This window comes from Leptospira alstonii serovar Sichuan str. 79601 (genome assembly GCF_000347175.1).
GTDB lineage: Bacteria > Spirochaetota > Leptospiria > Leptospirales > Leptospiraceae > Leptospira > Leptospira alstonii.
On record NZ_ANIK01000077.1, the window covers coordinates 1 to 57671 of the forward strand.

At 44.6% G+C, this 57671-nt stretch carries 44 protein-coding genes and 1 pseudogene (1 of these 45 running past the window's edge); 33 read left to right on the forward strand and 12 right to left on the reverse strand.

All coding sequences use genetic code 11. The features are described 5' to 3' along the window. A pseudogene (locus LEP1GSC194_RS15160) lies at window positions 1–514 on the reverse strand (IS4/Tn5 family transposase DNA-binding protein); the annotation flags it as partial. A gap of 233 nt (window positions 515–747) precedes the next feature. On the opposite strand from LEP1GSC194_RS15160, the gene LEP1GSC194_RS15165 reads away from it, so the two are divergent. The 17 genes from LEP1GSC194_RS15165 (at window position 748) to LEP1GSC194_RS15245 (ending at window position 19603) form a co-directional block, all read left to right on the forward strand. Then, window positions 748–1461 carry a LolA family protein gene (locus tag LEP1GSC194_RS15165; RefSeq protein WP_231384523.1) on the forward strand — a complete coding sequence of 238 codons (714 nt, stop codon included), beginning with the start codon at window positions 748–750 and terminating at the stop codon, window positions 1459–1461. 27 nt (window positions 1462–1488) lie between these two features. Then, a complete protein-coding gene (locus tag LEP1GSC194_RS15170; RefSeq protein WP_020774439.1) occupies window positions 1489–2604 on the forward strand; it encodes a helix-turn-helix domain-containing protein in 1116 nt (371 codons plus the stop codon). A 6-nt stretch (window positions 2605–2610) separates the two neighbouring features. Further along, window positions 2611–3930 carry a 30S ribosomal protein S12 methylthiotransferase RimO gene (rimO, locus tag LEP1GSC194_RS15175; protein ID WP_020774453.1) on the forward strand — a complete coding sequence of 440 codons (1320 nt, stop codon included), beginning with the start codon at window positions 2611–2613 and terminating at the stop codon, window positions 3928–3930. Continuing rightward, the gene (pgsA, locus tag LEP1GSC194_RS15180) at window positions 3927–4673 is read left to right on the forward strand and encodes a CDP-diacylglycerol--glycerol-3-phosphate 3-phosphatidyltransferase (RefSeq protein ID WP_020774470.1); all 747 of its coding nucleotides are present in this window, start codon (window positions 3927–3929) and stop codon (window positions 4671–4673) included. The genes rimO and pgsA overlap by 4 nt, the downstream gene beginning before the upstream one ends. Beyond that, the gene (gene trpD / locus LEP1GSC194_RS15185) at window positions 4648–5658 is read left to right on the forward strand and encodes an anthranilate phosphoribosyltransferase (RefSeq protein ID WP_020774421.1); all 1011 of its coding nucleotides are present in this window, start codon (window positions 4648–4650) and stop codon (window positions 5656–5658) included. Before pgsA ends, trpD begins: the two co-directional genes overlap by 26 nt. Before the next feature lie 54 nt (window positions 5659–5712). Beyond that, window positions 5713–6042, forward strand: coding sequence for a preprotein translocase subunit YajC (yajC, locus tag LEP1GSC194_RS15190; RefSeq protein ID WP_020774454.1), 330 nt, complete (start codon window positions 5713–5715; stop codon window positions 6040–6042). After that, window positions 6039–6827, forward strand: coding sequence for an SRP-less Sec system protein (locus LEP1GSC194_RS15195; protein ID WP_020774450.1), 789 nt, complete (start codon window positions 6039–6041; stop codon window positions 6825–6827). The genes yajC and LEP1GSC194_RS15195 overlap by 4 nt, the downstream gene beginning before the upstream one ends. A 9-nt stretch (window positions 6828–6836) precedes the next feature. After that, window positions 6837–8765 carry a protein translocase subunit SecD gene (gene secD, locus LEP1GSC194_RS15200; RefSeq protein WP_020774467.1) on the forward strand — a complete coding sequence of 643 codons (1929 nt, stop codon included), beginning with the start codon at window positions 6837–6839 and terminating at the stop codon, window positions 8763–8765. Between the two features lie 3 nt (window positions 8766–8768). After that, the gene (gene secF, locus LEP1GSC194_RS15205) at window positions 8769–9707 is read left to right on the forward strand and encodes a protein translocase subunit SecF (RefSeq protein WP_020774447.1); all 939 of its coding nucleotides are present in this window, start codon (window positions 8769–8771) and stop codon (window positions 9705–9707) included. Then, window positions 9707–11059 (forward strand): bifunctional diaminohydroxyphosphoribosylaminopyrimidine deaminase/5-amino-6-(5-phosphoribosylamino)uracil reductase RibD, encoded by a 1353-nt coding sequence (locus LEP1GSC194_RS15210; RefSeq protein ID WP_020774433.1) that lies wholly within the window; start codon window positions 9707–9709, stop codon window positions 11057–11059. Before secF ends, LEP1GSC194_RS15210 begins: the two co-directional genes overlap by 1 nt. Beyond that, on the forward strand, window positions 11044–11655 hold the full coding sequence (locus LEP1GSC194_RS15215) for a riboflavin synthase (RefSeq protein ID WP_020774426.1): 612 nt from the start codon (window positions 11044–11046) through the stop codon (window positions 11653–11655). The genes LEP1GSC194_RS15210 and LEP1GSC194_RS15215 overlap by 16 nt, the downstream gene beginning before the upstream one ends. Window positions 11656–12562: 907 nt before the next feature. Continuing rightward, the gene (locus LEP1GSC194_RS15220; RefSeq protein ID WP_020774441.1) at window positions 12563–13777 is read left to right on the forward strand and encodes an Lcl C-terminal domain-containing protein; all 1215 of its coding nucleotides are present in this window, start codon (window positions 12563–12565) and stop codon (window positions 13775–13777) included. Between the two features lie 426 nt (window positions 13778–14203). Beyond that, on the forward strand, window positions 14204–15409 hold the full coding sequence (locus LEP1GSC194_RS15225) for a bifunctional 3,4-dihydroxy-2-butanone-4-phosphate synthase/GTP cyclohydrolase II (protein WP_020774438.1): 1206 nt from the start codon (window positions 14204–14206) through the stop codon (window positions 15407–15409). Window positions 15410–15815: 406 nt separating this feature from the next. Continuing rightward, entirely contained in the window at window positions 15816–16829 is a 1014-nt protein-coding gene (locus LEP1GSC194_RS15230) for a sulfate ABC transporter substrate-binding protein (RefSeq protein ID WP_020774444.1), read from the forward strand. Between the two features lie 28 nt (window positions 16830–16857). Then, complete coding sequence (gene cysT / locus LEP1GSC194_RS15235) at window positions 16858–17694, forward strand: sulfate ABC transporter permease subunit CysT (RefSeq protein WP_020774463.1); 837 nt, start codon at window positions 16858–16860, stop codon at window positions 17692–17694. Then, complete coding sequence (gene cysW, locus LEP1GSC194_RS15240; protein WP_020774420.1) at window positions 17691–18530, forward strand: sulfate ABC transporter permease subunit CysW; 840 nt, start codon at window positions 17691–17693, stop codon at window positions 18528–18530. The genes cysT and cysW overlap by 4 nt, the downstream gene beginning before the upstream one ends. A gap of 2 nt (window positions 18531–18532) precedes the next feature. Further along, window positions 18533–19603, forward strand: coding sequence for a sulfate/molybdate ABC transporter ATP-binding protein (locus LEP1GSC194_RS15245; RefSeq protein ID WP_020774460.1), 1071 nt, complete (start codon window positions 18533–18535; stop codon window positions 19601–19603). A 107-nt stretch (window positions 19604–19710) separates the two neighbouring features. Here LEP1GSC194_RS15245 and LEP1GSC194_RS15250 read toward each other — a convergent pair whose 3' ends face one another. Together LEP1GSC194_RS15250 and LEP1GSC194_RS15255 are read right to left on the reverse strand one after the other, a co-directional pair. Continuing rightward, entirely contained in the window at window positions 19711–20913 is a 1203-nt protein-coding gene (locus LEP1GSC194_RS15250; protein WP_036043258.1) for an Lcl C-terminal domain-containing protein, read from the reverse strand. A gap of 600 nt (window positions 20914–21513) precedes the next feature. Then, window positions 21514–22902: an OmpP1/FadL family transporter gene (locus LEP1GSC194_RS15255; RefSeq protein WP_051185316.1), complete on the reverse strand. Its 1389-nt coding sequence runs from the start codon at window positions 22900–22902 to the stop codon at window positions 21514–21516. Window positions 22903–22999: 97 nt separating this feature from the next. Between LEP1GSC194_RS15255 and LEP1GSC194_RS15260 the strand changes: the two genes are divergently transcribed. From LEP1GSC194_RS15260 to LEP1GSC194_RS15270, 3 genes are read left to right on the forward strand one after another with little or no spacing between them, the layout of a single operon-like run. After that, window positions 23000–24118, forward strand: a complete 1119-nt coding sequence (locus LEP1GSC194_RS15260) for an oxygenase MpaB family protein (protein WP_020774445.1) — start codon at window positions 23000–23002, stop codon at window positions 24116–24118. Window positions 24119–24120: 2 nt separating this feature from the next. Then, on the forward strand, window positions 24121–24786 hold the full coding sequence (locus LEP1GSC194_RS15265; protein WP_020774469.1) for a transmembrane-type terpene cyclase: 666 nt from the start codon (window positions 24121–24123) through the stop codon (window positions 24784–24786). Between the two features lie 10 nt (window positions 24787–24796). Next, window positions 24797–30085, forward strand: coding sequence for a trifunctional serine/threonine-protein kinase/ATP-binding protein/SpoIIE family protein phosphatase (locus LEP1GSC194_RS15270; protein WP_020774437.1), 5289 nt, complete (start codon window positions 24797–24799; stop codon window positions 30083–30085). Window positions 30086–30132: 47 nt separating this feature from the next. On the opposite strand, the gene LEP1GSC194_RS15275 is transcribed toward LEP1GSC194_RS15270, so the two are convergent. Then, the gene (locus LEP1GSC194_RS15275; RefSeq protein ID WP_020774451.1) at window positions 30133–31527 is read right to left on the reverse strand and encodes a glycine--tRNA ligase; all 1395 of its coding nucleotides are present in this window, start codon (window positions 31525–31527) and stop codon (window positions 30133–30135) included. A 174-nt stretch (window positions 31528–31701) separates the two neighbouring features. On the opposite strand from LEP1GSC194_RS15275, the gene LEP1GSC194_RS15280 reads away from it, so the two are divergent. The 4 genes from LEP1GSC194_RS15280 to LEP1GSC194_RS15295 are packed head-to-tail and all read left to right on the forward strand — an operon-like array spanning window position 31702 to window position 35981. After that, a complete protein-coding gene (locus LEP1GSC194_RS15280; protein WP_020774416.1) occupies window positions 31702–33324 on the forward strand; it encodes a TonB C-terminal domain-containing protein in 1623 nt (540 codons plus the stop codon). Beyond that, window positions 33321–34082 (forward strand): PrsW family glutamic-type intramembrane protease, encoded by a 762-nt coding sequence (locus LEP1GSC194_RS15285; RefSeq protein WP_020774471.1) that lies wholly within the window; start codon window positions 33321–33323, stop codon window positions 34080–34082. The genes LEP1GSC194_RS15280 and LEP1GSC194_RS15285 overlap by 4 nt, the downstream gene beginning before the upstream one ends. A 5-nt stretch (window positions 34083–34087) precedes the next feature. Beyond that, a complete protein-coding gene (locus LEP1GSC194_RS15290) occupies window positions 34088–34990 on the forward strand; it encodes a 50S ribosomal protein L11 methyltransferase (RefSeq protein ID WP_020774419.1) in 903 nt (300 codons plus the stop codon). 4 nt (window positions 34991–34994) lie between these two features. After that, window positions 34995–35981, forward strand: coding sequence for an adenosine kinase (locus LEP1GSC194_RS15295; protein ID WP_020774432.1), 987 nt, complete (start codon window positions 34995–34997; stop codon window positions 35979–35981). Window positions 35982–36993: 1012 nt separating this feature from the next. Here LEP1GSC194_RS15295 and LEP1GSC194_RS23180 read toward each other — a convergent pair. From LEP1GSC194_RS23180 to LEP1GSC194_RS15320, 5 genes are all read right to left on the reverse strand, one after another. Next, on the reverse strand, window positions 36994–37254 hold the full coding sequence (locus LEP1GSC194_RS23180) for a hypothetical protein (RefSeq protein WP_081605109.1): 261 nt from the start codon (window positions 37252–37254) through the stop codon (window positions 36994–36996). Between the two features lie 7 nt (window positions 37255–37261). Then, window positions 37262–37840, reverse strand: coding sequence for an MXAN_6521/LA_1396 family lipoprotein (locus tag LEP1GSC194_RS15305; RefSeq protein ID WP_020774417.1), 579 nt, complete (start codon window positions 37838–37840; stop codon window positions 37262–37264). A gap of 13 nt (window positions 37841–37853) precedes the next feature. Continuing rightward, window positions 37854–40802, reverse strand: a complete 2949-nt coding sequence (locus LEP1GSC194_RS15310; RefSeq protein ID WP_020774462.1) for an efflux RND transporter permease subunit — start codon at window positions 40800–40802, stop codon at window positions 37854–37856. A 6-nt stretch (window positions 40803–40808) separates the two neighbouring features. Next, window positions 40809–41423, reverse strand: coding sequence for a toluene tolerance protein (locus tag LEP1GSC194_RS15315; RefSeq protein ID WP_036043267.1), 615 nt, complete (start codon window positions 41421–41423; stop codon window positions 40809–40811). Between the two features lie 297 nt (window positions 41424–41720). Beyond that, window positions 41721–42323: a TIGR04282 family arsenosugar biosynthesis glycosyltransferase gene (locus LEP1GSC194_RS15320; RefSeq protein ID WP_020774442.1), complete on the reverse strand. Its 603-nt coding sequence runs from the start codon at window positions 42321–42323 to the stop codon at window positions 41721–41723. A 586-nt stretch (window positions 42324–42909) separates the two neighbouring features. Here LEP1GSC194_RS15320 and LEP1GSC194_RS15325 point away from each other — a divergent pair. Together LEP1GSC194_RS15325 and LEP1GSC194_RS15330 are read left to right on the forward strand one after the other, a co-directional pair. Next, on the forward strand, window positions 42910–43113 hold the full coding sequence (locus LEP1GSC194_RS15325; RefSeq protein WP_017808891.1) for an LIC12338 family lipoprotein: 204 nt from the start codon (window positions 42910–42912) through the stop codon (window positions 43111–43113). Between the two features lie 10 nt (window positions 43114–43123). Beyond that, a complete protein-coding gene (locus tag LEP1GSC194_RS15330) occupies window positions 43124–44302 on the forward strand; it encodes an LIC_12337 family protein (RefSeq protein WP_020774424.1) in 1179 nt (392 codons plus the stop codon). Window positions 44303–44746: 444 nt separating this feature from the next. On the opposite strand, the gene LEP1GSC194_RS15340 is transcribed toward LEP1GSC194_RS15330, so the two are convergent. Further along, window positions 44747–46075 carry a sterol desaturase family protein gene (locus tag LEP1GSC194_RS15340; protein ID WP_020774429.1) on the reverse strand — a complete coding sequence of 443 codons (1329 nt, stop codon included), beginning with the start codon at window positions 46073–46075 and terminating at the stop codon, window positions 44747–44749. Window positions 46076–47380: 1305 nt separating this feature from the next. Between LEP1GSC194_RS15340 and LEP1GSC194_RS15355 the strand changes: the two genes are divergently transcribed. The 5 genes from LEP1GSC194_RS15355 (at window position 47381) to LEP1GSC194_RS15380 (ending at window position 53701) form a co-directional block, all read left to right on the forward strand. Next, window positions 47381–48346 carry a lipoate--protein ligase family protein gene (locus LEP1GSC194_RS15355; protein ID WP_020774436.1) on the forward strand — a complete coding sequence of 322 codons (966 nt, stop codon included), beginning with the start codon at window positions 47381–47383 and terminating at the stop codon, window positions 48344–48346. A gap of 41 nt (window positions 48347–48387) precedes the next feature. Further along, entirely contained in the window at window positions 48388–49635 is a 1248-nt protein-coding gene (glyA, locus tag LEP1GSC194_RS15360) for a serine hydroxymethyltransferase (RefSeq protein ID WP_020774435.1), read from the forward strand. Between the two features lie 665 nt (window positions 49636–50300). After that, the gene (locus LEP1GSC194_RS15370; RefSeq protein WP_020774418.1) at window positions 50301–50951 is read left to right on the forward strand and encodes a hypothetical protein; all 651 of its coding nucleotides are present in this window, start codon (window positions 50301–50303) and stop codon (window positions 50949–50951) included. 4 nt (window positions 50952–50955) lie between these two features. Further along, the gene (locus LEP1GSC194_RS15375) at window positions 50956–51216 is read left to right on the forward strand and encodes a hypothetical protein (protein ID WP_017809851.1); all 261 of its coding nucleotides are present in this window, start codon (window positions 50956–50958) and stop codon (window positions 51214–51216) included. Between the two features lie 97 nt (window positions 51217–51313). After that, the gene (locus tag LEP1GSC194_RS15380; protein WP_020774425.1) at window positions 51314–53701 is read left to right on the forward strand and encodes a DNA polymerase domain-containing protein; all 2388 of its coding nucleotides are present in this window, start codon (window positions 51314–51316) and stop codon (window positions 53699–53701) included. Window positions 53702–53728: 27 nt separating this feature from the next. On the opposite strand, the gene LEP1GSC194_RS15385 is transcribed toward LEP1GSC194_RS15380, so the two are convergent. Together LEP1GSC194_RS15385 and LEP1GSC194_RS15390 are read right to left on the reverse strand one after the other, a co-directional pair. After that, window positions 53729–54334: a GNAT family N-acetyltransferase gene (locus LEP1GSC194_RS15385; RefSeq protein ID WP_020774431.1), complete on the reverse strand. Its 606-nt coding sequence runs from the start codon at window positions 54332–54334 to the stop codon at window positions 53729–53731. A gap of 147 nt (window positions 54335–54481) precedes the next feature. Continuing rightward, window positions 54482–55300 carry a rhomboid family intramembrane serine protease gene (locus LEP1GSC194_RS15390; protein WP_020774456.1) on the reverse strand — a complete coding sequence of 273 codons (819 nt, stop codon included), beginning with the start codon at window positions 55298–55300 and terminating at the stop codon, window positions 54482–54484. 106 nt (window positions 55301–55406) lie between these two features. Between LEP1GSC194_RS15390 and LEP1GSC194_RS15395 the strand changes: the two genes are divergently transcribed. Both LEP1GSC194_RS15395 and LEP1GSC194_RS15400 read left to right on the forward strand, forming a co-directional pair. Continuing rightward, window positions 55407–56363, forward strand: coding sequence for an MBL fold metallo-hydrolase (locus LEP1GSC194_RS15395; protein WP_017808694.1), 957 nt, complete (start codon window positions 55407–55409; stop codon window positions 56361–56363). Then, a protein-coding gene (locus LEP1GSC194_RS15400) for a penicillin-binding protein 1A (protein WP_020774466.1) crosses the window boundary here: on the forward strand, window positions 56360–57671 show its 5' portion. It continues 1127 nt past the right edge of the window; the window shows 1312 of its 2439 coding nt (coding positions 1–1312); it begins with the start codon at window positions 56360–56362; its stop codon lies off the right edge, out of view. Before LEP1GSC194_RS15395 ends, LEP1GSC194_RS15400 begins: the two co-directional genes overlap by 4 nt.

Sequence of the window (57671 nt, forward strand, 5' to 3'; positions counted from 1 at the left end):
CACTTTCCTTATGTTCTATGGACATTTTTCTTCCGTCTTGATTTTGGTTGGCGCCTAATTCCGTACGTGACCACATTTTAAAATCCAGGATGCCTAAAGGGATTCCTCAGTCGTAAAGCTATCGATGGATGCAAAAGAAGACCCTGATTGTATTCCGAGTTCATCGGCCCCAAGTCATCTACACGATCCCTTTTTCTATAATAGATTTCGTTGTGTCGCTTAATACCAAGACTGTTTCTTGTTGGTGAAGTCGTTTCTTTGTTGCTTGACTATGAGGTTCTATGATCTTTTCCGATGATACTTTCGGATTCGAAAAAAAGCGATACGCTCCTTTCGTGCCTGACCAATTGCCAAATATATCTGGCAAACTCGTTCCTCCTCGTTTTGTCATCACGCTCACGATTTTCTTGAGTCGTTTATCCAATCGCTTATCTCCCAAGTTCAGCGATAAATATTCTTCTTCCACCCAATCTAATTCCGTTCCGAGTGTACTACTCCAATGTTTAGTGTTCATTATAAGGCCCTTACTAACTTTGGAAATAAAGGTTGAAAAATCTAGTTTTTTCTCATATTTGTGGGTAAGGTTATGGGTCATTGCAGGAAGCTGTTTCAAGTTATAAGTATTCGAGCGAAATTGTCTTGGAATCAAAATTCTACGGATCGGGGTCGGCCCCAATTTTAGAAAGTGACAAGGTTCCCAAGGCGTTCGATCTTAGTAAAAAAATCCCGGGAGATCCGGTTTTTCTCATGAAAAAAACAATCATTCTCTTTTTTTGTATCTTATTCTTTGCCTCGGAATTTTCCCTCCTGGCTCAACAACCTACGCATAACTGGAATTCTCCGCCCGAAGTCGTCAAACAGGTGAAGAAGAAATTCAGCGATCTGAGTTCCTACAAGGCCGATTTTCAGATCCAAACCGTATCCAATAAAAAGAGCAAGAATATGAAAGGGATCTGTCTTTATAAAAAAGGCGGAAGAATTCGATATCAATTCAGCGATCCGTCCGGAGACGAGATCGTTTCCGACGGAAAAACCCTGTATATCTATATCGCTCGTCTGAATGCCGTCGGCAAACAGGATCTTACACTCAATAAATCGAATAAATCCGGGCCGATCTTTTCCAGTTTTACGGATGAAGGCCTTTCTCGGATTTTTAGGAAGTATCATTATAAATTCGACTCGATCGAACAACCGCAGACTTCTTCCAAAGACGGACGCAAATACTTCGTCCTCAACTTGGAACAAAGGGAAAAAATCGGCGGTTTCGAGACCATGCTTCTCTACGTGGACGCACAAACGTATTTCATTCAGAAAGCGGTCGCAAGCGACGGAAGAGGAAAGGAGACAACGATCGAATTCTCCAATTTGGAAACCAATCCGGATTTGGAGGACGGACAGTTCAACTTTCATATAGGCGGAAATGCAAAAATCATAAACAACCCGCTTGTGTCGGAACAATAAACCCTAAGTCCTAGAAGGAGCGAAACTTTGAATCAGAAAAGAGTAGGGCAGATTCTCCGCGAAGCGAGAGAAGAAAAAAAACTGAGCGTCAAGGACGTAGCCAAAGAAACGAACATCTCCGTGAAATACATTCTCGCTCTTGAGACCGAGGATTATTCCCAGTTTCCGGGAGAAACCTTCACCATGGGATTTTTGAAGAATTACGGAAGTTATCTCAAACTCGACACGGGACAACTGATCAACTTATACCGGGGAGAAAAGATCGAAGAATCCCAAGCGCCTCTCGAAGAACTGACTCGTCCGACCGCTTCGTATTATACGAAAATCAATCTGGATAAAAACAAAATCTTTACGATCGCATCCGTGTTGATCATTCTCATTTCCGCGTATCTCATCATAGATAGTTTTATGAGCCCTTCTTCCGATGACGACGCGGTGGAAGAATCCGGTAAAAAACTGGATATCCCCGAAAACATCGATTTCCTTTCCCGATCGATTCCGGAAAACAGAAGCGAATCCTTCATTCTTACGCCCGATAAAGGAGTGAGTTTTTCCGTGAGCAATCAGCAGTGCAAACTGTTCATAGACTCCGTGGAAAAAGGAGGCGCGTTAAACGCCGCGGTCCTCGCGTTCAACGTATATCCGGAACTTACCGTATATAAGTTTCGCCTAAACGAAGGACAGGAAAAAGTTTTGAGTTATACGATTCCGGAAATTTCCAGCCTAAGACGTAACGTTCGTATCATCGCACAAGCCGTGACCGAAAATTCCGCGAAGGTTCTCGTAACGTTAAGCGACGAGGAACAAAAACAGGAAAACAACAACGCGGTGGACAACACCAAAACGTTAGGCGACGTTCCCATCCAAGTGACCCTGTTTTTCAATAAGGCGAGTTACGCGGAATTCATCATCGACGGTCAGATGGGATTTAGAGGTCTCGTCCAGGCGGGGGAAACCAGAAGTCTGGAAGCCAAGGATCGTCTTGAATTAAAAGTGGGAGACGGCTCGGCGGTGGAGATGATTCAAAACGGAAAACCCAAAATCACTTTGGGACGTCCCGGAAAACTCGTGAAGAAAATTTTCGTAAAAACGCAGAATCCTTATGATAGCACTCAGTCCATCATCAAGGAGTTGGGAGAATAGGGTTTTTTGGAGAAGAAGTTCTACATCACCACTCTCGGTTGTCCCAAAAACACAGCGGACTCCATGAGCATGCATCATTCTCTTTTGGAGGAAGGATTTACTCCCGCTAACCTTGCGGAAGAATCCGACTTTCATTTCATCAACACCTGCACGTTCATCCAATCTGCCACGGAAGAGACGATTCAGACGATTCTTTCCGCGGCTCAGGTTAAAAAACAGAATCACCAAAAACTGGTCGTCGTGGGTTGTTTTGCGGAGCGATATCCGGACAATATCAGCGCCGAAATTCCGGAAGTGGATCTGTTTTTCGGAACGGGCAAATACGCGCAGGCGGGTAAAATCCTTCGAGAAAAATTTCCGGATCTTTCTCCTCCAAAGCGGGAATTCAACCAAGATATATTAGAAAGATGGAAACTATCTTCCGGAATCGAAAACTATTCCAAACCCTACGCGTACGTAAAAGTTTCCGACGGTTGCAATCGGGGTTGTTCTTTCTGCATCATTCCTTCCTTTCGAGGTAAGTTTCGGGAATCTCCCGTGGAGGAAATTCTTAGGGACGCGGACCGTGCGATCCGTGCCGGCGCTAAGGAAATCTGTTTGGTTTCTCAGGACACCGTGTATTACGGAAGGGATTCCGAAGTTCTTTTGGATATGGTCCGCAAAGTTGCGGAGATCGATTCCCTGGAAATTTTAAGACTCTTGTATTTGTATCCGGATAAAAAAACCGAAAAGCTGATCCGTCTGATGGGAGAAACTCCGAAAATCGCTCCGTACCTGGAATCTCCCTTACAACACGTATCTTCCAAAATTTTAAAATCGATGAACCGGTCCGGAGAAAGTTCCGCCTTTAGGGATTTGTTTTTTCTTGCCAGAGAAGTAAAACCCGGTTTGGAAATCCGCACTTCGTTTATCATCGGTTATCCGGGAGAGGAACCCGACGACGTGGATATGGTTCTAAGATTTATCGAAGAGACGAGACCGGAAAAAGTGAACTTGTTTTCCTATTCTCCGCAGGAAGGAACCAGAGGCGCGGAGCTCAAACAAACCGTTTCCGAAAAGGAAAAATCCAAACGAATCAATCTCATCCGGGACGTTCATCTGGCGATCTTGGAGGAAATTCACCAATCTCGAATCGGTCAAACCTACGGCGCGATCGTGGACGCGGTCGAAGACGGTCAGGCCGTGGTCCGAAGATTGCAGGACGCTCCCGAAATGGACGAGGTCGTGTATGTGGACGACGTTTCCCTAATTCCCGGTACGATCGGAAAAGTGCGGATCGATTCCTTTTACGAATACGATATGAACGGAACCTGGATTTCCAAATGAACAAAGCTATTTTCAATATTCCTAATATTCTTACGATGCTCCGGGTGGCGGCGGTTCCTTTTTTCGTTTGGTTTTTGTTTCAAAAAGAACTGGAATATCATATCGCCGCTCTTGTACTTTTTTCCGCGGCGTCTCTCACCGATTTGATCGACGGTTATCTCGCTCGGAAATGGAACCAGGAAACCGAGTTCGGTAAATTTCTGGACCCTCTGGCGGACAAGATCATCGTTACGGGTTGTTTCGTTACGTTTATCTTTTTGCAGGAACAGATCGAATTCTGGATGGTTTGTTTGATCATAGGACGCGATATGCTCATCACAAGCCTTCGTTATCTGGCGATCCGTCAAGGTCAGTCGATCCGAACCACGATGCTCGGTAAGGTCAAGACCGTGTTTCAGATGGGGGCCATCGTTCTCATCCTCGTATTTTTTATTTTGGTTTCGAGTAAAAAACGGATTTTGATCAACGAAGCCTTCGCTTCCGGAAAGGCGGCCGGCCTCACCGTGTTTGAAATCGCCACCGGAAACGCGATCCGCTTCTTTCAAAACCTGGATCGGAACGTCGGGCTCGGAGACGTGATTTTCGGTTTAGGCACGTTCGTTCCGTATTGGGGAATGCTCGTCACCACGGCGATCACCGTGATTTCCGGGATTCGTTATCTCGTTTCCAACACTAAGGTTCTGACACCTTCCAATCTCAAAAGGATGTTTCAAAAAAATGGAACCAAGAGCAGCCGTTCTTAAACTCATAGACCACAAACATCTCAGCGCCCTGGAAGCGGAGTCCTTTATGAATCACGTGATGAAAGGGGAAGTTTCCGAAGTTCTACTTTCGTCGTTTTTAACCGCAATGCGGGCCAATGGAGAATCGGCGGACGAGGTTTTAGGTTGTACTCTCGCGCTGCGTAAAAACGCGCTCAAACCCAAGACGGTTTTTCCCTTTGATCTTTTGGATACTTGCGGAACCGGGGGAGACGGGCAGGGCACCCTCAATATCAGCACCTTGTCCGCGATCACTTTGGCTTCTTTGGGAATTAAGGTCGCAAAACACGGAAACCGTTCCGTATCCTCCCATACCGGTTCGAGTGATATTCTCACCCGACTCGGGTATCAAACGGAAACGAATCAGGAAGAAGTGGAATCGAATCTGATCGACTGCGGGTTTACGTTTTTATTCGCCCCTATGTGGCATCCTTCCATGAAATACGCGGGTCCGGTCCGCAGGGAACTCGGGTTTAGAACCGTGTTCAATATGATCGGTCCTCTTTCCAATCCGTTTTCCCCTCAGTTCCAAATCATCGGAGTTTACCAACCGGAATTGATGGAACTGTTCATCAAGGTTTTGCAATCCCTGGGTTTAAAGCGGGCTTTGGTTTGTCACTCAAGGGACGGCTTGGATGAGTTTTCCATCTTTCAAATCACCGATTATACTTTTTTAGAGAACGGTGTGATCAGCCGTCATTCTTTCGATCCTAAGGTCCTCGAACTTTCTTCCTTAAAAAAAGAGGAAGTCTATGCCTCTTCCAGCGATCACGCCGAGGCCTTGGCGAGAAAAGTTTTGAACTCGGAACCGATTGCGGGAACTCACGCGGTCGCTTTGAACACGGGAGCGGGGCTCTTTGTGATGGGAAAGGCGGAGTCGATCGAACAAGGTTACAAAATCGCTTGGGAAGCTCTTCTTTCCGGAAAAACAAAGAAGTATTTCGAAGATTTAATTTCCAAAGCGTAAACGGGAAAAATACTGGTAAGAATTTGACAAAAAAGACCGAACAGGAAAGTAACCATGATTTTTGATTCCATCATTCTATTGCAACTGGCTCAGGCCGCCGGAGAAGGGGACAAGTCGCCTTTTTCCACTTTGCTTCTGATCCCGATTATGCTCGTGATCATGTATTTCCTAGTCATTCGTCCTCAGAGAAACGAAGAGAAAAAACGCAAAGAAATGATCGACACTCTGAAAAAAGGAGACGAGGTAGTTACCTCTTCCGGAATCCACGGCAAGGTCGTGGAGATCAAGGACAACAACGAGGTTGTAGTTCTCAACATCGCAAAGGATACGAACGTATCTTTTACAGCGAGCACCGTTTTGAAAAAGAAACAAACAGACAAATGAAAAAAACCGCGGTCTCAATTCTGATCTTCTTATTTCTGGGAAATCCGTTTCTGTTTTCCCAAGACGGAGAAGAAATCGATTTTTTAGAAAGGGTCGGTGAACCCAAAAAGACCGTCGGTAAAAAGTCTTCCAATTCCAATTCCAATCCGTCGGCCGGAGTTTCCAAGGTTTCCAAAAAAAAGGAAAGGAAAAGATCCAAAAAGAGGAAGTCCAGAAAGTCTTCCGGTGTTCCTCCCTATTCCGAAGGAACACAAAAGAAGAACGTGGAACCGGACAATAACGACGGAACCTCTTCCGGGAACAACACGAACGGTTCTCAGAACAACGGATCGAATTCTTCCAACGCCGGTTCTTCCAACAACACACAAATCAAAGAACAAGGAAACACCGACGAACAACAGGTTGCTAGCTCGTCCAAAACCGATCCGGGAGATTTGTCCAAGCCGTATTGGGTCAATGAAGAAGTCAAGGTTCGTCCGAACAACCTTCCCGGTTTTACCGCCTCCGCCGAGCCGGAAAAGCAGGAGCAGAGTTCTTCCTTTAAAAATAGCCTTTCCGAAATACTCAAGTTAGGCGAAGACAAGAAAAAGGAAGAGGAAAAAAAGAAAGTTCAGGAAGGACAAAAGCCCGGTTCCTTTACTGGTTTTATTTCCGAATATAAAAAACCGATCATCATCGTTGTATTTATTTTATTATTTGCTTTGTATCGATTGAAAGCGGGTAAGTCGCGCGGAAGTTCCAGCCGCAGATCCCCGGTTACGATCAATAAAATGAGAAGAGACTAGGAGTTTCCCTTGAAATCTGCGACATGGATTTTCCTGCCGCTCGCTATTATTTTGGCGGCTACGGTAATACTTTATCCCAACTTTGCAACGAGAGAGTTGGAACTTGCGGTAAGAAAAGAATTTGCGTCCCTTCCGGAAGAGCAAAAAAAAGAAGTTCTATCGAAGTTTGAAAAACGTTGGAATGCGGAATACAAACAATCCGATTGGGAAATTTCTCCCGCGCCTTCCGCTTTAAAGGACGAGTCCTTTCTTTTGGTCAAAGGAAGATTTGTAACTTCCGCAAAGATCAATCAGATCTCTCAGGAAAATCCGGATCTGATTTTGGAAGCCAAAAACAAACTGCGTCCTACTTTCGTGGAGGAATGGATCACCAAAGGACGTCCTCTTACGATCAAACTCGGTCTCGACTTACAAGGCGGGATGCGGGTCGCGCTGAAAGGGGATTTCGAAGACTATGCTTCCAAACTTCGTGAAAGTTATATTAAAGAAATTGAAAATTTAAACAAAACCGTGGCCGATCCTTCCGCCGACGAAAAGGAAAAACAAAAGGCCAAGGATCGTCTGAGTGAGATCGAAAGTTATTTTGAACTTTCTCCGAGCCGAAAACTTTTGGAATTGGAAAAGGCGAAACTCATCATCGACAACCGTCTTACGAGCCAGAACCTGACCGAACCTCAGGTGCGGATTCAAAAGGATCAGGATTCCATCGAGGTTTCCCTTCCCGGTGTGACTAACTCTTCCCAAATTCTGGAAATCATTCAGAACACGGAAACCGTGGAATATCGTCTGGAAGAACCGGAGAACTCGGCGAAAAACGGTCTTACTTACGCGGCGATCATCCAGCAGGAAGAAAACAGACTTCTCGAACAGAAAAAAAGGGAAGAAACCGACATCGTTCAATATCAAAATATCGTAAAACAAAAACTGGGTAAGGCGGAACAGGACAAATTTCTGCAATCCCTGGAAGACAAGTATAAAATTCCGAAAGACAAGTTTAGAGTTTTTGCATATTGGGCGAGGGGAAACAATCAAAATTCTCCTTTGCTTCCGCGACGGTTTATCGTTTTGGAAAAAGCGATCGCCCTCGACGGAAGAGATATGCGGGACGCAAGGCCTTCCTTTGAAAACAATTCCTTCGGTTATATCGTTTCCTTCACCCTGACGAGCAGCGGAGCCGAAAAATTTTTCGAGATCACTTCCCAAAATAAAGGCAGAAATTTGGCGATCGTTTGGGGGGACAAGGTGGTTTCCGCCCCTACGATCCGAGGTGCGATCGCGGGCGGTGTGGCTCAGATCGACGGTTCTTTTGCCAAAGAAGAGGCGGCGGATCTTGCGAACGTGATCAGCGAAGGCGCGCTTCCGATTCCTCTCCGTGTTTTGGAGATGAGATTTATCGGGCCGACTCTCGGAATCGAATCCATCGAGGTCGGATTGAAAGCAGTTCTGATCGGATTCGTACTTGTTATGTTGTATATGATTTTAATCTATAAACTTTCCGGTTTGGTGGCAAACATCGCGCTTTTTGCGAACATCCTAATTCTCAGTGCGCTTCTTTCCTTGATGGGATTTACTTTGACCTTGCCCGGTTTTGCCGGGATCATTTTGACCGTGGGTATGGCGGTTGACGCTAACGTGATCATTTACGAACGGATCAAAGAGGAATTGCGGGCCGGTAAATCCGCTGCGGTCGCGGTGGCGCAAGGATTTGACAACGCGTTTTGGACGATCATAGACAGTAACGTAACCACCTTGATCTCCGGGATTTTGATGATCCGCCTCGGAAACGGTCCGATCAAAGGATTTGCGATCACGCTTTGTTGGGGGATCGTCACTTCCCTTTTTACGTCCTTGTTCTTAAGTCGTTTGGTGATGGATCTTTTGGTCAATAAGTTGGGAGTTCAGAAACTCCGACTCGGCTTTAAAAAATTGGAGTCCTAAAGAATGTTTGATTTTATAAAATACAAATACGTTTCTATCAGTCTTTCCCTGGCGCTGATCGCATTCGGTTTTGGTTATACGTATATCGTTCACGGAGGTTTTGCCAATTCCTTGGATTTTAACGGGGGGCTTAGAACCGTAATCGAGTTCGATCAGAACACGGACCGCAAAAAGTTGGAAACCTACTTTGCCGAAAATAAGATCGAAGCCGTTCTTCTCCTTTTGGACAAAGAGAAACATCACTATCAAATCGATATCGGTCTCGGTTCCGTGGATTCGATTCTGCAAAAATATAGAGAAAAGAAAAGGTTGAAACCTACGGATAAGGTCGAACTTTCCGGAATCGATGCGCTCATTTCCATTTTGATTACGGATTTCGGAATCGATAAAAGTAAGGTGCTGAGCGCCAATCAGGTAGGGGCGATCGTAGGAGGAGAACTTTCCTCGACGGGAACCACTCTACTCGGACTTACGATGGCGATTATACTTGCCTACATCAGTTTTCGATTTCAATTCAAATTCGCTTTGGGAGCGATCGTGGCCTTGACCCACGATTTAATACTGACCGTCGCGTTTATCGGATTTTTCCAGATCAAACCGAGTGTTCCGATCATCGCGGCCCTTTTGACGCTTCTCGGTTATTCGATCAACGATACGATCGTCGTTTTCGATCGTATCCGGGAGAATGCAGCCGGAAATTTAAACGAAACTTTCGGCCAGACCATCAATTCGGCGATCAACCAAACCCTGGGAAGAACGTTTAACACCTCTTTTGCGACCTTGATTTCCATCGTCGCGATCATTATCGGAGGAGCTACCGAACTTTTCGACTTCGCCTATGTGCTTACGTTCGGGATCATCATCGGAACGTATTCTTCCATTTTCATCGCGGCCCCGCTCGTGGATATCTACGACCACGTTATACGAAAGGCCCGAGGCTAATGGCTCTCCTCCCGGAAACATTTCGGGAGGAATTGCGCAAACTTTCCTTTTTATCGACGGGCGAAAGTTCTCCGAATCCCCCCGTTTCCTGTCTGATCACCGACGTTGAAAACGTACGGATACTCGCCAAAGGCAGGACTTCTCCGACCGGCGGACCACACGCTGAGAGAAACGCATATTATGAATTTATAAAGAAAGGTTTTTCCGAGGAAAAACCTTTCCAAGAACCGCATAACGTGTGGGTGACGCTCGAACCCTGCACTCATCACGGTAAAACCCCTCCTTGTCTGGATCTGATTTTAGAACACAAACCGAAAACCCTTTACTACGGCTGGAAGGATCTGCACCCACTCGTTCGGGAAATAGACGGTTTGGAACTTTGTCAAAGGGCGGGAATCGGAGTCGTTTCCGACCCGGATCTAAGGGAAATCGCGGAGGAAAGTTTGTTCGGTTTTTTTTCTCGAATCGAAAAAAAAAGACCCTCTGTGATTTTGAAAACGGCGGTTTCCAAGGAAGGTTTTTTTTCTTCCAAAGATAAGTCTCCGATTCGGCTTTCCGGAAATACGTCGGATCACCTAACGTCTGTTTTACGAGCGAAATGCGACGCGGTGCTCGTGGGACCCGGAACCCTGTTCCGCGATAATCCCGGTTTGGAATTTCGGATCGGGGAAAATTTACCGACCAAGCGGGCCGGTGGGGAGAGCCGAACGGAAAAAATTTTCGGAGACGAGTCGAACTTCAAAGACGTAAGTCGTTCCTTGGAATCGGAAAGTAGGAACGTTCCGAATAGCAACGAAGGATTTTTTCTTCAATCCGGGATCTCCCGTTTCTTGAAAAATATCCTTAAATACGGCTTTGATCCTGAAATTTCGGAAATCCACCGGAAGTTTCGGGACCGGTATCAACCCTATCGTGTTTTTATTATATTCGAAGAAAAGAATATTCCGAAAGGATGGATCGAAAAACAAAAGGCGATCAACGATAAAAACGGTTCTAAAAAGTGCGTTTTTCTGATCAAACGAGGGGAGTTTTTTGCGGAACGAACGAAAGAACTTCTTGAATCCTTAACCGAAAAGGAAATTTATACGTTCGATCCGGATACGCTTGCGGATGAATGTTTTGCCGTTTTAGATTCGATCGGAGTCAATCTATTGCTTGTGGAAGGCGGAAACCTGATGTACGATACATTCTCCCCTAAAATGCGGGAAAACGATCTCATTCTGAAAATTCAATCTTCTCGTTCCATTTCCGACGGGATCAAACCTTCGTTGATTACAAATGCAGAAACCTTAATATGGAAAACGAACGTTGGAGAGGATATTTGGGAGGCGCACGGATGTTTACGGGTTTAGTGGAAACCACCGGAAGGATTCTCGAACTTCAAGAGACGTCCGAGGGTAGGGATTTTTTAGTTGAGACGAAATGGTTTCAACCGGATATCAAATTGGGCGACTCGATTTCCGTCAACGGTTGTTGTCAGACGGTCACGGAGTTCTCCGAAGCAGGAAATCGTTTTCGATTTTACGCCAGTTTTAAAACGCTCGAACTCACGAACTTCAAGTTTTTAAAAAAAGGGGAGGAAGTGAATCTGGAAAGAAGCGCTCTCCCGACAACCCGCCTTGGTGGTCATCTCGTGAGCGGTCATGTGGACGGGATCGGAAAAGTTCTGAGCAAGGAAGAAAGGGAAGGGGGAAGCGTCGTCTGTTATACCGTTAAAAACGATTCGTCCCTTTCGAGATATATCGCTCCGAGAGGAAGTATTACCGTCGACGGGATTTCGCTGACCGTGGTCGATGTTCGCGCGGAGGAATTCGATTTGGTTCTGATTCCGGAGACTCTTAAAAAAACGAACGCGAAGTCTTGGAATCCCGGTTCCGTTCTCAATTTAGAAATCGATCTTGTGGCGCGTTATTTGGAACAACTTCTGAAGTTTAAGGAATCCTTGTAAGTCTTCCTGTCCTAGATCCTCTCGTAACCTGAATTGCGCCCCTTAGGAAGTCCGCATAGACAGCCCTACAAGTTGAGAAGAATTTTGGAATCAAAAGCGCGCTTTTCGAGTGGCGAGGGTTTAAGAACTAGGGGTTAGGACTTTACAACCTGTTGTAACAATTTCCGTGAAAGCTCCGACAAGAACGAGGTTTTTTACTTGCAAAAAGTATGATTTTCTCATAGAGAAAAATCTCCCGAGCCTTTTCACAGAAGATAGGTCGTAGTCTCCGACAGATTGATCTTTAGATTCGAATACTTGTGGTTATATTACTCGTAACTATATAATAAAGTACCTAATATTTTGTATGGAATCAGTGTTTTGTGGTAAAATTAACGATAGAGATCAGTAGGAAGCGTTCTGCTTGAGTTCCCCGGAGTGAAATTCAGGCTGCTCGATTTTAAGGAAGCTTACCTAACACAAGTTTTGAAATCCGTCTAAACGATGTTTGCTGAAAAGAGCAGAAATAGATTCTGCAAAACGGCTGAAACAGGGCCTATGGAAACCCGGCCAATTTTGTAGGACAAAACAATCGAAGAAGATCAAAATATAAACTAAATGGTTTACGATTTAAATTGTGCTTCACAAAAATTGAATATATGAGTTATCTGCCCCGAGCCAAAGAGGTGTTATTTTTCCCAAAAAAAATACAGACCAGAATACAAAAGTGAAAACTTTTTTGGAATCCTTTCCGGTTATATAGAAACATAGGAGGATTTACGGCATGCTCCAAAACTTAATTCTATTTTATCAGAATGCACAAGCTGATGGCAGAACTTTTCGCTTCTATTGGCGCTCTACGGGTTCTGTTCCAGGTGTTGCGATTCCGAGCGCGCGGCGGCATTCAGTTTTTTTGGGACGGGTTCTTATGTATAAATCCTTTCTTTTCTTTATTCTAATGATCGTTTTCACGGCTTGCGTCCGTCCCCCGGAAAAACTGGACCCCAACTTTGTAATTCTCCAGTATTTATCCAAATCAAATTCTTCTAACGATTCCGGAAACATATCCGATGGAACCGGCGCTCCCGTTTCCGGCGGAGCCAATGCCCCCGTTGCCTGTCCCAACCCGGCTTTGGTTTTCAATCCGGGAGGAATTATTGATACGGGACAAACCACTTGCTGGGATGCGGCCGGAACTGGGGTTGCATGTTTAGGAACAGGACAGGACGGGGCCTTTGCCAACATACCCAATGCGAGATCTTTTGTGGGACCCACACAACATTGTATTTATACAAATGATTATACGACCTTAGATCAATTTCATGGATTGACTTGGAAAACCTGCGCGGAAGGTCAGTCGGGAGCCGCCTGCGGAACGGGCGTGTCGACCCAACTCTCTTGGACCGCAGCTACGGCCATTCCGGCTCCTGTAGGAAGTTGTGGAGCCTTAAACACTCGAAATGGAGGAAACGGCTACGCCGGTAGAACCGACTGGAGACTTCCCACGGTAAAAGAATTGGCTTCTCTCTTTCATTATTCGAATGCTCCTCAAATCGACGTCGCTTCCTTTCCGGCCACTTTTTCGGGGATCGCATATATGACGAATTCTACGGTAACGGGTACGCCAACGAATATTTGGGTGGCCGACTTTAGTGGCGTTGCCATTTTAAAAACCTATTCGACTCCCAAAGGGGCAAACCTGAATGTCCGTTGTGTCGCCGGTAATCCGTTGCCACCGCTTGCCTTTGTGGATAATGGAAATGGATCGATCACAGATCAAAATACGGGACTTATTTGGCAAAAATGTGCGGACGGTCAGGCGGCCCTTACCTGCCTCGGAGCGGTTACGAATAACACTCAAACCGCATCATACGCTTCTTGTAATGCATTGAATGTAGCCAATTTCGCGGGTAGAAACGACTGGAGGCTGCCAAACGCAAACGAGCTTCTAAGTATTGTAGATCATTCGGTCACAAATCCGAGTATTTCCGCAACCTTTCCCTTTGTAACGCCTCAAGCGCATTGGACTTCGACTTCGAGTTCCAACACACCAAGCGCAGGAATCGTCGTATCCTTTTTTAATGGTAGCCTTAATAGGCCTAATAAGGCTACTCTCCTCCCAAGTCGTTGTGTTGCGAATTAAAAACGAAAAGAAAAGCGGAGAATTACAGACGGACTTTTCAGTTTCGATAGATTTACGACCGAAGATACAAAACTGGATTTCCGATTTTTAAGGAATCATTTGGACCGGCGACTTTAGAATCTCAGAATTTCCTCTTGAAATCCTAATTTAATGGTAAGATTAACGGAAGTTCGGTATAACCTAAGGAAGTTCAATCGCGATTTCCCAACTTCGTTGGGAGCCAACCCGTTGTCTTTTGGCTGTCTCCGGCTCTATGGATCGCTCATCTCAGCTGCGCTTGAGAGCCAACGCTTTCGCTTCGCGGCTTTTGGCTGTCTCGCTCGCTATGGATCGCTCGACATGCCCAAACTTTCTTAAGCGAATTCACGGTATTTAAGTTTCTGTAGCCAAATTTGAGTCCAATAGAAGTGATGGTAAGAATAGATTATGATTCAATCCATTGAGAATGCAATCGAAGAAATCAAGTCCGGAAGAATGATCGTTCTTGTGGATTCGGAAGACCGTGAAAACGAGGGCGACCTTGTCGTTGCGGCGGAATTTGCGGATAAGGAAAAAATCAACTTTATGGCTACTTTTGGCCGAGGGCTGATTTGTATGCCTATGGAAGCCGAGCGTCTCAAAAAGCTCGGGCTCAATCGAATGGTAGACGACTATTCCTTAGGAGATAAACACGGAACCGCGTTTACGGTTTCGGTGGATGCGAAACATGGAACTTCCACCGGGATTTCCGCTCAGGATAGAGCGATTACGGTTCAGGTTCTCTTGGACGATAAAACGGTGTCCGCCGATTTGATGCGTCCGGGACATTTGTTTCCTCTCCAGGCCGTTCCGGGCGGGGTCTTAAGAAGGGCAGGTCACACCGAAGCTTCCCTGGATTTATCGAAACTTGCCGGTTTATATCCTGCGGGTGTCATTTGCGAAATTATGAACGACGACGGAACCATGGCCCGTCTTCCGGATCTGGAAAAATTTGCCGAAAAACACGGTCTGAATATTTATACGATTGAGGATTTGATCCGTTATCGTAGAGCGAAAGAAAATCTGATTCGCCTCGAAGTGGAATCCAAACTTCCCACGGACTACGGAGACTTTACGATCCGAGCGTATTCGACTCTCATTGACGATAAGATCCATGTCGCTCTCATCAAAGGTGAAGTCAAAAAAGAAGAAACTATCATGGTTCGAGTTCACAGCGAATGTTTAACCGGTGATATCTTTTCGAGCAATCGATGCGATTGCGGTCCGCAGCTTCATTCCGCTCTGGAAATGATTTCCAAGGAAGGTAAGGGTGTACTTCTTTACATGAGACAGGAAGGAAGAGGGATCGGCCTGATCAATAAATTAAAAGCTTATAATATTCAAGATAAAGGATATGATACGGTCGAAGCCAACGAAAAACTCGGCTTTGCTCCCGACCTGAGGGATTACGGAATCGGAGCTCAAATTCTGAGAGAGATCGGCGTCGGTAAAATGAAAATTTTAACGAACAATCCTCGTAAGATCGTCGGTCTGGACGGTTACGGTTTGGAAGTGGTGGAAAGAATTCCGATCGAAATTCAACCTGGCTCGGACAATCATAATTATCTGATGACCAAAAAACTTAAACTTGGGCACATGCTGGGTCTTGGGTGAATTGTGCCGCGCGGAGCTTTCGGTTTCGCGCCGTTTTTTTACTTTGGGCTTCTCCCAAAATCGGAAAGGAAAACGCGGGAGTTCTATCCTGTGGGGTTTGTTAGAAATTACCCGTGGGATCTCCGCAAAATAGTTTAACTTTTGAGAATATGACCATTTTCTGTTTTAGCATTCTGCAAATTCCATGTCGGTTCACTATTGTGAGCCGGTTTGTTCAATTTTCCCTCGGAACGTGCTCGGCAAAGTCACCCTGAGATCTGACTCCTATCCACTGATCCCTAATACGCGTGGGAGTTCCCACAAATTTCTTTACTTTTAGACAAGTTCTCAGGATATTGGAACAAATTATCTAATAAATTAGATTTTTGTCCGTTTTGTTGTAAGATTTATCCAGAGGAAGGATCGAATGAAATCCAAATCTTTAAGAATTTCTTTAATATCGATTTTATGGTTCTCTGTTTCATTTTCATTGTTATCGGAGACCAAACTTTTGAACGTTTCCTATGATCCGACTCGGGAATTGTATTCGCAGATCAACAAACTTTTCGTAGCACATTGGAAAAAACAAACCGGAGAAGACTTAGTCATCAATCAATCTCACGGAGGCTCCGGAAAACAAGCAAGGGCCGTCATCGACGGACTCGAAGCGGATGTCGTAACCTTAGCGTTGGCGCACGATATCGATGCGATCGCGGAAAAAGCGAAACTTCTTTCTACCGATTGGGAGAATTTACTGCCGCATCAAAGTTCGCCTTACACTTCGACGATCGTATTTTTAGTCAGAAAAGGAAATCCCAAAGGAATCAAAGATTGGGACGATCTCGTAAAACCCGGAGTCGGAGTTGTCACGCCGAATCCTAAAACGGGGGGAGGCGCGCGTTGGAATTATCTTGCGGCCTGGGGTTACGCAAAAGGAAAATACGGGTCGGAAGAAAAAGCGAAAGCGTTTGTGAAAAGTCTTTATGCGAACGTTCTTGTGTTGGACTCGGGTGCAAGAGGTTCTTTGACTACGTTCGTTCAAAGAGGAATCGGAGACGTACTGATCTCATGGGAAAACGAGGCTCATCTCGCGTTACACGAAACCGCAAAGGATTCGAGCGGCGGAGGTGTTGAAATCGTATTTCCGTCCGTGAGTATATTGGCCGAACCATCCGTCGCGGTCGTCACAAAAAATGCGGAGAAACACAATACGCTCAAAGTCGCAGAGAGTTATCTGAGATTCTTATATACTCCGGAAGGTCAGGAAACGATCGCGAAAAATTTCTATCGACCCACCGATAAGAATGTCGCATCCAAATATAAAAGTTTATTCAAGAATTTGAAACTGTTTACGATCCGAGACGTCGCCGGTTCCTGGAAAAACGCCCAGGAAAAACATTTTTCGGACGGCGCGATTTTCGATCAGATCACCGCTAAATAAAAATTCCTAACTTCAAATATAGAAAATCGTGTCCACTTTGAATTTTAGAACCAAACCCTACGGAAAAACGGCCTTCGGTATCACGTTAGGCGTTACCATAACGTATCTGAGTTTGATCGTCATTATTCCGTTAGGCGCTCTTTTTCTGAAAAGTTCCGGAATCGGTTGGAAAGGCTTTTGGAAACTTCTCACAAACGAAAGGATTTTATCCGCCCTTTATTTAAGTTTCGGGGCCGGAGCGGCGGCGGCGATCGTCAATCTCTTCATCGGATTTTTGTTCGCTTGGGTTTTGGTTCGTTACCGTTTTCCCGGAAGATCTTTGCTCGATTCTCTCGTGGATCTTCCCTTTACTCTGCCGACCGCAGTCGCTGGAATCGCCCTCACAACGATTTATACGCCCAACGGAATCATCGGAAAATTTCTGGATCCTTACGGGATCAAAGTCGCATATACGCCGGTCGGAATCGTGATCGCTCTCGTATTCATCGGTTTTCCTTTTGTCGTAAGAACGGTTCAACCCGTCTTGGAGGAATTTCCGAAGGAACTTGAAGAATCCGCGTATTGTTTAGGCGCAAATCGTTGGCAGATTTTCAGAAGGGTGATCTTTCCGGAACTTTTTCCTCCGTTGATCACGGGAGCCGCGATGGCGTTTGCAAGAGGAATCGGAGAATACGGATCGGTCGTATTCATTTCCGGAAACCTACCGGGTAAGACCGAAATTCTTCCTTTGCTCATCGTCACCAAACTCGAACAATACGAATACGAAGAAGCCACGGGAATCGCGTTTATTATGCTCGTAATTTCCTTTAGTATATTATTAGGTATTAATATTCTTCAAACGATTGCCGCAAGGAGAAAGGGATGAGACAGGAATCCTTATTCGTTCGAAGTATTCTTATCGGAACGGTATTTTTATTGACCGGACTGATTTTGATTCTTCCCATTTATACCGTTTTGCACGAGGCGTTTTCGAAAGGTTTTTCCGTTTACTGGGAAGCGATTCAGGAACCGGATACGGTGTCCGCTTTCAAGCTGACGCTTATAGTGGTCGCGATCGCGGTGCCTTTGAATACGATCTTTGGAATCGTTTCCGCGTTTTCGTTGACACGTTTCGAATTTCCCGGAAAAAGTTGGCTCCTCACGATCATCGATTCTCCGTTTTCGGTTTCGCCCGTGATCTCCGGTTTGATCTTTATTCTTCTTTTTGGAAGACAAGGTTGGTTCGGACCTTGGTTGGAAAAAATGGATATCAAAATCGTATTCAACACTCCGGGGCTTGTGATCGCGACCGTTTTTATCACTCTTCCTTTTGTTTCGAGGGAACTCATTCCTTTACTCGATTCGACCGGAATCGAAGAAGAGGAGGCCGGACTTCTTTTAGGCGCTTCTCCGATCCAAGTGTTCTTTAAAATCGTAGCTCCCGGAATCAAATACGGGTTGTTATACGGAATCGTTCTTTGCAACGCAAGAGCCATGGGAGAATTCGGAGCCGTCTCCGTTCTTTCCGGACATATCCGAGGACAAACGAATACGTTACCCTTACAAATCGAAGTCCTTTACAACGAATACAATTCGGTGGCCGCTTTTGCCGCGGCTTCTCTTCTCGTTTTCTTATCCTTAATCACTCTGGTCGCGAAACAGATCTTGGAAAGAAAGATCAAAATCGTAAAAAAAGAAGAATTGCTCCAAGAGGAGGTATAGTTATGGGAATCGAAGTTAAGAATCTTGTGAAACGATTCGACAATTTTACCGCCATCGATCGTCTTTCTTTGGAGGTTCCTTCGGGAGAGTTAGTCGCTCTTCTCGGTCCTTCCGGTTCCGGTAAGACAACTCTGCTTAGGATTATCGCAGGACTCGAAGACGCCGACGAAGGTCAGGTGATCTTTGAAGGTTTGGAAGTCGGTAAAAAAAACGCAAAAGACAGAGGGGTCGGTTTCGTATTTCAACACTACGCGCTTTTCAGGCATATGACGATTTTTGAAAATATCGCCTTTGGTCTTGAAGTGAGAAAAAGATCGGAAAGACCGAACAAGGAAGCGATTTACGACAAGGTGATGAGTCTTTTGAAACTCGTTCAACTTGAGAATTTTCACGGCCGTTATCCTTCCGAACTTTCCGGCGGTCAAAGACAAAGGATCGCCCTCGCGCGAGCTCTCGCCATCGAACCTCGTTTTTTACTGTTAGACGAACCGTTCGGAGCCCTGGACGCAAAGGTCAGAAAGGAACTGAGAAACTGGCTCAGACGTCTTCACGACGAAATTCATATTACGAGCGTGTTCGTGACTCACGATCAGGAAGAGGCTTTGGAAGTTTCGGACAAGGTGGTCATTTTAAAATCGGGTAGGATCGAACAGGTCGGAACTCCGGACGAGGTTTACAATCACCCTAAAAATTCCTTCGTATTTCATTTCTTAGGCGACGTCAATCTGTTTCACGGAAGGGTTCAAGGCGGACAAACACAACTCGGAGAAATCAAGGTGGACACACCCGAACATTCCGAAATCGAAAACGCGTCCGCAATCGGTTACGTGCGTCCCTACGACGTGGAAATTTTGAGAGAGCCGATCGAATCGCAAACGATTCCCGCCGAAATTCAATACATCCACTCGACCGGAAGAACCGTAAAGATCGATCTCAAACGTTTGGATACGGGTACGGTTTTGGAATCACAACTCAATTCTTCCGAGTTTCAATCTCTCAATCTGCTTCCCGGCGAAATCGTGTATATCCGTTTTAAAAAGGTAAAAGTCTACGTAGAAGATTATACGATCTGAATATCAGAAAATCATACTTTTTGCAAGTAACAAGTATGATTCTTGTAGGAGAGCCTCCACGTTATTAACTTTCCGGAAAAAAAGTTTCTCCACGAACCCGTATTCCATTAGAGATTTGTAACGCAAATTCCGCTAGCGGCTCCGAATCTTGGGGTGCTCACCAAAGTACCGCCGTTGAAATTGATCGTTAAGCCGAATGTCGGAGTGGTTTCGTCGATCGTGGAAGTCCAAAATGTGGTGTTGGCCGGAAAATTGGGAAAGGCAGCGGGAACGGCCGGATTTCCGGCTCCGGAGTAATCCACAATACTCAAAAGTTCATTGGCGTTAGGTAATCTCCAGTTGTTCCGTCCCGCAAATACTAAAACGTTTAAGTTGTTGCACCCATTGAATGCGGCTTGTTGGTTTCCGCCAAACAAAACTCCGGCGGTACAATTTACATTCGATCTTCCTAATGCACATTTCGACCAGAGTAGTTTCGTATTTTGATCCGTGACGGTTCCGTTTCCGTTGTCTATAAACGAAAACGCGGGGGTAGGGTTTCCGGATACGCATCGTAAAAATGCGTTTCCGCCGACTTTTACAAAGGGTTGCATCGGAAGTCCTATCGTTAAAAAATCAACCACCCAGATCATCGCAACGTTCAACGGATCGGTCGTATTGGTCATATAGAGGTTGGCCGTATTCGTATTGGGAAACTGTGCGTTTTCCATATGAGTCGGGGCATTCGAATAGTGATAGAGGCTAAGTAATTCTTTGGCTTCGGGGATCCTCCAATTGGTTCTGCCCGCGTAACCGTTTCCCCCGTTCTGGGCGTTCAAGTCGGAACAACTTCCCGGTCCCCCTGCCAAGGCGGCGGTATTCCAATCGATTGCGTTAGTCGCTCCTGCGGCACAAGTCGATCCGCTTTGACCTTCGGGACAGCTTTTCCAAACGAGCCCTCTTACGTTGTCTAAGGTTGTGTAATTTGTCGTATATTGAGGATGTTGCGTGGGTCCCGTAAAGGAACGCGCTCTGGGTGTATTTGGAAATTCTCCGTCTTGTCCGGTACCTAAACACGCAGTCACCACTCCGGCGCCCGTCCAACATTGGATTTGTCCCGTATCGCTGATGGCGCTCAAATCAAAAGCAGGCGCTGGAGTTGGCGCCGGTGTGTTACCGGGCGTAGTAGGAGCTTGCGACTCCTCCTTTGTATCGGGAGTCAAATAATGAAGCATTGAAAGCGGAGGTCCGGGTTTGTCGGGAGGATGAACGATACATTGTGATGTTGTAAGAAGGAGGGAGAAAAATAAGAAAGCGGGTTTTTGATTCATAAAAATTCTGTTGTAGACAAGAACCTTAGAATTTCGGCTGGAAACGGATAAGATTGATGTCATTAATTATAACTCTTAGGATTTTATAAAACATTTCATCTTATCGCATGATATTAATAAGTCGGCGTCAGTGTACTATTGTATCAATGACGCTTTTAAAAAAGAATTTCAAAACGACCTGCTAAGGCGTTTTGGGGAATCGGATTGTTATAGGCAAGGTGACTTTTGTAAAGTCCTAAGACGCTGATCCCTAAAATGTGGGAACTCCCCGTTTCTTATGCCAAAGTGTTATCTCGTTTCCCCGCGGTAGGGATCAAAGCGGGGTCGATCCGCTGCGAATCCGCAAAAAAGCTTTTTCAACAGAACGAACCCCCAGTGGATTGACCGGAGCTGCGAGCCCGGTCCGCGAAGCGGAACCGCCCGAAATTTGTGGGAACTCCCGCGTTTTTAAACGAACGGCAAAACTCGGATCCCTTATGGATAAAAACGGAAAAATTTTGGCGTTTTTGATCCTTCTTATTCCAAAAACCTTCTTAACTTGTGGGTAAGGTTATGCCTGACTCCTATCCCCTGACTCCTAATCCCCCTGACATCTGACCCCTAGTACGTGTAAGAAGCTCCGAATAAAATCGCCGGAACGTCGGATTGCAAAGATTGAGAATAGTTTAAAATTCGAATGTCGTTGGGACCGAACACGGAATGGAATACCGCCCAATCGTTTCCTTGAGTCGCTACGATTTTTCGGGAGAACAAATAATTGATCGCAAAATCAAAACTCCACTTTCCGGAAAGAAAACTGAAACCCAAGGTCGCAAGTTGTTGGACCATAATTCCCGCCTGCAAAGCGCTGATCCCTTCCGAACGAACCACACCCGTATTGTAACGATACCCGCTCCTATAAACGAAAGAATCCGTCTTGTATTCGAAACCGACCGCACCCGCCCAGGAATCATGATAGGCGATGTTTTGCGGGATCGTATTCGTTTTTCCGAAAGGAGTCGGAAACCAAGGATCTTCCAACGTCTGTTTAAAAGTTTGATTGTAGGAATTGTAATTGTAATAAAGAAAATCGAAACCGACTCGTAGGGATTCTCCGCCGAAAGAAAAACCGAGTCCGTGTTTTTCGGGAAGATTGAAGGTCGCGGATACTCCGGTCCTTTTGTAATTGTTTACGTCTCCGATTCCTATCTGCATTCCACCGTCCAAAGGAAGGATGTTCCTAGCCTGGTAGGAATACGCAACGCGAAACCGTTCCGTAAACGTATAAGAAAGTCCGAATATAGCTCCCAGAGAATACGCGTTCCGGCTTCTATAATCGAAACCTTGGCCAGGAATTTCCAGTGTGTGGGTGAGATCGTAAAATTTTTGATAGGCGATTTGTTTGGAATAGATCGTTTCGATTCCGAAACCCGCCGAAAAATTTCCGAATTTATACGCGAGAGCGTTCGTCATTTTTACGACATAAAAGGTGGTCGACAAATCCTCTTTGATCTTTCTCGTATCTCCGGTCGGTCCCGGAAAGTCCAGACCGGACCAATCTCTTAGGGATTGTCCGTTAGGAGTCACTCTGAGAATTCCGTCCACACGACCGCTTCCTCCGCCCGGAACGTAAATTCCGGCTCCGTAGTGCAAACGATCCGTGATCGGAATGTTCAGGCCAAAATAAGGTAAGGGCGCAAGAATATTATAATTTTGAGAATTATTATATGCGATTTCCTGATTTGTATCCGCAAGTCGATCCTTATATTGGGAACGAATGTAGGGAAGACCGAGCCCGAATTCGAGCCCGCCTTTTTGATTTTGAGTCAGATTTGCGGGATTGGTCGCGATATCCATCGGAGAACCTCCGATCGCAAGATTGACCCCAGCCATTCCCGCATATCGGGTGTTATGGGAAGGTTGAAAGATTCCCACGCCTAACAACGGATTTCCGAATCCGATCCCGATAAAGAGTAAAAATTTAAGACCGAACCTTTTCGTTTTTTGCATGGGCAAACTCTTTGTAGATTTGGAATTCTGAAAAGTTATTTTTCTTTTCACATTTCGGCGGTTTCGTAAAGTTTGTGACTCGAATGAGGAAAGTTGAATGCAAAACTTTACAAAATATAGATCCATAACCGACGTTTACGCGGATCAGGTCATCCTGGATTACTTCCAATCCGATAAAAACGATAAACTGAAAAGTTTAGCCTTATTCAATATTCTAACGCAGAATTTCGGGCCGATCCCCGCGGAACTCCCTTCCTACTTTAAGGAATACTTTGAAAAAACGAGCGTTCTCCCCGAATGGACCGATTATAAAAAGATTCAAATCGCCGAACGGACCTTCGCGACGTACGGCCCGCAGATCCTCATGATTCTCTGCTGTAAGTCCTTGCCCATGGCCTATACTTGCGGCAGCGGTGCGGAAGTTCTCGTGCATACGGGAAGGCTCGTGGAAGAGAACGGCTCCACACAAAAAGTATTTAGAAGACTGATGGAAACGACTCAATTCGTAGTATCCGTATTGCAAGAGGGAGGACTTTCGCAAGGAGGAGACGGAATTCGAGTCGCACAAAAGGTAAGACTCATGCACGCGTCGATTCGTCACTTTATCGTCGAATCGGGAAGATGGAAAGAGGAATGGGGCAAACCGATCAATCAACAAGACATGGCGGGCACCTTACAATCCTTTTCGAGTTTGATCTTGGAAGGACTTAACTTGTCCGGAATCAACTTGGACGAAGAAGAAAAAGACGCATACATTCATCTCTGGAAAGTCGTTGGTCATATTCTCGGAGTACTTCCCGAATTATCACCGGACAAGTACGAAAACGCATACGCTCTCGGGCTTTCTATCTTCGAAGATCAAAGAAGAAAATCGGAGGCCGGAAAAATTCTCGCACAATCTCTTTTGGATTTTATGGAATACATGGTTCCCGGAAATTTATTGGACGGGGTTCCTTTGTATTTTCTTCAGAAATACTTGGGGAAAGAAAACTGTGAGATTCTGGAACTACCTTGGGAAGAGAAGGAGGTTCTCGGAGAAATCATCGCAAAAATCATGTTGGACTTCGATAAGACCTTAAGCGAAAACGATCATTTTCAAAAACTTGCCTCTCATTTTTCATCCAAACTGATCTTAGGTATGGACAATTTTTATTACAAGGGTAAGAAGGCGAAATTCGAAATTCCGCCTTCTCTGAGGGGAAACTGGGGAGTATAAAGATGGGATTCTGGGAAAAATTCTTAACCGACCCTTATTATTTGGGAAAATTCACGCTTCTTGAAAACGTATTTTTACTTACGGGAGTAGTCTTCTGGGCGTACGTCTACTTCGCGTTGATCGTGGACTCGAACCGAAAACAATTCGTGGAAATGCCGGTTTTTATCGCCTGCGGAAACATCGTCTGGGAATTTCTCTGGGGTTTTGTCATCCAGGAGGACATGGGAATCGTTTTGAATTGGGGTTATAAAATCGCGTTTCTTCTGGACGTTCTGATTTTCTACAACGTATACAGATACGGTCAAAAACAATTCAAAATCTCCATTAGTACATCAGAATATAGAATTTTACTTTTGGTCTTATTGGTTTCCTGGGGAGCCCTGATCTATACTTACTACGTCAATCGTTACGATCTGTTCACCGGTTCCAATTCCGCGTATATTCTGAACTTATTCATTTCCGCAATGTATCCGGTTTTGTTTCTTTCGATGAACGACAACAAACTCTTTTCCTATCCGATTGCGTGGTGTAAATTTTTGGGAACCGTATTTTTTACGATCTTTTTGTTTCTCTATTTCCCGAAGGAATACTTCGTTTTGTGTTTGGGAGTATTGGTTTTTATAGCGGACGCGTATTACGTTTATCTATTTGCAAAAACCAAAAAATAAGAAATTGCAGATGTCGATTCGAACGAATTCCAGCCCGACTTCCTTTCACACGAAGGAAACCCTTTTGGAAGATCACGTCTCGACGGTTTACAGAGGGATTTTAAGGGGAGAATCTAAAACAAAAATTCTTAGGATTCAAAAGGAAAAAACGAAAGAGGAGGATTCTTTTTATTTTTTAAACGAATATGAAATCGGAAAGTTAGTTTCTGACGATCATATTCTAAAACCCGAACGTATATTAAGAATTCAAGATAAATACTGCCTCGTCTATGAAAATCTGGAAAGCGCCCTTTTATCGGATCATATCTCCGAGGCCGGTCCTTTATCCGTGGAGGAGTTTCTTCAAATTGCGCTTTTGATTACGGAGAATCTGGTTCGTCTCCATTCGCAGGGGATTCTTCACAACCAGATCGGTCCGAATTCCTTTTTTTACAACGCAGATACGAAAACCTCCGTTCTCGCGTGGCTCGGTTCCTCTTCTTTGCTCATAGGAGAAAAAGGAAATCCGGCGCCTTTACAGATCTCTCCTACGTTACTCGCTTATTGCTCTCCGGAACGAACCGGAAGGCTCAATCGTTTGGTGGACTTTCGTTCCGACGGTTATTCCGTGGGCGCCTTGTTTTATCTGCTTTTGACGGGTAAACCCCCTTTCGAATCCGACGATCCGTTGGAAATCATACATTCCCATATCGCCCGAGTTCCGATTCCGGTATTCGAAAAAAGAAAAGAAATACCGGTTCCGATCTCGAATCTCGTAATGAAACTTCTTTCCAAGATGCCCGAGGAAAGATATTTTTCGCTCGAATCCCTTTTGTACGACTTGAAGACCCTCTACGATTTTATCCGATCTCAAAGAAGCGTTTTGGAGTTCATTCCCGGCTTTACCGAAAAAAAAGATAAGTTCCGAATCTCCGAAAAATTATACGGAAGAGACAAGGAAAAGGAAATCATAGAGGAGGCGATTTCGTCCGTTTATTCCGGGGTAAAGGCCGCCATCCTGATTAAGGGAAAATCGGGGACCGGAAAAACATCTTTGATCCAGGATGCGATTCTTTCCAAAGAACTGAACACATTACGAAGTTTTAAAGGAAAGTTCGAGGAAGACAAAAAGGAAATTCCGTACTTCGCCCTCAGGCAGATCTTAGTCGAACTATCCAATCATCTTTTGACCCAATCCGAGTACGAAATCCAATTCTTCCGGAGGGAGATCGGGGAAAAACTCGGAGACAACGTCCGTCTTTTGGCCCAATTCATACCGGAGATCGGCAATCTGATCGGAATCTCTCCCGTTTTGTCGGAACATCAGAGTCAAAAGGACGATCAGTTCCTATTCATCGTAATTCTAAGGTTTTTATCCGTCTGTTTCAATCGGCGTAATCCCGCCTTACTGATATTAGACGATATTCAGTGGGCCGATCCTGCGTCGCTCGCGCTTATCGAATTCATATCCGGACAGACGGACTGGGAAGGGATGTTGTTCGTATTTATCTGCAGAAACGAGGAAGAACATTCCGATTTTCTAAACTCTTTTCGGGAAAGAATATTAAATTCGGAAATTCTTCTCCAGGAAATCTCCTTGAATTCCCTCGATCAAACGATGATCCGAAGTTACGTGACCGACAGTTTGGATCTGAAAGATGAGGACACGAAAAAACTCACCGAAATTTTATATCAAAAGACGAACGGAAATCCTTTTTTTCTCAATCAGTTTTTCAATACCTTATATACGGAATCTTTTATACGATATCAAAAGGGTCCGGGAATTTGGAGTCTCGACTGGGATCGGATCATCAAAAAAACCGTGACCGAAAACGTTTTGGATCTTCTCACCGAAGAGATCACGAGACTTCCGGGAGATACGCAAAAATTCCTAAAAGTGGCGGCCTGTGTGGGAAACCTTTTCGATCTGGGCATCCTGTATCGATACTTTCAAGATCACCCGGAGACCATTGAAAACGGAATTCGGGAATGTATAAAACAGGGAATCATCATCTATCAGGAATCGCAGGTAAGTCTTTATCCGATTTTACAAATATTAAAGAAAGAGAATACGGAAGTACCGGACAAGAATAGGATCTTTGACGGAATCACGTTTCGTTTTTCGCACGATAAGATCAACCAGGTGATCTGGGAATCGATCGCGCCGAAGGAAATGGCCGAAATTCATAAGGATCTCGCCCGGCTTCTGATCGAATCGGATCGGCTTTCCCCCAAACAGGAACGAATCCCCGAGATCGCAAATCACCTTATCAAGTCCCAAAAAATCCTAAACTCTAAGGAAGAGATCGAGACCTTCAATCATTACGTTATCCTCGCCGGAAATTCGGCGAAACTTTCCGCTGCGTTTAACAACGCTTATAACCTTTTCACTCTTCTCAAAAAAAAGATCACGGAAGAATCCTGGAAGGAAAAGAAGGATCAATGCGTTCAAATTTATAAGTCCTTTGCCGAGTCCGCTTATTTTCTTTCCAAAACTTTCGAAGCGGAGAATGCGGTCCAAGTTTTGCTTTCGAAACTGAATGATCGGATCGAACTTGCGGACGTTTATCTCATGCAATTGGAAGTGATGAACGCAAAGAACGATTTGGAAGGAGCGTATCGGATCGGTCTAAAAGCGCTTGGTTCCTTGAACGTCGAATTTCCGGAAAAACCCGGAACCTGGGTTCTCATTCTGGAATTTTTAAAGATGATCTACTATCAAAGAGGAAGAAGTCCGGAAAAATTGCGGGAAGCGAAAAAAAATCAGGATCCTCATAAGATAGAAACCATAAACATTCTGACGAATATGTTGAACTACGGAAAACATTCCGACAGTAAGTTGTTCGTATTTTTATTCCTAAAGCTGATGAACATCACTCTCAAGGAAGGAAATTCCCCTGTCAGTTTTTTCGGTTACGCCGGATTCGGTTCCCTTCTTTTTGTGACGACAGGAAATTTTAAAACGACACTTAGATATTGGGATCTCGGGGAACATATCATTCAGATCTTCAACGCGGACCGCGTTCGAGGTAGATACTTATTCGGAAAAAATATGCTCCTCGATTTTTACAGACATCCGTTTGCCAAGCTGCCCTTACTAGCGGAAGACGCGTATGAAAAGTGCGTTCAATACGGAGATTATCTTTGGGCCGCGTTTTCCCTGATCGCACATTCGATTTATCAACTTTACTCATCCGATAATTCGGAATCATATCATGAAATTCTAATTAAGGACGCAAAACGGGCGGAACGACTGGGTTACGAAACCGTTTACGTAATCACGGCCAGCTCGGATTTTTTAATCCGAAGTCTGGGGAATCTTTCCGGGCAGAACGTGGTTTATAAAGATAAGGAAATGTCTACGGAAACTTTCGAGCGGGAAGTCCTGATTCCGAACGCCAACGGAACGGCTAATACCTGGTATGCGGTCCTGAGGGGAAAGGAAACGTATCTTCGCGGGGAATGGGAGGAGGGTTTGGAAATTTTTTCGAAATTTGCGAACGATCTGGAAAGGTCCAGAACGATTTTCGTATATTCGGAATACAGATTTTACAAATCCCTTCATTTGATCCGTTTGGGCGAATCGAAAGGGAAATTAAATTGGTCGGATTTATTTTTTATCAAAAGATCCATCTCCTTATTCAAAACCTGGTCGGAAACCTTTCCCGATAATTTTAAATCCTATTATTGTATTCTAAAAGCGGAATATAATGAATATCGAAATGATTTTGCAAAAGCGGATACCTTTTACGAACTGGCCTTATCTTCCCTTCAAAAGAACGAAAGTAAGCTTAGAAAGGCGATCGTTCACGAACACTCGGGCGCATGGGAATTGAGAAGAGGAAGAAAACAATACGCGAATTATCTTTTGAAAATCGCGGAAAAACAGTACCGAACCTGGGGCGCCTCCGGCAAGGCGAATCGGATCCAGGAGATGAGACAACACGAGGAGGAGACAGGAATTTTTCTCCATACGAGGGAGGAAGCCCTTTTGGATACGATCCTAAAGTCGGCCGAAAATTTGGATCTTAGAAGCGTTTTAAAGTCCTCCCAATCCATTTCCGAAATCATAGAACAAGACGAACTTCTGAAAAAATTAATGCGAACGATCATGGAAAACGCGGGAGCGACCCGCGGGTTTTTGATCCTTCCCAGAAAGGGCGGGTTATACGTGGAGACGGGACAGGACATCGAGGAGGAGGATATTCTTCCCAGATCCTTGATTTTGGATTTCGTACCGGAGTTGTTGCCGGTCGAAATCGTTTATTATTGTTATCGATCGGGACAACGAATACTTTTGAACAATACATCGTCCAAAGAGTCTCCGCATTCCTTAAACTCTTACGTCGTAGCCAAACAACCGAAGTCGCTGCTTTGTCTGCCGATCACAAAACAGGGAAGAATTTTGAGCGTTCTTTATCTGGAAAACCGTCTCACCTACGACGTGTTCGACGAACATAGGCTGGAAATCCTGGAAATTCTTTCGTCGCAGGCCGCAATTTCATTAGAAAACGCTAAACTATACGAAGACATCACGAGCCTGAACGCCGAATTGGAAAAAAAAGTGGAACTTCGTACCGAGGAATTGATGCAGTCCTTGAAAATTATACGAAAGGACCTTCTTTATTCCAAAAAAATCCAACGTAGTATTCTCCCGGAACATCCCGTTCTTCCGGGGATTCAATATTCGGTTTCTTATCAACCTATGGACGAGGTCGGCGGGGATTTTTACGATCTTTTCGAGATTCGTCCCGGAGTTTACAGATTTTTCGTGGCGGATGCGACCGGACACGGAGTGCAGGCCGCCCTGATCACGATGGCGATCAAAAGCGAATACGAACATTTGAAAAAGAGCGAAAAAAGTCCCTCTTCTTTATTAAAAGAATTGAATGTTGTCATTCTCGAAAAATTTAAGACGTTGTATATCACCTGCGTCGTGGCGGATATAAACGTAAAAAATCATACCATGGAATATTCGTCCGCCGGTCATCCTCCTCAGATTCTTTTGAGGGAAGGGCAAACGGATCTCTTGCATAAAACGGGAGCGATTTTAGGGCTTAAGAAGGACTTCGTTTATTATACCGAAAAAGTGAAACTGAAATCGGGGGACCGGATTTATCTTTTTACAGACGGAATTTACGAACAATTTAATGCGGCTAAAAACGAATTCGGAGAAACCCGATTGTTGACTTCGATCGACGCTTCCTCCTTTTTAAGTCCCGAAGATCAAGTTTCCAAAATACAAAAGGATTTGAATCTCTTCCTGCAAGGGGCTCCCATTCAGGACGATCTCACTCTTATCGTGGTGGAAATATTTTAACGATCGAAATCGTTTTAAACTCCACGGTAAACGGTCTCCGGATAAACTTACAATCTCTCAAAGAGCCAGGCCTTTAGTCGGCTCACGGGAATTCTTTCCTGAGACATGCTGTCTCTTTCGCGAACGGTGACGGTATCGTCCTTTAGAGTATCATAATCTACTGTTATACAAAACGGGGTTCCGATCTCGTCCTGCCTGCGATAACGTTTGCCGATCGCTCCCCCGTCGTCATACTCGATGTTTCCGAGTTTTGCAAGATCCGCAAAGATCTCTCTGGACTTTTCAGGAAGGCCGTCTTTTTTCATCAAAGGAAAAACCGCCGCTTTTACGGGAGCGATCTTAGGAGAAAAACGAAGAACGGTTCTTGTTTCGCCGTCGGGAAGTTTTTCTTCTTCGTATGCGTCGGCAACAACCGCGAGGAAAAGACGGTTTACGCCTAACGCAGGTTCGACGACGAAAGGAATATATTTTTTATTTTGAACCTGGTCTTGGTATTTCAGATCTTCGCCGGAAAATTTCTGATGTTGGTTCAGATCGTAATCGGTTCTGGAGGCGATGCCCCAGAGTTCTCCCCAGCCGAAGTTGTATTTGAATTCGATATCCGAAGTGCCTTCGCTGTAAAAAGACAATTCTTCCTTTTCGTGTTCTCTGATTCTCAGGTTTTCTTTTTTGATTCCCACTTGATCCGTGAGCCAACTCATACAATAATCCACCCAGTGAGAGAACCATTCCTTCTGAGTTCCGGGTTCGCAGAAGAATTCCATTTCCATCTGTTCGAATTCCCTCGTTCTGAAAACGAACTGACGGGCCATGATTTCGTTTCGGAAAGATTTACCGATCTGAGCGATTCCGAACGGAATTTTTCTTCTCGTTGTCGAGACCACATTCTTAAAGTTTAAAAAGATTCCCTGAGCGGTTTCGGGTCTGAGATAAATGTCCAACGCATCTTCCGCGCTTGCGCCGTGAGAGGTTTTGAACATGAGATTGAAGTCCCGCGCCTCGGTAAAGGTTCCTCTTTGACCGCAGTTTGGGCAGGCGAAATTACTTTCCTTGATGACCTCGTTCATCTTTTCGAGAGTTAAACCCGTTGCAAAACCTTCTCCCTTTTGATCTTCGAGGAACTTGTCCGCGCGGATTCGGGTCTTACAGTTTTTACAATCGATCAAAGGATCGGTAAAGTTGGAAACGTGACCGGAGGCTTCCCAGACTTTGGGGTTGAGAAGAATGGAGGAGTCGAGACCGACCACGTCTTCCCGGAGGTGGACAAAAAATTTCCACCAGAGTTGTTTCAGATTTTGGAGAAGTTCGACGCCGTAAGGACCGTAGTCGAATGTGTTGGAAAGTCCTCCGTAAATTTCGGAGCCGGGATAAACGAACCCTCTGCGTTTACAGACGGATACAATTTCCTTCAAAGAGGAATCGAGGCTTTCTTTCTTTTCCATGCGTCCAGAATTTCGTTCGGGACTTCGGAATAAAGTATTTTAATTCTTCACTTCGAAGGATTTCTTGTTTGCCTACGCTCCTTGTTCGGGTCCAATGGTTGATAGAAATCCGTTTTGCAACGTCCAAGGAGACCTTGCCTGAAAAAGAAACTAGTCATCTTCGGAATTAATTTTTTGTCCTGGAGTTCCCCCTTTCTGGGCCTGGGAATTTTTTTCCCTCTCGGAGTACTCTTTGCTTTTCCCAAAGGAAGGGAGGTTCGTTCCTCCGCTTTCGGTTCCTTGCTCTTTCAAATTTTTTGTTGGAGTATTCTTTATCCTTTGGAAGTTTCCGCCATCCTATTTCCGGTTGTGGAAGCCTTCGTTCGCGCGCTCGTCAAGGACTTGGGAGAATGGCTGATCGGATTTTACGTTCTTGTAGGGCTTTTGATTCTCGTAGCTCATTCCTTATATCTTAGAAATCAAAGGAAACGTAAGTCGACGCTTCGCTTTAACGTTTTTGTTCCGGAAGAAAAGATAGAAAGGATTCACTACAAGATTCTCGTTCTACTCGCGGCGGGTTATCTCACTTCCAGACTTGTCTTTCAAGATGCCTATCGGTTGGAATACGGACAACTCGGGATCTTGGAAGACAGCTTCCTGTATTTCTTTTCCATTTTGATCGCAGGGGACACGCTTTTAAGCAGGGGAAAACAATTCTTTCTGTTCAGAAGACCTTGGAAACTTTTTGAAAAACAGGCGAGGATTGCGCGTCATTCCGGTTTTCGAGGAGAATGGGGACAACACAAACAGAAGTACGCGAAACTCAGAGACTGGATCTTTCCGGGATGGGGGCATATCTATCTCGGAAATTTATGGAAAGGATTTTCGATCCTGTTTTTATACCTTCTTCTTTTGCTTTTCCTCGCTACTTCTTTTTTTTCCCGGCTCGAACCCGCGGACGGAATTCGTTTTCTCATGTCGATGGGACTCAAACCCGGAATCGCCGATCAGAAATTTTTCGCGATCACGTCCAGCGTCGTTCCGATTCTGGTGTTCTTGGGCGGAATCGTAGGAATTCATATCGTTTCCAAGTTTCTTCTCGCCCGAACCTTTCGTTCGGAACCGGACGACTCCACTCCGAGAAGCACATTCATTAGTAATTTATCATATAGTATCCTTCTGCATTTTATTCTTCTTTCTTTGATCTTGATCATACCGGTAACTCTTCAGAGAAAAAGCAAACAAAAGGAAATGGAAAGACCAAGAACTCATTTTACTCCGGAAAATTTGGAATTCTATTTTATCGATCCCAATCTTCCGAACGAAGTGGAAGGTTTGAACGGAGGAGTCGTATCGGGAACGGAAACTCCGACTCAAAAAGAAGGAGAGAAAGTCCCCGACGATAAACCCGCGGAAGAAGGAAGAATTAAGGGAGAAGTCAAACAGGTTCGAGGAAAAAAATTACCTTCCACGTATTCGAATTATATCTCCGCGAAAATGCGCGGCCCCGAATCTTTTATGGAATATTGGAGGCGAGCCCCGCGAAATTATTCTTCCGTGGTCGCGTATACGGTGACTCCGGACGGAGAAATCGTGGACGTGGATTTGGTCGAATCCTCCGGATATCCCGAACAGGATCAGATGACCTTGGAACTCATTGAAAGTCTTTCTCCTCTCATGCCTCCGCCGGGAACGAAAGGTTACGTTCGAGTGACCGAACTTTTTTGGAACGGAAGTATCGATCCGGAAGCGATGCCGACTCCGCTTCAGAAAGATCTCGTAACGATGTATGACGGGCGTTATATGGAGGAGTTATGAGTTTCGACGTTGTGTCACTCGGGTTTCTTTCCGTCTTACCTTGGGGATTTTTTTTGATTCTTCTCTTTCCGGGAAAGAATACGAGACAAAGAATTTTTCTCATACTATTCGCTCTTTTTTTGGGTTATCTTTCCACGGAGATCGTTTTGAAATTACATCCGATCTTTTGGCCGGACGTAAAAATCGCGGCGCCCAAACGCAGCGGACACATTCTCACGCAAACGGCGCATATCGCGTTCATCCAAGCGGGGATGATGGAAGAATTTTGCAAAGGGATCTTGATCCTTTCTTGCGGACTTCTTTTTGCGTTTGATTGGAAGACTTATACGTTTAAAAAGGAAATGGTTCTCATCGGAGGATTTGTCGCGCTCGGATTTGCCGGAATCGAAAACGCAAACTATATCTTCTCCGCAAAGGAAGAGGATCGAATCGCGATGTTTGTCGGAAGAACGATCCGTTCCTCGAACGCGCACTTTCTCATCAATTTATGTTTTGCTTTAGCGTTTATAAAATCCAATCGAAAGGAAACGAAGGACAGACCTCTTGTTTTGTTTTTGGCGTTTTTACTCGCGGTCTCTCAACACGGACTTTTTAATTTTTTCGTTCTTCCTCAGTCGAGGTTCGGCGGATGGCTTTCCACGGCTCTTTTTGTGGGAATCTGGGTTTGGATCGTAAAGGACTTTCGGGCTTTCGTCCTAAAGGATGAAAAGCTAAGTGACACTCCGGTCGACGCGGAAATTCTGGATGTGACCGGATAGACGATTTGAAATACAGAGAAATCATTTTAAGCCTACCGAAAGAGATCGCGGAGGATTTTACCTCTTTTTTAGACGAAGCGGGAGTTGTGGGATATTACGAAATCCTGTTTGACCGAGAGGTGGCGCGCGCTCCTCACGAGGAAATCATTTCGGACGATACCAAGTTCCGCGTTTATCTCGCGGAAGAAGACAAAGAGAACGAAACCAAGGTTCTTATCTATCTCAAGGCCAACGCGGGCGAAGCGTTCTTCTTAGAATCCCGTTGGATCGAAACGAAAGAATACGAAGAAGCTTATAAGGAATTTTATAAACCTTTTATCGTAGGCTCCTATCGGGTGATTCCCACTTGGGAAAAGGATACCGCGTTAGGCACAACACCGGAAGGAATTCTTCCCTTGCTCGTCAATCCGGGACTCGCGTTCGGAACCGGACATCACGAGACGACCCGTCTTGTTTTGGGAAGAATGGGAAGTCTTGAACTTTCCGGAAAAAGAGTGGCGGACGTCGGCACCGGCTCCGGGATTTTGAGCATCGCCGCGGCAAAGTCGGGAGCGTCTTTGATCCTTGCGGTGGACGTGGACCCGAACAGCGTAAGATCGGCTTCCTTCAATCGGGACGAAAATCAAATTTCCTCCGAGGTTTTGGTCGTGGAAGAGGGCGGTTTCGATCACGAGAAGGTTCAAAAAAAAGAATGGGATCTTTTGATCGCCAACATCACATTCGCGGTATTAAAATCTAATATTCAAAAAATTGCATCTATTAAAACCGATCATTTCTTATTCAGCGGAGTCATCACCGAACGAAAGGAGGAGTTTTTGGAACTTCTGAAAAACGCGGTGGGGGGAGAAGGTATTTTCTTTCGGGAGGATACCGGCTGGGAATTGATCGAATGGAAAAGAAAAGGATAAATCGATGAAACACTACGACGTATTCGGAGTCGGCAACGCACTCGTGGATATTTTAGTCCCGACGGAAGACGTATTGATCAAACGTTTGGGATTTGAAAAGGGAATCATGACCTTGGTCGACGCGGAAAAACAGGGCGAAGTTTTGACCGCTCTCGAAGGGCGCAAAAAAGAACTTCGTTCCGGAGGAAGCGCGGCCAATACGATGATCGCACTCGCAAACTCGGGCGGAACCGGAACTTATACCGGAAAAGTATCCAAGGATACTTACGGAGAATTTTATAAACAAGATATGGAGAACGCCGGGATTCTTTTCGAAGTGGCTCCCGAAGATCAGGGTCATACGGGAACCTGTGTGGTCCTCACCACTCCCGACGCCGAAAGGACGATGCTCACTCACTTGGGAATCTCAATCACATTACAAAAATCGGATATTGATTTGGAAAGGCTTAAAACCTCCTCTATCTCGTACATCGAAGGTTATCTCTGGGACGGACCGGGAACCAAAGAAGCTTCTCTTTTGACGATGGAAGAATCCAAAAAGAACGGAGTCAAAGTTGCTTACACATACAGCGATCCGTTTTGTGTGAATCGTTCCCGAGAAGACTTTGTTCGTTTAACAAAAGAATTTTTTGATATCGTCTTCTGCAACGTGGAAGAGGCCAAAGCACTTTCTCAAAAAGAGGACAAAATGGAAGCTCTGAAGTTTATCGCCGGACTTTCCCCTCTTGTGTTTATGACCGATTCCGCAAACGGCGCTTTCTTTGCGGAGAACGGAAACGTTTCTCACGTGGATGGGTTTCCGGTAAAACCGATCGATACGACCGGAGCGGGGGATTGTTTTGCGGCTGGAGTTCTCTACGGACTCACTCACGGTTTCAGTTTGGAGAAGTCCGCTGGTTGGGGAAACTACGTCGCTTCTCGAATCGTTCAAGAGATCGGGCCGAGGCTCGGAATCAAACTGATGGGACGTCAGGACGAGATTTTAAAGTAAGAGTTTGTTATGATACGACGTTTTGTATCATAACAAACCCCACAAGTGACTTGGATCTGAAAATCAATCTGTCGGAATTACGACAATCCTTTGTGAAAGATCGGAAGGTTTTTTTCTAATATCAGAAAATCATACTTTTTGCAAGTAAAAAGCTTCATTTTTGTCGGAACGCTTGCGTTTTATTGTATGTAAAGTTCTAAGCCCCCTGGTCACTCGGCTTTGAAACACTTGCATTTTATTGTTGCAAGTTCCTAACTCCTAAAATCTAACCGCTCGTCCCTTGAAACGTGCCTCTTTGATTCTTCTTATTCCAAAATCCTTCTCAACTTTGAGTAACGTTATGGCTCTTTACGTATCGCGTCGTGGACAAACGGTTTGTTTACGCAAGGTCCGATTCCATTCTATAAAGTACCGGCATTGCCGCTACGTTGTTTACGAAAAAATTATCGAGAACATAAGAATGAAATGATTTTTTGAAGAGCAAAGAGGGAAGCACGTCGCTCATTTTGTTCCAACGGCAGTGATTGATGATCGTATAATTCGACTTTTGCCGATTGGAAGGAAGTAAAACGGTGGAATTATCAAGTCCGGTTTCTTGCTGAAACCAATTCGGCGCACCGTTGTTTTGCCTGTTTTATAACTCGTTTTTTCTTAGAGCTTGTGGAAATGAAGAATGGGAAAGGCGAGGCGTCTATTTCCGCAGCGATATGCAACTAAAAACTTTTGGAAGGCGGGATCAATGAAACCTTCATTAACTTGAGATGCCGATTGATAATGTTAAGTTTATTTTCCATATACGCCTATCTATTTGCGTTTGAGCGTATTTTCTATTTTAAGTTTTGTGAAAATGACGCGATTTGATCACTCTATCCGGTTAAGGGACATTTAAAGCGATGATGGATTAGCTCCATTTTAAATCTTTCTAAAATGCGGGAACTCATACTTTTAGAAAAGATTATTCTAATTTTCTTATATCAAATTCAAGTCAAAGTAGGATTCGTGGAAAGGTTGTTCAATGACAAGGATACCCTGCTTCGATTTTTACCAACCGTTCGTTTCGAAACGTAAATTTAAAACCGCAATAAGGGCGTGGGGATTCCGGACAATCCGGAACGATATCTACGCCGTAGACGATATCATTTTTCGCCGAGTCGAAAACCTTATATTTCAGCGATTTTCGATCGCAATTTTTTATAAATTCGGAAATCGTAATGCCTTTTTTAAAATCTTCCCTAAGCTTAAGTAAATTAGAATATTTGCAAGTTTCGGCGATGTGGTAGTCATCTCGCTTCCACTTCGATCTTTTCGTCTTTTTCCTCTTCGGTCAAGATAGGGCTGTCCAATTTGTCCAAAAGATTCTGAAGCAGTAAAAAATACGGATTTACTTTCGGAGCAATTTCTTTTCCGTAAAGTTGAGTGTAAGTGTTGATGAGGGATTGATTCTCTTCCGTGTTTTTAGAATAAGAGTTTTCCGCCAAACCTTCCCAGAGTGTTTCACCCTTCCCGCAATGAATCACTTTTCCGAGGGCGCTTAGTTCCACCTTATCGATCGTTTCTTTTTCACGGATCTTTAACTGAAAAACTCCCTGAACTTTTTTATCGGAGCCTCCGCATAGGGCGTTTCCGGAGCGAAACGGATATATGATAAATTCCTTATGATGAGAAAGGTAGTTTTCGGCGATTTTTGCGGCCAATTTTTTCTCCGAGTTACCGGCTTCGCTTTCGATCGGAACGGATACCGCCAATCGTTTGAACGTGGTCAGTTCCTTTTCCCAAGCCGGTCCCGCCTTTACGTATTTGACCGTACAATTCGCAATTGTGAAAATCAGAGAGAGGAGTAGTAAAGAATATCGTAACATTCTAATGTGATCCTTATTTCTTTTTCGGCGTCGTTTTTTTGGGAACGGCCGCTTTTTTCTTGGCGGCTTTCTTTTTGGAAGGAACTGTTTCCCGGTTTCCGGTCATTTTCAGATTGGACGACGACGTTTCCAAAACACCCCGATCCGTTGCCGCGGGAAAAGTCGATTCTTCCTCGCTGAAACCGATCGGCTTGGATTCCTGTTCTTCTTCTTTTCTGGAACGATAAACGATTTCAAGAACGGCGGGAACGAGAGTGAGCGCGATGATCAAGGAAGAAGCGATCCCGATAGAGGCCACAACCCCGATGGATTTCAGCCCTTTCTGATCCGCGATCAAAAGAGAACTCCAACCTACAAGAGTGGTTAACGTGGATGCGATGATTGCGGGCCCTACCATGGACATGGCGCGAATCACGTCGTGATCCTCTCTGAATCTATAGTAGATATAAATCCCGTTCTGGATTCCGTAACCTACGATGACCGGAAATACGAGAACGTTCATAAAGTTCAGTTGAATCCCAAACGCCGCCATGATTCCGAGGGTGACGAAAATTCCGAGAACGAGCGGAATCAAAGAGATCAAAGCGGGGACGATTCCCCTAAAGAAAAGAATCAGTACGATGACTACAAGAACCAAGGTGCTAAGGAAAGCGACCACACCTTCTCTTTGAACGATTTTGATGAGGTTCGCAAAAAGGATCAAACTTCCCGCCGTGTTGGAAACGTATTTATGGGATCTTGCCTGATTCAAATCGGAAAACGGTCTCGTTTTTAAAATAAAAGAGATCGTTCCGTCCAGAAGTCCCAGATTCCTAAATTGAGAAGCGGAATACGTATTGAGCGCCTTTACGATCAAACGTTCTTCCCCCTGAGTCCATTTGTCACGGATCGGATCGACGGCCGTATGTCCGTTTCCGTCGTAAAGCAAAGTGTTCAATACCCTTCTGGATAGTTTAGGATAATGTAATTCTCCCACGGCGTCGAAAAACTTAAGAAGTTTTTGTCCGTGCCAAAGAGCGACCTTAGGATAGATAAAAACCAAATGTCCCTTTTCCTTGGAGCCTTTTACTTCCTTAAACTGGGAACTGAAATACACGGGAACTTCCGAAATCGAATATTCCTTTACGTTCAGATATTTTTTTACCACCGGCAGATATTTTCTCTGCTCCGGTTTTAAAAAACCCGCTTTGACGGGTTTCATATCCGATTGTAATTGTTTTAAAACTTTTAGGTTCGCTCTTTGTTGTCCCTTGGGCGGAAGGAAGTTCCAGAGGGAAACGACCTGATCCACGGAACCGGCGATCTCGTCGGGCACGGGTGTCATATAATCGAAAACGGCTTCCGATTCTTCCAGAGTATCTACGACGATTACCTGAGGATCGGAACTGATATCGAATCTGTCTCCGATCTCGTCGTAGAGATTGACCGAATCCAAATTATCCACCATCAGATCCCGTCCGTTGTAATTGAACTTGATTCCGGGACTAAAAGTAAAAAAGGAAATCACGACTACGATTACAAGGACGACTAACGTCAAAAGCCCCGGTTTTTTATAAAAACGGTACAAAAGGGGAGAAGTTGTCTGCTCTTTTACCGAAAGAAGAAATTTACTTTTGATGGAGGGGAACAAGCGGAAAAGAAGGGTGATCTGAAGCGCCGTCACTCCGTACATCGAAACCGCAATGATCAAAATTCCGTACGTCGCGATGATTCCGAACTCGCTGAAACCGCGGAACTCGGAGAACGCAAGTACGACGAAAGCGGAAGTGGTAGTCAGAGCCGAGATAAAGGAAGCGATTCCCGTGTGATAGATCGTGTCCTTGATGGAACGAAGCGTATCCTGACTGCGGGTGAACTCTTCCCGGAAACGGTATAAGAATTGAATTCCGTAGTCGATCCCGAGACCCATCAGAATGGACGCGATGATACTCGTCACCGAGTTGAGTTGCCCGATCACGATCGTGGTCAATCCGAAAGAGAATAGAATCCCCGAAAGAAGAGAAACGAGAAGGATCAGGATAAACAGAGGATTTCTGAAAAAGAAAAGTAAAAGCAACGCGATACCGATAAACGAAGCGATCGCGATCGGTTTGAGCGCGGCCATCAAGGTTTCGTAGTCGTCTAAATGCAGCCTGTAGGTTCCCGTATAACCGACTTGGATTCCCTTTTTGTCGAGTGCGAGTTCGGCCACGATTTCCTTGATTTTTTTGTCGAGGGAGATGTTGAATTCTATATCGGTGAAAGAACCGGCGGGTTTGATCAAAAAGATCAACATTCCCTTATCGGGGGATATATTATATTCGTCGAATATATCTCTTTTTGCAAGTTTCTGATACTTGGAAAGGATATCGTTGAAGTCGGGGTTGTATTCTTCGTTCGAAAGTTTGATGAAGAACGGATTGGCCCTTTCCACTTCCTCGTCGATTTTTCTTTTGACCCGTTTGCGGACTTCGATCAAGTCTTCGGTTTTTAAGAATAGGGGAAGTCTGTCCTGTAAGAAGGAAACGTTATAACGATAGGAGATATATTGAACGAATTTTTTTTCCTTCAAAAGTCTTTCGTTCAAAACGTCCGAAGCCTTCTTAATCGCATTCTCTCTTTCTTTGTAGTAGCTGACGTTTTGTTGTTTTATCTTTTCGGCTTCTTTCAGTTCCCGTTCCGCGATATCGGATTGTCCCTTTTTCTTTGCGGCAAAGGCTTTGACCAAATGATCCGTCATACCTTTTTCGTCTTTGAACTTGATGCTGAGGATGTAGAATCCGTTTCCGCCGATCATCTCGATCACTTTCTGAGTTTTGACGACCGAAGGGTTGTCTTTCGGAAGTAGGTCGAGGTTGTTGCTGTTTACCGTAAGTTTGGAGGCTTGCCAGAAGGAAAGGCAGAGAACGACGGCAAGCACGCTACAGGAACGGATCGGGTTTAAGAGAATGGAGTCGGTAAGTCCGGAAAGAAGTTGTCTCATTGATGTTTAATTTTTTGCTTCTTTTTTGATCAGAGCGATGGTCTGTTTGATTCCGTTCTTTTTGACGGAAGGATCCACCGATTTCACTCGGTTGGTTTCGGAGGCGTATTTTCCTTCGCTTAAAAAATCCGTAACATACCAGGCTCCTTCGATTTTCGAAAGGATCCAAGAGAACGTGATTCTCTCCGAACCGTTCCAAATGATGGAAGAAGCGAGGGTCGCGTTATTTCCCTTGATGACCGGTTTTTCGTAGTTGATGTCGATCTTGTCGAAATATTTGTGTGCGATCGGAAAACTTCGGTGAACGATAAATTCGCCGATTGCTTCCTCGAATTCCTTACGATCGGAGTCGCCGATTTTACCCGCGGTTTTTAAGAGTTGGTTGCTGAATTGTTTAACGTGTATGATTGCGATCGCCTTATCGTTCTTTTTATAACGAATAAAACCGATGAGCTTTTTGACGGTGGAGACGATTTGTTCTTCGTCGGAAGGAACGTCTTCGGCAGTTGTAGGACTGCTTGCGGTTTCGGACGAAGGAGGATTGGAAGTTTCCGTTTGCGCCGTTAAAAAGGAAGGGGATACCAAGGATAAAAGGAAAAGGATGAAAATTATTTTTTTCACAAAACGTACCTGTAATTTGAATCGATCCGAAGTCTGTATCTTATGTCTTAAGGAGTGAGTCGGAACTCGTACAATTTTTCGAATCTGTAGGGGGAAGTCAACGGAATAAAATCCCGCGGAATCCAAAGAGCCCGGCTGTTCTTTTTCGAAATCGATTTATAGGATTTGTGGGAATCATCTTTGAATTTTGGAAAGTCGGCTAAAACCTTGATTTGATTTCGACAAGAATCGATTGTGCCGTTTTGAAAGATCGCCTAACTCCAAAATTAAAAATTTACGTTCCGAAAAAATCAAAAATCAAAGATATAACTTTCCAGAGCGTAGATACGGTTCCAAATCGGAGGCCTCGTCTATGTCGTTTAGTTCGGGTAGAATCCGAACGTTCTTGCGAGATAGTTGCAGTTTTTCTAATGTAAGTTCGAACACAAGATCCGTACTCCAGGGGATTCCGTAAAAAACTTCCGGGAAATGAGACTTCATACCCAAAAGATAATAACCTCCGTCGGCGGCGGGACCGACGACCGCGTCGGAACGATCCAGGGCCGAGAAGGCTTCTTGAATATGTTCGGTTTTCAGATCGGGACAATCGCTTCCTATGATGACCGTTTTTTCGGCTCCCCCGGAAAAAGTTTCCGAAAAGGCGCGGCACATTTTGATTCCCAGATTTTCTCCGGTTTGAAGATGGAAGCTGACTTGATTTCCCCAAGGAGAAGAAATCGAATCGGGGATGGAATCGAAATACAATCGAATCGGAATGTTCAAGGGATTGACTTGTTTTCGTGTAATTTCGATTAGTTGCTCGTAAACGTTGAGAGCCGCCTTGTCCCCCAAGGTTCGGGCCAATCTGGTTTTTACTCGGCCGGATATCGGGTTTTTTAAAAAAAGAATGAGAGTATTCATCAAGGTATTTTAGGATAGGATGAAATCATTTTTGAAATAAGTTACGACTCTTTTTTGGGGAAAAATCGGACTCCGCCGGTTGTAGATTAACGAGAATTTGCCGTATGAAAGTCGGAATATTCCGGCTTTTGAATTTAGAGTTTTTACCAAGGTGGGTGGTCAGGGTTAAGGTTTTTCCGTTTTATCCATTACGTTAGACGCGCAAACCTTATTACATCGAATTCATGTTATTCTAGCATGAGTTCGGTTTTTTAATCGCGTTTATGTTTCGGGGATATTCGAAGAACAAAAATCGATCCAAGTAAGTGCGCTCGTAAACGTTTTAAAAGTTCCTCATGTAAAAACGGATCATCGACGGGCAATCCGTTTCAGGTTTTACAGAGAAACTGATCGGGACGTTAGGGGTTTATTATGGGTGGGAATTAGCGATCTAGGAGTTCCTAGAAAAAGGAGTTTTTACTTGCAAAAGTATGGTTTTAGGATACAAAGGCCTCCCGAATTCGGCTTACGTTATTCCATGGATTGAAAGGAATTTGCGGAGTGAATGAAACGGATGTAGGATAGGGAATATCAGGAAGGGGTATGTATGAAAGTTTTTCGGAATATGTTTTCTGCGGGAATCCTGGCAGTCGTACTTATGAGCGTGTTGTTTATCGGGGCCTGTAAGAAGAAAGAGAATCATGACGATACTACCAACGCGGTTCTTTTGTGGTTGGCGATACAACAACCGTATGTAGAACAAAGTAAGACCGGTTTTTTTATCATCGTTCCGAAAGGGATCGCCGAGTAGGATAATACAAATGAAGAAATCAGGAAGCCTTTTTCTTTTTGTGTTATTCGTTTTCCTCGGAGCGGGACTTAGTTTTCGTTCGGACAGAGTTCCTTTTTTTGTGAGAGAGGATTCTCCCAAACCGTTTCCGATTCGTTTGGAACTGCTGCAGCCTTTGAAGGCGAGCGCGGACAGCTGGGGATTTGTGCGTCAGTCCGCAACTTGGGCGAGAGGAAATTCTCTCTTTATGGACGATTTGATCTTTGCGATTCGAAAAACTTTTCCCGTGGGAACGACTGCGAACATCACTCTTGCCAATCAAAATGTGAACGGCCAGTCTTTTACGTTGCGCTTAAAGCTGAATTCCGGAGCGATTTCGTACAAGCCGAGCACTTTGGCAAACGCCGCTTCTTACACGAATTTTTTCGAACTTCGTTCCACTTCGGACAATCAACCGGCTGTTCAATTCTTCTTTGACGATGATCCGAGGGATGCTGCGGGCGACGGAGCGGTTCTTCTGTATCAGTTGAGTCGACTCGAACCCGTTCGTTGGCCGAACACGACCGCGATCATCGAAAGTTACGTGGTTCAACCCGTGATCACCGGATTTCCCAATCAAGGTTTGATTCAAACGTATTCTTGGAAAGGACCGATCGGTTCCGATACGCTTGGACAGGACGTGGATACGGGAAGGGTGATCTTGGAAGAAATGGACAATCGTACCGTGTTCTGTTTTAAGTCGGTGATTAGTTTCAACGGAACCACCGATCTCGTTCCGATCAATGCGGGAACACAAACGCTGGGTTATTCGCATAACAACGGACTTTGTCCGGGAACCGGCCGAGAATACAACAAACTCGCTTACAGTCAAAAACTCGACGGGGACTTAAACGTAACCGCGAAAGGCGGATTTGAACAGGCAGCCATCACAGCCGGGCAGGCGATCACTTGTAACTCGACCGTCAATCAATTCATAAACTTTACTCCGACCTTTGGTCTTTTTAATTTCAACGGATTTGTCCGGGAAGGGGTTGCGGCGAGTGCGATTCCCGCAGATTTCATTCAAGCGACTCGGGTGGACGGATTGTATGATCGAGTGGGAACCGTTGGAAAATCTACGGCGACTACAAGTCCTGTAGGTTCCAGTTGGGATACTCTTACAAAGGCTTACATCGACTCAATCACGATCAATTTCGCCAACGTTCCATGATTGTATTTTAGATGTCAGGATATTAGCGGTTAAGTGGAAAGGAATCGGAATTCAGAGTTAGGACTTTACAACAGTATATGATTGTAATCCAAAGTCTTAATTCCTTTTCGATTCTGAAAACCCGAGGATTCCCTTCGTAAAATGAAGGGAATCGAATTGTTCGAAACTTAAAAACTAAGAGCTTGTCTCCCAAAACCTCGAAGGAAATTTGTGGGAGTTCCCACAGATTCTGTCTCCTTGGCGGTTTATCAGGCTTTTTGTAAGATTTTCCCATCGTTTAAAAACGTAGGAGTTCCCACATTTTTGTGAAACTAAAGTCTCACTCCCTGCCGAATGGCCCATAGAGAATGAGGCACATATTTCAATGGATCACTCTCTGAACTCAATGAAACGGCTCTCTATGGATCGCGTTTCAGGTCGTGAGATAGGTTTTGGGACAAGCTCTTAAGCGGTCCTCTTTAGAATTTCCTGAACCGGATCGATTTCCTGAGCGGAAGCTAAGAAATTTCTGTAACTCAAAAACCAGATCGTGGAAATCGCGCTCAGAACGAGCGTGCCTAACGTAACATTCATTTCACCCGAAAGCGCGTAGGCTCCGGCTACGAGGATCGCCAAACGGATCGGCTCCGCAAAAAGCGCCCATCGTTTTCTTTCCAAGATTCCGCCCAACGCGAGGAGGGATAGAAGGGTGACTACGCTGATCACGCTAATATTGAACAAAGGAAGCGAATTCACTTTTACGAGCATTCCGAACGCGAGCGCCACGGTAATTACGAACCATACAAGAGAATAAAGACTCAATCCTTTCGGAATTTGAATATCATATTTATGGAATGTTTTTGCCGAAACTTCGGGGATCGGATATTGCCCGCCTAGTTCCTGCGGCCTCCAACCCGGAACCGCAAAGAATACTTTGAACTTATCGGACCAGCGAGGACAACGCCAAGCGAGTTCGATCATTTCCCACCAATAATGAAGATTTGCCCAGATCGGGTTGAAACTTTGCAGAGGTTTTACGGTTCCGTAAACCGGTTCTTCGGATTCGGGTTCGAAGGTTCCGAACCATTTGTCGAAAACGATCAAGGTTCCGCCGTGATTTCTGTCTATGTATTTCGGATTGATTCCGTGGTGAACTCTATGGTGGGAAGGAGTGTTGAAAACCGCTTCGAACCAACGAGGAAGTTTATCGATCGCCTTTGTGTGAATCCAGAATTGATAGATCAGATTGAGTTGACCGTTCAAAATCATCACGATCGGAGAAAAACCGATCAATGCGAGAGGAAGATAAAAGACCCATGTGAAAATACTGTGAAAACTCGCCTGACGAAGAGCGACGGTGAGATTGTATTCTTCGCTTTGATGGTGTACAACGTGTCCCGCCCAAAGAAAATTGACTTCGTGACTCAGACGGTGATTCCAGTAATAAGCCAGATCGTAACCGATAAAACAAAGAATCCAAACTCCTACAACGAGGATCCAAGCCCAGGTTAAGGAGCTGAAACCCAAGGTTCCCGCAGGAACGAGGGAAAGGGCTTCGCTCGGCCAGGAAGGAAGATTGAAAATTCTGAAATTCTCATAGATAAAAATATAAGCCGCCATGGTGATGATTTTCTTAAAAACACCCGCCACTTCGCTCGCGATTCCCGCCGAAAGATCGTTGATCGAATCGTTCAGACGATAGAGTTTACGTTTGTGATACGCGGAAAACCCCATTTCCAGAAAGATCAGTAAAAAGAAAAATGGAATTGCGATCGTGACAAGATTGATTTCCATAAAGCCGCCCCTTATAAGTTTCTCATTTAAGTTTAATGTGCATTCGTGTAGAAAGTTTAACCTTTCGCGATCCGTAGAGAGCGAAATGAACCAAAGATAGCAGAGCGTAATCTTTGGTTCCTCTCATGAATTTGGAAAATTGAGAGGTTTTTCGCTCCAATTCCTTCGGAATTTAACTAAAGTGTTGTTCTCTGAACTCAATCTCACTCCCTATGGGTCGTTCGATAGATCGCAACATATAATCGCTTTCGCATTTGTTATACCGAACTCACGTTAAGTTTATTCTTCCAATTCGTTTTCGGTCAATTCAAAAACTCAGTTTAGGGAAAACCGTTTTACATCACAATCGTTATGAGAAATCGGAACATTCAAAATTGGGATGTCGCGTAACAAATCTTATGTGACTTCGTTTGGGAAACTCGATCTTTTTGAATCCGTGTTCATTTTGGAAAAGATCGGAAGAAAAAATAGGAAGGAGAAGTTTGAAAAGGTTACGTTTCTATTCCCATCTTTTTCGGACCGGGATCGACGGATTCAAGACGTTAGATGTTCTTTAAGAAGCCAAGCGACGATTAGAGTTGCCCGAAAAATCGGTTCTCCGTTGACTGCTGTTTCGTTGAAATGGGCGGTTGAATGGACTTTGTTAAACTCCACTACGGAATTTTTCAACAACTCGATTTTACTACTTTTGAAAATAATCGAGTCATTCGAATTCAAAAACAGGAATATATGAATTTTATTAAATACAGAAAAATCCGTGTCCGAAAGAATTCAGAAAATAGAATGTAGCTGTTTTCTGAAATACCGTAAATTCGATGTAGGAAAGATCGGGCAAATACGAAAAACAGCGCGAAGGGGTTTTGTTTTTACTCCGCAAATTCTTCGGGAAATTCTTTTCGAAACTTTTGAAACCACTTCTTCTAAGATTACGTTTTGTTTAACCTTGTTTTCGCCCAAGTTTACGAATTTAAAAACAATGTTGAATGAATTCCCATCCGCCAAAAGGTTTATGCAAGGAATTTTCTCCGATAGGTTTTAATTTCCGCAAAATTTTTGTTACTCGTTCCCGGTTCTTCACTTACTAGGGATCAGTGGATAGGAATCAGATGTCAGGATTAAAATTTTTTCCGTTTATCCATTATGGCACGTAAGAGATCCGGGTTTCATCGTTGGTTTAAAAAGGAGTTAGAGGCTTCGGTTGGCTATCAAGGATAGCGTCCTAGAAAAAGTTGTCGAAAAAAGAAATACAACGTCCTCATTCCGATTGCGTAAAAAAGTAAGAATCACGAACTTGCAAATGGAATCATGCGCACGTTTTCATTCGTCCAAAACTCAAAAAGATCCGCGGCCTATAACCTCGCGCTTGAAGAAGCGATCGGGCTTCATCTCGTATCTTCCGGATATGGGGCCGGGCTTCGGATTTGGAAAAATCCATTTTCCATCGTACTTGGACTTTCCGAAAAAGCGGAGGACACGGTATTACCGGAAGTATTGGAACGTTTTAAAAGATCCGCGGGAAATAGGATTTCGTCGGAACTTCCAAACGTTTCGGTAACATCCGAAAAAAATCCAACCCCGTTCGCAAATCAAAACTCGATTTGGAAAAATCCTACAAAAACTTCCGAGTGGAACGACAAAAAATCCGATTTTTCCCAAGATGACGAAAATCAAAAACTTTTTGACAACCAATTTCCGGCAATCGTTCGAAGGGCGAGCGGAGGCGGCACGGTCGTTCATCATCCCGAGGAAAATCTAAACTTTACATTCTTCATTTCTTTGGAAGTAAAACCGGAGCTTTATAAAGTAAAAGAATCCTACGATTACTTTTTGGGTTTAGTCGTAGCCGCGTTAAAACGACAAACGTTAGACGCTTCTTTCCGAGGAAAATCCGATCTCGCGATTTTAGAAAAGGGACTCGAAAAAAAAATCTCCGGGAACGCGCAGTTTCGAAAAAAGGGCGCCGTAGTTCATCACGGAACCTTGATCTTAAAATCTTCCCTCATTGAAAGGGTTTCCGGTCTGCTCAAACATCCTCCCGAAGAACCAGAATACAGAAAAAATCGAAAACATTCTGATTTTGTAACCTCTCTTCCGAACGATTTTTCTCCCTTAAAATTCGGTCGGGACCTTTCTCATGTATTTGCCGAATCCTTGGGCCTTTCCAGAATGGACACAGAGCCGGATCTCCGATTTCAGAAAACGGTTTTCAAAGAAGCAAAGCAGCTCTTGGAAAACAAATATTCGAGGATGGATTTCATCTTCAGGGATTAATCGGACTTCTACTCGGAACGATTATTAATAAGAAGGGCCAGATGCAGTTTCTTCCGAAAGCGGATCCAGAGATATTCGCAGCGATAAAAAAAGAGGACGAAAGACAGGAAAGTAACCTGGAAATGATCGCCTCCGAAAATTTTGTTTCCAGATCCGTTCTGGAAGCCTACACTTCCACACTCACAAACAAATACGCCGAAGGTTATCCCGGCAAAAGATATTACAACGGTTGTCATAACGCGGATGTTGTGGAAACACTCGCCATCGAAAGAGCGAAAAAACTTTTCGGAGCGCAGTACGCAAACGTTCAACCTCATTCTGGGGCTCAGGCAAACATGGCGGTCTTTCTCGCATGTCTCGAACCGGGAGATTCTTTTTTGGGTATGAATCTCGCACATGGAGGTCACTTGACTCACGGTTCTCCCGTAAACGTTAGCGGTCGTATTTATAAACCGATTCCTTACGGTGTGGATCCCAAAACGGAAACCATCGACTACGACGAGATCGCAAAACTCGCAAGGGAACACAAACCCAAGTTGATCGTCGCGGGGGCTTCCGCTTACGCGAGAATCATCGACTTTTCCAAGTTCGCGGAAATCGCAAAAGAAGTCGGCGCAAAACTCATGGCGGATATCGCGCATATATCCGGTCTTGTTTCCACGGGTTATCATCCTTCTCCGATCGGCCTTTTCGACTACGTAACGACGACGACTCACAAAACTCTGAGAGGTCCGAGGGGCGGACTCATTCTATCTTCATTAGAAAATGAGAAAGTACTAAACTCTCGCGTATTCCCCGGAATTCAAGGCGGACCTTTGATGCACGTGATCGCCGCAAAAGCCGTTGCGTTTAAAGAAGCCCTTCAACCGGAATACAAAACGTACATCGAAACGGTTCTTGCAAACGCAAAGACTCTCGCCGAAGTGTTTGTAAAACGCGGTTACAGAGTCGTAAGCGGCGGAACCGACAATCACTTGGTTCTACTGGACGTTTCCGTAAAAGGACTCACAGGCGCGCAAGCCGCCGACGGATTGGACGAAGTCGGAGTGACCGTAAACAAAAACGCGATTCCTTTTGATAAAAATCCTCCGGCTGTCGCTTCCGGAATTCGTTTGGGAACTCCAGCGCTTACCACCCGCGGTCTAAAACCTGCGGACATAAATTTGGTCGGAAATTTGATCTGCGACTTCCTCGACAATCCGAACGACGAAAAAAACAGAACGAAGGTCAAGGGTGGAGTGAAGGAAATTACCCAAAAATTTCCGATGGACAATTTCCGTTTAGAATAAAAATTTTTTAAACCGACTTCTGTCTCTAAAAAGGCGTTCTACAAAGAGCGCCTTTTTTATGTGCCGAGCGCCTTGAAACGCTTTCGTAAAAGTGTTTCACTAAGTTTAAAAAGCGAGATCGCCAAAAACCACAAAGCAAAATCTTTTGGCGCCTCCATCCTACGGATGGACCGAGCTCTGCCGCGACTCCGCTTACGCTTCGGCCGCTTCGCGGGCCGCGTTCGCGTCGCTCTGATCTCTGGCGCAGGAGTTCCCACAACGAGATTCACTGTACCGAAGTTCACAGAAGAAAATGTGGGAACTCATACAGAAGTCGATTCCTATGTCTCTTTTGTTTCCAATCCAACGCGAACAAAAGAAAATCTTTGCGTTTTTTAACCCCGGTCGTGGTAGTTCCCACAATTTATCAGACATAATATTCTTCTTACGGTCGCATATCCCGTTTACTACAGCAGGAGTTCCCACAAAAAATCAAAACGACACTCAAATCCGAGCAATAACTTCCACGTTTCACGGCAAAATGTAGGAACTCATACAAATCCAGAATTTCAATTGTTTCATCCTGGAAGAAACGTCGGAACCAACACTTCCCCTTTTATCATTCTCCCGTAGCCCTTACGATTAAAACACTTTACATTTATATACATATCATATAATAAGTAATCATGGAATTCCAAGCTCTCTCAACGGCAAACGCAATCGGAAACGACAATCTCTACAATCCAATCTTGAATTGGGAAAAAAAAGGCCTGGGAATGCTCACGGGAATGTCCGGAATCTACAACTTAGCCCTACACTGGGAATACGCTTTTGCAGTATCCGGGTTTAAAATTTTCAATTTGGACTGCGCGATCCGATTCAATCCGTTTGTGATCACCCAGGAAACGAGAAGGAGGAGAGTTCCTCCCGAAACCTTGCTGGAAAACGTCTTCGTTCAAAGGGCCTTTACTCCTTATCAAATCTTGGACGCGTTACAATCGATCGCTTTTCGTAAGACGGACGATATGATTTTTTTTCTTTTGGCGCCTTGCAAACAATTCTTTGACGGAGACGTTCAGGACGACGAGGGGAGATTTCTTTTGGATAAGATGTTCCTCATACTGAAACGTCTTCACGCGATGGAAGCGCCGGTTCTCGTCGTCGAATCCATGAAATACACTCATCCGACTTTCCAGGCATTTTTTCCGAGGCTGATCGAGATTTCCGCCGATCTCTGGGAACTCAAAATCGAAAACAAACTCTCCTATCTCAAAGTGAGAAAGAAATCCACTTCTTCCGTTTATACTTTGGATGAGAGAATCGAAATTACGAGGTAAGAATATGGGCAGAACCGTCACACCTTATTCCAGACAGATGCAACAAGTCGAATCCGGACTTTTGGAATTTCGTCGAGGTTTACGAAAACCCGATCAAGACATTTTTGACGATCTGATTCGAACCGCAAAGTTACAAGTGCAGGCCGGGGTTATGGCCTCCGGTCCGTATCCGATCGATACGATGCTACTTACGATGATGATCGATCTCAAAAAAGAAATGCGTAGACTGAACAAGGAGTTATACGAACTCAAGGGAACTGTCTAAAAACAACGTATCGATCTGAAACTATGAAAACATCGATTTATGGCTATAAAAACATTTCCGTAAAGTTGAGAAAGAACGCCAAAAACTCCGAAAAAAAATGTCCGATCCGATTTACATAGAAGGAACTCTATTCGATATTTATCATATTGAAGACAAGATCCATCTATGGTTGCGGACTCAAAACGGAGAATCGATTCTTTTTCACGATTTTTATCAACCCGTCATCTATGCGAGAGGGGAAGAATCCGTTCTCAAAAAACTAGTTCAAAGATTTTACGAACTAGACGCGTTAGCCGACATACCGACTTACGTTCCGAAAACCCTGTTTTACGAAAACGTTTCCGTACAAGTCTTAAAACTTACGATTTCCCGTCCGTCCTTACTTTCAAAAGTTTCCAAAAAACTCTACGCGCTCTACGGAAAATTCGACATCTATCATTCGGATATAGAGGTTTCCACGAGTTATATGGTGGAAAAGAAAATATTCCCTTTGTGTAAATTAAGGATTTATTATGCGGAAGGAAAGTTCGGAAAAAGGATTCATACGATCGAAACCGATAAAGGCGACGAAATCGAAAAGATGGAATACGAAATTCCGGACTTCAGGATTCTTTCGATGAAACTCGTAGAAAGCCATCGAATCGATATGAAGGATAATTCCATTCTGTTTCATAACGGAGATCGTTTTTGGGAATTTTCCGGAAAAAATCCGAAAGACCTTCTGATCGGGATCGATCGACTTCTTAAAACCGAAGATCCCGACATCATTCTTTCCTCTTTCGGAGATCAGGTGATCTTTCCGTATCTGTTTACTCAGGCTCAGAGGCTGAAAATTTTTCCCGCATTCGACAGGGATAGAAGTTCTCCGATTCGAAGAAACATTCGGACCCAAGGAACCAGTTTTAATACGTATGGAACCATCGTGTACCGTGCGCCTTCGTACCCGCTTTTTGGAAGATGGCATATCGACGCGGAAAATAGTTTTGTCCATAAGGAAGCGGATCTTTTGGGGATCGTGGAGTTGGCCAGACTTTCCAGACTTCCCATACAGAAGATGGCGAGGGCTTCCACGGGAAAGGCTTTGACGAGCATCGAAACCGACGTCGCACTTCGAAGAGGTTATCTCGTTCCTTGGCAAAAGAGCGCGATCGAATCTCCTAAAACCGCTCTTCAACTTCTGGAAGCGGACAAAGGAGGGCTGGTATTTCAACCGGATATTTCCTTCGGGATGACCGCGGAAAATGTGGCTCAACTCGATTTCGCTCAAATGTATCCGAGTATTATGGTGATTCATAATATTTCTCCCGAATGTGTGAACTGTTCTTGTTGTGCGGAAGATCCGGACGCGCCGACGGCTCCCGGCCTCGGCTATAAGATTTGCAGAAAACGGATCGGGATCGTATCCGAAGCCTTAAAACACGTATTGGATCGTAGGGCATATTACAAAAATAAAACGAAAGAAATCGAAAAAGCGAACCGTGACGTTTCTTACGCAAAAAAACTTACCGAATACGATCTCAAACAATCCAGTTTAAAATGGATGCTCGTAACTTCTTTCGGTTATCTCGGTTATAGAAACGCGAAGTTCGGTAGACTGGAAAGCCACGAAAGTGTGAACGCGTTCGCGAGAGAAAAACTTCTCACGGCTAAAGAAATCGCGGAAGAAAGAGGATACGTTTTTATTCACGCGATTACGGACAGCATCTTTATCCGCAAAGAAAATTCTTCCTCGTTTTCCGAAGAGGAATTGGAATCCCTTTGTTCCGAGATCGGAAAACGCACGAGCGTTAAAATCGACGTGGACGGTATTTATACCTGGCTTTTGTTTCCGGCTTCGAGTCAGGATCCGCAAATGCCAGTCGCCAATCGTTATATGGGAAGATTTACATCCGGAAAATTAAAATGCAGAGGAATCGGAGCCAGAAGAAAAGATCTTCCTATTTTTATCAGAAACGCTCAAAAAGAAATGTTGGAATGGATGCAGAATCGCATTACGATCGCCGATCTGAAAAACTCGGAATCCGAAATCCTTCGGATCTACGATCGATACGATTCCGATCTCAAATCGGAAAAAGTTCCTTTGGAAGAACTTCTCATTCGCAAATCCACTTCCAAAGAACTGGAAGAATACGAGGTCGCCGGTCCCACCGCTGTTTCTCTTCATAATCTCAAAGAAATGGGAATTTCAGTGCAAGCTGGAGAAAAGATCCGTTACTTGGTACTCAATCGAAAGGCCAAAAACAAGGATCAATGGTATCTTCCCGAAGAAATGATCCCAGTCTTAAAACGGAAAAATCAAAAAATTCATTTGGATCGAACCTATTATCGAAAATTGCTCATCGGTGTTTTCAGAGAAATTTGGTCCGAGTTTGCGTCCTTTCAAAATTTCGAATCCCTTATCGACGAACAAAGATGGCTGCCTTTCGAACTCTGTTATAAAACCGAATATGAAAAATTTCTAATGAATCAAATGGAAATCGTCTGATTTCAAAGGACAAACAATCCCGTCCTATCAGGTTTGGAAAGACTCGAGTTTAAAAAGAAGATGCGCTTTGATCGTGGGCCATTCGCTTGAGATAATGCTGTAAACCGCGGTGTCTCTTAACGTTCCGTTCGCCATCACTCGGTGATTGCGCAAAATCCCGTCCAAAATCGCCCCCAGTCTTTCTATGGCTCTTCTCGAATTTTCGTTGAGTCGATGCGTTCTGAATTCAACGGCGATACATTGTAAATTCTCGAATGCGTGTTCCAAAAGAAGAAGTTTGCATTCCGTGTTTACGAAAGTTTTTTGAAATTCTTTAGAATACCAAGTCGAACCGATTTCAAGACGATTGGCGAAGTTCTCGATGTTCATGTAACGAGTACTTCCGATAATTCTAGGATCGTTTTTGAGTTTTACGACAAAGGGCAGGGAAAGTTTTTCTTTTTTTTCCGAAAGCGCCCTCGCAATCCATTGTTTCATTTCTTCGGGAGAAGGGACCATTGTGAACCAGAGTTTCCACAATTCTCCGTCTAACACCGCTTTGACTAAGTCGTCGTGGTGTTCCGTCTGAAGCGGATGGAGTTCCACGTGTTTTCCGATTAAGGAAATCGATTCTGGCGGGTAGGAATATTTCATCGTTGATTGCCTTTCGGTAGGATTTTTTGTATGAGTTCCTACACTTTCCGAATTAGAACTGAATTCAATTGTTCCGACAAACTTTGTCTTACCGAAAAAAACTTGCGAGTTACTTTAAAGTTTACCTTTGGAGTAAAATCAAAACGATCATTCCTCCGAATAATACTTAGCGGAAGCGTCCTTTAGAAATTTCCTTTCTTTTCTCGAAAGAGAATCCATCCCGGATTTCGAAATTTTGTCTAGGAGTTGATCGACTTCCTCTCTTACGTGAATCTTACGATTCATTTCTTCCTGCCATTTTTTCATTTTTCTTTTTTGAAGAAAACGGTTGAGAGAAAAAGAGGCCGGAATTTTAGATTTCAGTTTATTATAATAAAAGAAATAAAGCGCTCCTCCGATCGCTCCGCCCAAATGCGCCATGTGAGCGATGTTTCCGCCCGGGCCGGAAAAAGCGATGATGAGCATAAGAATCACCACCATATACTTCGCTTTCAGAGGAAAAAATCCCATAAAAAGAAGTTCCTGATTGGGCCAAATCAAAGCGAACGCGATCAAAAGACCGTAAATTCCCCCGGAAGCTCCGATGATCGTCCCTTGGTGAAAACCCACGTTATGCAAAATCCAAGGAAAAAATCCTCCCATAAAACAGGAGAACAGATAGAATTTCAGAAAATTCCTTCCTCCCCAATAATTCTCCAGAATGGAACCGAACATCCAAAGAGAAAACATATTGAATAGAATGTGAAAGAAATTCTGAACCGAATGTAAAAATGCGTAGGTGATCAATTGCCAGACAAAAAAACGATGTGTGACTAAATCCGAAGTCATTCCCAAATAAAAAGTAAGGTAATCGCCGATCGTCCAGGAAAGTAGGAGTTGAACCGCGAAGATTCCCCCGTTTAAAATCAATAAGATACGAACTACGGGAGTCAGCTCCGGACCGATCCGATTGTAGATGCCTGTCATAGGAGAACATGATTTCTCTTTAGAATCCGACGACAACCGTAAAACGATTTTTCTTTTTTCTCTTCTCTTTGACAGAAAGTTTCTAAGGTAAAATCTTTGCTTCAAGATGATCGTTCAGTTATACGGAACCCGGGGCTCGGTTCCTTCCCCGTTGCGCACCCGGGAATACATTCAGAAAGTGACTCAAATTTTGGAACTCGCTCGGGACGCGGGCCCAAACGCCCTTACGGATATTCAAAAATTTATTTCCAAACTTCCTTCCTACCTTGCCCAGGTCGTCGGGGGAAATACGACCTGCGTTTCCGTGACTTCCTCCGCCGGAAAAAGAATGGTTTTCGACGGCGGAACCGGGCTTCGAATTTTAGGGGACGAGTTGATGCGGAAAGAATTTCAGAACGGTTCGGGAAAGATCTCTTTGTTTTTTTCCCATTCGCATTGGGATCATATCCAGGGAATTCCGTTTTTCAAACCCATCTTTATACCCGGAAACGAACTCCATTTTTATTCTCCCTATCCGGATTTGGAGGCGCGCCTTGAAAAACAACAGACTTCGGAATTCTTCCCCATTCCGTTTTCCGCCCTTGCCTCCACGAAACTCTTTACCTGCCTGAAACCCGGCGAAACTTTGGATTGGGAAGGGGATTGTAAGATAGAAATTTATCCGCTCAAACATCCCGGCGGATCGTTTGCCTACCGGGTGGAAGAGGACGGAAAGGTCTTTATTTTCGCCACGGACGCCGAGTTTACCGGAGAGGATTTCGATTCCATCTCGGAAATGAAACCTTTCTTTGAAAATGCGGACCTGCTCGTTTTGGACGCTCAATATACCTTGGACGAATCCTTCCAAAAATTTGACTGGGGACACACATCCTACACGATGGCCGTAAACTGTGCGGTCGCCTGGAACGTTAAACAACTCGTTCTGACCCATCACGAACCCGTTTATGCGGACGACGTGTTGGATATCATTCTTGAGGAAGCTAGGGCGCACGCGGTTTCGCTCGGCAATTCATCCATGCGGATAGAACTCGCCGTCGAAGGGAACGTATATAAACTATCATGAAAAGTATCGGACTTCATAGAACTTCCAAAACCTTGCTCGTCATCGCCCTCTTAGGAGGATTTTTTTTCGGTTATATCCTTTCGGAAGTGGACGAAGGCGGAGAACTCGCGATGCTCGCTTCCTACCAGCCTACGACTCCCACAAGACTCTACGACATCAACGGAGTCGTATTCGCGGAACTTTACAAACACAAACAACAACTTCTGAAATACCAGGACATTCCTCCTCACGTAGTGCAGGCGTTTTTATCCGTGGAAGACAATAACTTCTTCAATCATTTCGGGATCGATTTTATGGCGATCGTGAGGGCGGGGATCGTAAACGTCGTCTCGGGGAGAATCAAACAGGGAGGTTCCACTCTCACGCAGCAGCTCGCCAAAACCGTTTTACAAAACAGAAAACGTTCCTTTGCGAGAAAGTTCATCGAGGCCCTATTCACTCTTCAGATCGAACAGGAATATTCAAAAGAAGAAATATTAGAAATTTATTTTAATCTTATCTATCTGGGACACGGAACCACGGGGCTCGCTTCCGCGGCGGACGTGTACTTTCAAAAAGACGTGAGCGATCTGGACGTGGCCGAAGCCGCGCTTCTCGCGAGACTTCCGAAGGCTCCCGTAAAGTATTCTCCGTTTAAAAATCCCGCGATTTCCAAAGGCGCGCATTTGAGCGTTTTGAGACTCATGTCCGAGCAGGGATATATTCCCGCGGACAAGGTCCAATCGATTCACGACGATTTCTGGAATAAATACTGGCCCGTTGTGATCACTCAGTCCCCTTCCCAATCCACTTGGGGAAACCGTCTGAACAAGGCTCCTCATTTTACCGAATACGTTCGTCAAAAACTCGAAAAGGAACTCGGAGAGGATAAGGTTTATACGGGAGGTTTGAAAGTTTATACGACCCTCGACGCCCGCAAACAGGAGATCGCTCAGGAGGAATTGTCCAAGGCGATCAAAAAACACGACGACCTCGTTTCCGGAATCACGGTCAATTATTCCGGAGGAGCGGATCGGGGCCTGGTCGGTTTGTATTATCTCATGGGTTCCATCTTTCCGATCGGAATGCCTTATGTGAGTAAACTCGATGATAAGGCGAACTATCGAGTCGCACTCGAAAGGGAACTCATAGACGCCGCGGACATTCTTACGATTTTAACTCCGGGGGAAAACGAGTCCTCGGCGATCTCCGAGTTTCAAAAACAAACCGCGGTCTTCGGTAAAAATCTCCACGTAGAAGGGGCCGCGATCACGATCGAACCTTCCACCGGTTATATTCAGACGATGGTCGGAGGTTACGAGTTCACTC

What these genes read in the sequence shown, in the direction of transcription:
- LEP1GSC194_RS15165 (WP_231384523.1), top strand. Translation starts at nt 748, where the DNA reads ATGAAAAAAACAATCATTCTCTTTTTTTGTATCTTATTCTTTGCCTCG.
- pgsA (WP_020774470.1), top strand. Translation starts at nt 3,927, where the DNA reads ATGAACAAAGCTATTTTCAATATTCCTAATATTCTTACGATGCTCCGG.
- trpD (WP_020774421.1), top strand. Translation starts at nt 4,648, where the DNA reads ATGGAACCAAGAGCAGCCGTTCTTAAACTCATAGACCACAAACATCTC.
- yajC (WP_020774454.1), top strand. Translation starts at nt 5,713, where the DNA reads ATGATTTTTGATTCCATCATTCTATTGCAACTGGCTCAGGCCGCCGGA.
- LEP1GSC194_RS15195 (WP_020774450.1), top strand. Translation starts at nt 6,039, where the DNA reads ATGAAAAAAACCGCGGTCTCAATTCTGATCTTCTTATTTCTGGGAAAT.
- secF (WP_020774447.1), top strand. Translation starts at nt 8,769, where the DNA reads ATGTTTGATTTTATAAAATACAAATACGTTTCTATCAGTCTTTCCCTG.
- LEP1GSC194_RS15210 (WP_020774433.1), top strand. Translation starts at nt 9,707, where the DNA reads ATGGCTCTCCTCCCGGAAACATTTCGGGAGGAATTGCGCAAACTTTCC.
- LEP1GSC194_RS15215 (WP_020774426.1), top strand. Translation starts at nt 11,044, where the DNA reads ATGTTTACGGGTTTAGTGGAAACCACCGGAAGGATTCTCGAACTTCAA.
- LEP1GSC194_RS15220 (WP_020774441.1), top strand. Translation starts at nt 12,563, where the DNA reads ATGTATAAATCCTTTCTTTTCTTTATTCTAATGATCGTTTTCACGGCT.
- LEP1GSC194_RS15225 (WP_020774438.1), top strand. Translation starts at nt 14,204, where the DNA reads ATGATTCAATCCATTGAGAATGCAATCGAAGAAATCAAGTCCGGAAGA.
- LEP1GSC194_RS15230 (WP_020774444.1), top strand. Translation starts at nt 15,816, where the DNA reads ATGAAATCCAAATCTTTAAGAATTTCTTTAATATCGATTTTATGGTTC.
- cysW (WP_020774420.1), top strand. Translation starts at nt 17,691, where the DNA reads ATGAGACAGGAATCCTTATTCGTTCGAAGTATTCTTATCGGAACGGTA.
- LEP1GSC194_RS15245 (WP_020774460.1), top strand. Translation starts at nt 18,533, where the DNA reads ATGGGAATCGAAGTTAAGAATCTTGTGAAACGATTCGACAATTTTACC.
- LEP1GSC194_RS15250 (WP_036043258.1), bottom strand. Translation starts at nt 20,913, where the DNA reads ATGAATCAAAAACCCGCTTTCTTATTTTTCTCCCTCCTTCTTACAACA.
- LEP1GSC194_RS15255 (WP_051185316.1), bottom strand. Translation starts at nt 22,902, where the DNA reads ATGCAAAAAACGAAAAGGTTCGGTCTTAAATTTTTACTCTTTATCGGG.
- LEP1GSC194_RS15260 (WP_020774445.1), top strand. Translation starts at nt 23,000, where the DNA reads ATGCAAAACTTTACAAAATATAGATCCATAACCGACGTTTACGCGGAT.
- LEP1GSC194_RS15265 (WP_020774469.1), top strand. Translation starts at nt 24,121, where the DNA reads ATGGGATTCTGGGAAAAATTCTTAACCGACCCTTATTATTTGGGAAAA.
- LEP1GSC194_RS15270 (WP_020774437.1), top strand. Translation starts at nt 24,797, where the DNA reads ATGTCGATTCGAACGAATTCCAGCCCGACTTCCTTTCACACGAAGGAA.
- LEP1GSC194_RS15275 (WP_020774451.1), bottom strand. Translation starts at nt 31,527, where the DNA reads ATGGAAAAGAAAGAAAGCCTCGATTCCTCTTTGAAGGAAATTGTATCC.
- LEP1GSC194_RS15285 (WP_020774471.1), top strand. Translation starts at nt 33,321, where the DNA reads ATGAGTTTCGACGTTGTGTCACTCGGGTTTCTTTCCGTCTTACCTTGG.
- LEP1GSC194_RS15295 (WP_020774432.1), top strand. Translation starts at nt 34,995, where the DNA reads ATGAAACACTACGACGTATTCGGAGTCGGCAACGCACTCGTGGATATT.
- LEP1GSC194_RS15305 (WP_020774417.1), bottom strand. Translation starts at nt 37,840, where the DNA reads ATGTTACGATATTCTTTACTACTCCTCTCTCTGATTTTCACAATTGCG.
- LEP1GSC194_RS15310 (WP_020774462.1), bottom strand. Translation starts at nt 40,802, where the DNA reads ATGAGACAACTTCTTTCCGGACTTACCGACTCCATTCTCTTAAACCCG.
- LEP1GSC194_RS15320 (WP_020774442.1), bottom strand. Translation starts at nt 42,323, where the DNA reads ATGAATACTCTCATTCTTTTTTTAAAAAACCCGATATCCGGCCGAGTA.
- LEP1GSC194_RS15325 (WP_017808891.1), top strand. Translation starts at nt 42,910, where the DNA reads ATGAAAGTTTTTCGGAATATGTTTTCTGCGGGAATCCTGGCAGTCGTA.
- LEP1GSC194_RS15330 (WP_020774424.1), top strand. Translation starts at nt 43,124, where the DNA reads ATGAAGAAATCAGGAAGCCTTTTTCTTTTTGTGTTATTCGTTTTCCTC.
- LEP1GSC194_RS15340 (WP_020774429.1), bottom strand. Translation starts at nt 46,075, where the DNA reads ATGGAAATCAATCTTGTCACGATCGCAATTCCATTTTTCTTTTTACTG.
- LEP1GSC194_RS15355 (WP_020774436.1), top strand. Translation starts at nt 47,381, where the DNA reads ATGCGCACGTTTTCATTCGTCCAAAACTCAAAAAGATCCGCGGCCTAT.
- glyA (WP_020774435.1), top strand. Translation starts at nt 48,388, where the DNA reads ATGCAGTTTCTTCCGAAAGCGGATCCAGAGATATTCGCAGCGATAAAA.
- LEP1GSC194_RS15370 (WP_020774418.1), top strand. Translation starts at nt 50,301, where the DNA reads ATGGAATTCCAAGCTCTCTCAACGGCAAACGCAATCGGAAACGACAAT.
- LEP1GSC194_RS15375 (WP_017809851.1), top strand. Translation starts at nt 50,956, where the DNA reads ATGGGCAGAACCGTCACACCTTATTCCAGACAGATGCAACAAGTCGAA.
- LEP1GSC194_RS15380 (WP_020774425.1), top strand. Translation starts at nt 51,314, where the DNA reads ATGTCCGATCCGATTTACATAGAAGGAACTCTATTCGATATTTATCAT.
- LEP1GSC194_RS15385 (WP_020774431.1), bottom strand. Translation starts at nt 54,334, where the DNA reads ATGAAATATTCCTACCCGCCAGAATCGATTTCCTTAATCGGAAAACAC.
- LEP1GSC194_RS15390 (WP_020774456.1), bottom strand. Translation starts at nt 55,300, where the DNA reads ATGACAGGCATCTACAATCGGATCGGTCCGGAGCTGACTCCCGTAGTT.
- LEP1GSC194_RS15395 (WP_017808694.1), top strand. Translation starts at nt 55,407, where the DNA reads ATGATCGTTCAGTTATACGGAACCCGGGGCTCGGTTCCTTCCCCGTTG.